At 55.5% G+C, this 54468-nt stretch carries 36 protein-coding genes and 2 pseudogenes; 24 read left to right on the top strand and 14 right to left on the bottom strand.

All coding sequences use genetic code 11. The features are described from left to right. Window positions 1–283: 283 nt before the first annotated feature. The 3 genes from erm to HMPREF2804_RS05310 form a co-directional block, all read right to left on the bottom strand. A complete protein-coding gene (gene erm / locus HMPREF2804_RS05315; protein WP_016459102.1) occupies window positions 284–1138 on the bottom strand; it encodes a 23S ribosomal RNA methyltransferase Erm in 855 nt (284 codons plus the stop codon). 99 nt (window positions 1139–1237) lie between these two features. Beyond that, entirely contained in the window at window positions 1238–1285 is a 48-nt protein-coding gene (locus tag HMPREF2804_RS11455) for an erythromycin resistance leader peptide (RefSeq protein WP_011116968.1), read from the bottom strand. Between the two features lie 67 nt (window positions 1286–1352). Next, window positions 1353–2531, bottom strand: a complete 1179-nt coding sequence (locus tag HMPREF2804_RS05310) for an IS256-like element IS1249 family transposase (RefSeq protein WP_005323424.1) — start codon at window positions 2529–2531, stop codon at window positions 1353–1355. 748 nt (window positions 2532–3279) lie between these two features. Here HMPREF2804_RS05310 and HMPREF2804_RS05305 point away from each other — a divergent pair. The 8 genes and pseudogenes from HMPREF2804_RS05305 (at window position 3280) to HMPREF2804_RS05270 (ending at window position 14893) form a co-directional block, all read left to right on the top strand. Then, window positions 3280–4359 (top strand): LLM class flavin-dependent oxidoreductase, encoded by a 1080-nt coding sequence (locus HMPREF2804_RS05305; protein WP_070627602.1) that lies wholly within the window; start codon window positions 3280–3282, stop codon window positions 4357–4359. Between the two features lie 804 nt (window positions 4360–5163). Next, window positions 5164–5532 (top strand): Cd(II)/Pb(II)-sensing metalloregulatory transcriptional regulator CmtR, encoded by a 369-nt coding sequence (locus tag HMPREF2804_RS05300; RefSeq protein WP_007588138.1) that lies wholly within the window; start codon window positions 5164–5166, stop codon window positions 5530–5532. After that, window positions 5529–7433: a heavy metal translocating P-type ATPase gene (locus HMPREF2804_RS05295; protein ID WP_070627600.1), complete on the top strand. Its 1905-nt coding sequence runs from the start codon at window positions 5529–5531 to the stop codon at window positions 7431–7433. Before HMPREF2804_RS05300 ends, HMPREF2804_RS05295 begins: the two co-directional genes overlap by 4 nt. A gap of 25 nt (window positions 7434–7458) precedes the next feature. Further along, window positions 7459–8232: pseudogene (locus HMPREF2804_RS05290) on the top strand (LLM class flavin-dependent oxidoreductase); the annotation flags it as partial. 77 nt (window positions 8233–8309) lie between these two features. Continuing rightward, the gene (locus HMPREF2804_RS05285; RefSeq protein ID WP_070627598.1) at window positions 8310–10037 is read left to right on the top strand and encodes a DUF7059 domain-containing protein; all 1728 of its coding nucleotides are present in this window, start codon (window positions 8310–8312) and stop codon (window positions 10035–10037) included. A gap of 92 nt (window positions 10038–10129) precedes the next feature. Then, window positions 10130–10573: a pyridoxamine 5'-phosphate oxidase family protein gene (locus HMPREF2804_RS05280; RefSeq protein WP_004005453.1), complete on the top strand. Its 444-nt coding sequence runs from the start codon at window positions 10130–10132 to the stop codon at window positions 10571–10573. Window positions 10574–10789: 216 nt separating this feature from the next. Next, window positions 10790–13591, top strand: a complete 2802-nt coding sequence (gene topA / locus HMPREF2804_RS05275; RefSeq protein WP_070627597.1) for a type I DNA topoisomerase — start codon at window positions 10790–10792, stop codon at window positions 13589–13591. Window positions 13592–13921: 330 nt separating this feature from the next. Next, complete coding sequence (locus HMPREF2804_RS05270) at window positions 13922–14893, top strand: Ppx/GppA family phosphatase (protein WP_070627595.1); 972 nt, start codon at window positions 13922–13924, stop codon at window positions 14891–14893. A 31-nt stretch (window positions 14894–14924) separates the two neighbouring features. Here the strand turns inward: HMPREF2804_RS05270 and rhuM are convergent, their stop codons facing one another. Continuing rightward, window positions 14925–15890, bottom strand: a complete 966-nt coding sequence (rhuM, locus tag HMPREF2804_RS05265) for a virulence RhuM family protein/type II toxin-antitoxin system death-on-curing family toxin (RefSeq protein WP_070627593.1) — start codon at window positions 15888–15890, stop codon at window positions 14925–14927. Between the two features lie 177 nt (window positions 15891–16067). Here rhuM and HMPREF2804_RS05260 point away from each other — a divergent pair, with 177 nt between their 5' ends. Beyond that, the gene (locus tag HMPREF2804_RS05260) at window positions 16068–16631 is read left to right on the top strand and encodes an SMI1/KNR4 family protein (protein WP_070627591.1); all 564 of its coding nucleotides are present in this window, start codon (window positions 16068–16070) and stop codon (window positions 16629–16631) included. A gap of 157 nt (window positions 16632–16788) precedes the next feature. Here HMPREF2804_RS05260 and HMPREF2804_RS10750 read toward each other — a convergent pair whose 3' ends face one another. The 8 genes from HMPREF2804_RS10750 to HMPREF2804_RS05220 form a co-directional block, all read right to left on the bottom strand. Beyond that, window positions 16789–18795 carry a hypothetical protein gene (locus tag HMPREF2804_RS10750; protein WP_210399310.1) on the bottom strand — a complete coding sequence of 669 codons (2007 nt, stop codon included), beginning with the start codon at window positions 18793–18795 and terminating at the stop codon, window positions 16789–16791. Window positions 18796–19088: 293 nt separating this feature from the next. Then, window positions 19089–21017 (bottom strand): hypothetical protein, encoded by a 1929-nt coding sequence (locus HMPREF2804_RS05250; protein WP_246824169.1) that lies wholly within the window; start codon window positions 21015–21017, stop codon window positions 19089–19091. A 78-nt stretch (window positions 21018–21095) separates the two neighbouring features. After that, window positions 21096–21890 carry a hypothetical protein gene (locus HMPREF2804_RS05245; RefSeq protein WP_246824168.1) on the bottom strand — a complete coding sequence of 265 codons (795 nt, stop codon included), beginning with the start codon at window positions 21888–21890 and terminating at the stop codon, window positions 21096–21098. Window positions 21891–22007: 117 nt separating this feature from the next. Further along, window positions 22008–23831 carry a pentapeptide repeat-containing protein gene (locus HMPREF2804_RS05240; protein WP_070627589.1) on the bottom strand — a complete coding sequence of 608 codons (1824 nt, stop codon included), beginning with the start codon at window positions 23829–23831 and terminating at the stop codon, window positions 22008–22010. Between the two features lie 387 nt (window positions 23832–24218). Next, window positions 24219–24707 carry a hypothetical protein gene (locus HMPREF2804_RS05235; protein ID WP_004005442.1) on the bottom strand — a complete coding sequence of 163 codons (489 nt, stop codon included), beginning with the start codon at window positions 24705–24707 and terminating at the stop codon, window positions 24219–24221. Window positions 24708–25142: 435 nt separating this feature from the next. Continuing rightward, window positions 25143–26498 carry a hypothetical protein gene (locus HMPREF2804_RS05230; RefSeq protein WP_070627587.1) on the bottom strand — a complete coding sequence of 452 codons (1356 nt, stop codon included), beginning with the start codon at window positions 26496–26498 and terminating at the stop codon, window positions 25143–25145. A gap of 80 nt (window positions 26499–26578) precedes the next feature. Beyond that, complete coding sequence (locus HMPREF2804_RS05225; RefSeq protein WP_037231202.1) at window positions 26579–26776, bottom strand: hypothetical protein; 198 nt, start codon at window positions 26774–26776, stop codon at window positions 26579–26581. 319 nt (window positions 26777–27095) lie between these two features. Beyond that, a complete protein-coding gene (locus tag HMPREF2804_RS05220; RefSeq protein WP_070627585.1) occupies window positions 27096–28448 on the bottom strand; it encodes a chloride channel protein in 1353 nt (450 codons plus the stop codon). A gap of 159 nt (window positions 28449–28607) precedes the next feature. Between HMPREF2804_RS05220 and proC the strand changes: the two genes are divergently transcribed. Next, complete coding sequence (proC, locus tag HMPREF2804_RS05215; protein ID WP_070627583.1) at window positions 28608–29456, top strand: pyrroline-5-carboxylate reductase; 849 nt, start codon at window positions 28608–28610, stop codon at window positions 29454–29456. A gap of 88 nt (window positions 29457–29544) precedes the next feature. On the opposite strand, the gene HMPREF2804_RS05210 is transcribed toward proC, so the two are convergent. Next, window positions 29545–30207: a potassium channel family protein gene (locus HMPREF2804_RS05210; RefSeq protein ID WP_004005437.1), complete on the bottom strand. Its 663-nt coding sequence runs from the start codon at window positions 30205–30207 to the stop codon at window positions 29545–29547. Next, window positions 30200–31609 (bottom strand): TrkH family potassium uptake protein, encoded by a 1410-nt coding sequence (locus HMPREF2804_RS05205; protein ID WP_070536569.1) that lies wholly within the window; start codon window positions 31607–31609, stop codon window positions 30200–30202. Before HMPREF2804_RS05205 ends, HMPREF2804_RS05210 begins: the two co-directional genes overlap by 8 nt. Window positions 31610–32034: 425 nt before the next feature. Between HMPREF2804_RS05205 and HMPREF2804_RS05200 the strand changes: the two genes are divergently transcribed. The 14 genes and pseudogenes from HMPREF2804_RS05200 to HMPREF2804_RS11095 all read left to right on the top strand — a co-directional run. Next, complete coding sequence (locus HMPREF2804_RS05200; RefSeq protein ID WP_070627581.1) at window positions 32035–34494, top strand: metalloregulator ArsR/SmtB family transcription factor; 2460 nt, start codon at window positions 32035–32037, stop codon at window positions 34492–34494. A gap of 109 nt (window positions 34495–34603) precedes the next feature. Beyond that, the gene (locus HMPREF2804_RS05195) at window positions 34604–37522 is read left to right on the top strand and encodes an FCD domain-containing protein (protein WP_070627579.1); all 2919 of its coding nucleotides are present in this window, start codon (window positions 34604–34606) and stop codon (window positions 37520–37522) included. A 312-nt stretch (window positions 37523–37834) separates the two neighbouring features. Next, window positions 37835–37933, top strand: coding sequence for a 30S ribosomal protein bS22 (locus HMPREF2804_RS10745; RefSeq protein ID WP_005504750.1), 99 nt, complete (start codon window positions 37835–37837; stop codon window positions 37931–37933). 239 nt (window positions 37934–38172) lie between these two features. Then, window positions 38173–38427 (top strand): glutaredoxin family protein, encoded by a 255-nt coding sequence (locus HMPREF2804_RS05190; RefSeq protein ID WP_070617779.1) that lies wholly within the window; start codon window positions 38173–38175, stop codon window positions 38425–38427. Window positions 38428–38483: 56 nt separating this feature from the next. Continuing rightward, window positions 38484–39173 (top strand): histidine phosphatase family protein, encoded by a 690-nt coding sequence (locus HMPREF2804_RS05185; RefSeq protein WP_070627576.1) that lies wholly within the window; start codon window positions 38484–38486, stop codon window positions 39171–39173. Window positions 39174–39252: 79 nt separating this feature from the next. Further along, window positions 39253–39885 (top strand): TlpA family protein disulfide reductase, encoded by a 633-nt coding sequence (locus tag HMPREF2804_RS05180; protein WP_070627622.1) that lies wholly within the window; start codon window positions 39253–39255, stop codon window positions 39883–39885. Between the two features lie 49 nt (window positions 39886–39934). Then, entirely contained in the window at window positions 39935–40894 is a 960-nt protein-coding gene (locus HMPREF2804_RS05175; RefSeq protein WP_141750936.1) for a cytochrome c biogenesis CcdA family protein, read from the top strand. 15 nt (window positions 40895–40909) lie between these two features. After that, window positions 40910–42664, top strand: coding sequence for a cytochrome c biogenesis protein ResB (locus HMPREF2804_RS05170; protein ID WP_239661926.1), 1755 nt, complete (start codon window positions 40910–40912; stop codon window positions 42662–42664). A 3-nt stretch (window positions 42665–42667) separates the two neighbouring features. Further along, window positions 42668–43780 carry a c-type cytochrome biogenesis protein CcsB gene (gene ccsB, locus HMPREF2804_RS05165; protein ID WP_070627571.1) on the top strand — a complete coding sequence of 371 codons (1113 nt, stop codon included), beginning with the start codon at window positions 42668–42670 and terminating at the stop codon, window positions 43778–43780. A 371-nt stretch (window positions 43781–44151) separates the two neighbouring features. Next, on the top strand, window positions 44152–45192 hold the full coding sequence (locus tag HMPREF2804_RS05160; protein WP_070627569.1) for a hypothetical protein: 1041 nt from the start codon (window positions 44152–44154) through the stop codon (window positions 45190–45192). Continuing rightward, window positions 45189–51485 (top strand): DUF6531 domain-containing protein, encoded by a 6297-nt coding sequence (locus tag HMPREF2804_RS05155; RefSeq protein WP_070627567.1) that lies wholly within the window; start codon window positions 45189–45191, stop codon window positions 51483–51485. The genes HMPREF2804_RS05160 and HMPREF2804_RS05155 overlap by 4 nt, the downstream gene beginning before the upstream one ends. A gap of 8 nt (window positions 51486–51493) precedes the next feature. Next, on the top strand, window positions 51494–52321 hold the full coding sequence (locus HMPREF2804_RS05150; protein ID WP_070627566.1) for a hypothetical protein: 828 nt from the start codon (window positions 51494–51496) through the stop codon (window positions 52319–52321). Window positions 52322–52807: 486 nt separating this feature from the next. After that, the gene (locus HMPREF2804_RS05145) at window positions 52808–53617 is read left to right on the top strand and encodes a parapinopsin (protein ID WP_246824166.1); all 810 of its coding nucleotides are present in this window, start codon (window positions 52808–52810) and stop codon (window positions 53615–53617) included. Window positions 53618–53888: 271 nt separating this feature from the next. Then, window positions 53889–54468 (top strand): annotated as a pseudogene (locus HMPREF2804_RS11095) (hypothetical protein); the annotation flags it as partial.

The raw sequence follows: 54468 nt of genomic DNA, 5'->3' as shown, positions 1-54468 counted from the left end.
CAGACCCCAACTACACCCCCAATTATGAAGAGCCCGTTTTCTGTGGCACCGGTGATAGTAGTTCCTAGTTTTGCGGTGCGGCAGATGGTATCGACGATGACATTTCCGTTAGGCTGCACAGTAGGTCCTTAGTTTTGTACGGATGGATTAGATACCTTTTTCCTACAAAGCCAAGGACCCCAATATCTTGTGCCACGCCCGAACCCCCGGCGAACTAATCAATGCACTCTAAAACCGGAAGAGCCCTTTTAGTACTACTGGTGGATTTCGGTTTTGGTGGGGATTAACGCCGCCGGCTTCGGTTTTTCCGTTGAGGAGGTCGTTGACTACTTCCCGATGGTGAAATGGGTCGATGGTGAGGTAGAGAGGAACCAGTCACCTGGAAGAGATCGATCCAGTCGTTGGTGTGCAATCTGGGAGGTAGGGTCGCGGGGTCGATTCCTCGCGAGCGCAACCATGATTGTGTTTCTGAACGTGATGAAAACAACCCTGCCCTTCGGAGAATTTCCCCTATCCCGCGTCCCCGGGCAGTGAAAACGGTGTGCACCATCGCCTGAAAGGCTTTGCGCTGCTCTATCGGAATCTTCGGGTCACCCACCCGGCGGATCACTAAGATCCCCCCGTCAACGTTTGGCTGTGGCCGGAAAGCAGGCCTTGGTACCCGAGAACCCAGGTGAAATGTGAACCATGGGGACCACTGAGCCGTCATCATCGTGCTTGCGCCTACCCCGGCCCGGCGGCGAGCGACTTCCCACTGCATGAGGAGTACAGCGTCAGTCCATGCTGGCGCATGCAGCAACTTTCGAAGAATGGCAGTGGTGAGGTGAAAGGGAATGTTTCCCACAATGACGCAGGGAGTGGCGGGTAACCGGAAGTTAAGGAAATCATCATGGACCACTTCGACCGCCGCCGAGGAGGTTTCTTGTGTGATTTTGGCAGCTAGTTTTGCGTCCACTTCAACTGCCGTTATCGCCCTCCCCAAGTGGGCCATCGGGTGAGTGAGGGCACCGCTTCCTGGTCCGATCTCAATGATGGGGCCGGAGGTTTGTTTCACAAGGTCGATGATGGAGTTGATGATCTTGTGGTTGGTGAGAAAATTTTGGCCATGCTCGTGACGGCCGTGTCCGTATGCAGACATCAGGTGTGCTCCTTGGATTTGAAAGGGAGCCGGGCATGACAAATAGCCGCCCGGCTAAAGGACCGGAGCGGTTTTTAACCTACGGGGTAGGAAACCGCCTTAGCGGTTGGTGCGCAACCGCAAGAAAGCGGTACCTGAAATCAACATGGGTCTAATTATATCCATTAAAGGGTTAAGGGTCAAAATGTGTGTCTGGCTCGGCGTGTCGCGGGGGTTAGATTTGGCCTTTTTGAATGCCGATTGAGTGGGTGTAGTCGGTGTCGATAGCGTTGTCGTAGAGGGCTGGGCGTCCTGTTTCGTGGTCGGCTTGGTTCTCGGTTTGGGTCAGGGTGGATACTTTGGCGAGTTGGCCCTGGCCCCAGTCGGACTGCCTGGCGATTCGTACTGGATCGTCAGGCAGTTCCGTTTTTAAGTAGAGCCACCAATCCAGCATGCGGCGTTGTCGTTCGCCTGATCTGCCGCGGTGGGTTCTGGCGAGCAGTTTGAGCTGGGCGTTGATGCCGCCTTCTAAGCTGTTGGTGGTGGATTTGATCCGCTCGGGCGCAAGGACTCCTGCTGGCGGGTTGAGGTAGACAAACAGCATCTCGGACCGCCAAAGATGGTTGAGGCTGTTGTAGGCCTTGCGCACGTTGTGGTGGGTCCACACGCGGGTCCATGCACCTGTTTTGGGGTCTTTGATCATGGTTTTCTCGTTCATCCATTCCCGGTAGATCGTTGAAAACTCGTGCAGTTGCACACCCCACGCGGCGGCTTCATCCAGTGTGGTGATCCGGGTCAGTTTCAGCGCAAGTCGGTAGATGGTGCGCCCGGCATCGGTGCGTGGGTTGGTGGTGGTGTAGCGGCGGACCACGCGTTGGGCGTGGACGAGGCAGCGTTGAATTTTCGTAGTCGGCCAGCACTTTTTGATTGCGCTGTATGCGCCTTGGCCGCCGTCGATGACGGCGATGAGTGGGGCTTCGATGCGTTCAAGCAGCAGTTGGTAGTCGCGGGTGGTTTCGTGTTTGCACCAGTGCCAGGCGATCACGTGGTCGATGGTCGCCGCGACGATCAGGCAGCCACCGGCGGTGTAGGTGCCATCGAGAAATACCTGGTCGTAGATCCGCTTGTGGTGGCCGGCGGTGGGGTCAGGCACATCAACGAGCCAGCACCACTTGAAGCGCCGCTTCATGGTGGCGCGGCTAACACCGTTTCGTTTGGCTAGGTCGTCGAGTGATATTGCGGTGGTGCAATGCTCGATGAACTGGGTGAACACTGCCGCGTTGGTGATGTCGTTTCGACGTTTGACGCTGGAGGCGCCGCATTGTTTGCAGCGCCATCTGGTGGTGCCTTTGCTGGTGGTGCCGTTGCGTTTCATTTCACCGCCGCAGTGGCAGCGTGGTTGGTTCTTCGACATTGCGACACCACACCACGCCGCGCATAGCACATCACGGCTGCCACACCGAGGATTTCCCGTCGGGGGCTAGATATATGCTTCCGGAGCATATACTTTCCGGAAACCTACAGGTCAATCCGTGAAAATCCGCGATTCCGGACACACATTTTGACCCTTAACCCTGGCTTGTGGTCCCACGGGTGTTCCGGGCGCCGGAGGGCCGGGCCGCTGTGTGTGCCGGTGGGCGGCGGCCCGCCCGCGAGATCGCCACACGCGAGCTGCGCTCGGCGCGTCGTCTCGAAGCCCGGCCAGGCCCCGCCACCGCCCATCAATTTCGCACGTAATTCCCCTACGGCTTGTTCAAACATTGAATTTGCGTCGTTGGAATTGCAACGTTTTTGGGGTGTCTCGAAAAATGACCACGATAAATTACGTGCGAAATGTGGGTGGCGGTGATGTTCTTGCTCCCGTGGGCACCACAGCCAGGCCCCGTGCCTCGAAGCGTTCCCTGTCCTCAGTTTCGCATGCAATTCCCTGACACCTGCAGTTCGTCACTTAGCGAAAAGCCTGGAATTTCAACGATTACATTTCAAAGCATGAAGTGTGCGCGGGGGAATTGCATGCGAATATGTGCCGATCGGGCCCACGTGCGTGTGAAAGGTCCTTCATGTCGGCTCGGTGCCCACTGCCGGACCCTGGCAGCCCGCCTATCTCGCATCCCACACCCCATATAGTTGAAGATTCAACCGCAACCCCATAGGCTGAACCCATGAAATACTTCGGATTCCTGAGCTTCGGCCACTACTCGAACGGCGGCCGCCACGGCATCACCGCCGCCGAGTCCCTTCACCAGGCGATCGACCTGTCCGTCGCCGCCGACGAGCTCGGCGTCAATGGCGCCTTCTTCCGCGTCCACCACTTCGCCCCGCAGGCGGCCGCGCCCATGCCGCTCCTCTCCGCCATTGCCTCGCGCACGAAGGCCATCGAGGTCGGAACCGGCGTCATCGACATGCGCTACGAGAACCCCCTCTACCTCGCAGAGGAGGCCGCCGCCCTGGACCTGATCGCGGACGGCCGCACCGCCCTCGGCGTCTCCCGCGGCGCGCCCGAGATCGCCAACAAGGGATGGGAATCCTTCGGCTACTGCTCCGAAGAGCGAAACGGTGCTGACCTCGCCCGCGCCCACTACGAGCGATTCCTCGACGCCATCGACGGCCACCCCATGGCCGAGGCTGCGCCGCTTCACGAGCAGTACCCGACGCAGATGAACCCGGGCACGCCCATGCCGGTGCTCCCGCACTCGCCCGGCCTGCGGTCCCGGATCTGGTACGGCGCGGGATCCAACGCCTCGGCGATCCAGGCGGCCCGCGACGGTGTCAACCTCATGAGCTCGACCCTGGTCTTCGAGCATGGGGATAAGCCTTTCGGTGATATCCAGGCCGAGCAGCTGCGCGCCTACCGTCAGGCGTGGGTAGAGGCCGGCCATGACTGGGTGCCGCGCGTGTCCGTGTCGCGCTCGATCTTCCCGCTCCTGTCCGAGCGTGACCGCGGCCTGTATGGCCTGAGCGCCTCGGGAGACCAGGTCGGACACCTCGACTCGGGCATTGCGACCTTCGGGCGCACGTACGCGGCAGACCCCTCGACGCTCATTCAGCAGCTGAGCCAGGACCGCGCCCTTGCGGAGGCCGACACCCTCCTCCTGACGATCCCCAACCAGCTCGGATTCGAGGAAAACTGGTCGATTATCCGTAACTTCGCGGAGTATGTGGCCCCCGCGCTCGGGTGGGAGCCGGCGCGTCCGGGCGTCCTCCCGACGGGTTACGACATTGACGAGGTCGTGGCCGAGTAGCCGGTCCCGTGCCTCGACGTGTTCCCTATCCTCAGTTTCGCATGCAATTCCCTGACATCTGCAGTTCGTCACTTAGTGAAAAGCCCGGAATTTCAACGATTATATTTCAAAGCATGAAGTGTGCGCGGGGGAATTGCATGCGAGTTTTTGGGGTAGCGGGCACATTGATACCTTCTGGTCGCGCAGCTGGAACCCGCGAGCCAGGTTGGCCGGTTGTCTGAAACCGCCATCGCCTTTGCTCGCTCGTGCTCGTGTGGGATTGAAACCGTCATCGCCTTTGTGGGTGCGAAATGGGTGTTTTTGGTGCAGTTTTCGGGTGCAGAGGTGATGCCGGTTTCAATGGTTGCTGTTCAGGGGCGCGCAGTGGTGTTGTCGGTCTCAAAGTCGCCACGTTGTCGCTCCTCTTGCGCGAAAAAGTTCGCCCGGCGTGGCCTGATGTGTGCGTGAGCGCGAAAAAGTTCGCCCTGCGCGCTCACAATGGCTCAAAATTGGCGTTTTTACGCTTGCTGGGCGAACTTTTCGCGGAAATGCCGCTGAGGGGGCTGTGTTGGGCGAGTTCTTTCGCGCCAATCGGCCCTGCGCCCAGGTCTTGTAGGCGATGTGGCGCACGAGGCTGGCTGCGGTGGGGGTTTTGCAGCATTAGAAGCTGGTTGGCGGCGTGTTGCCGGCGTGTCGTACCTCTAATGACGCCATTTCCCCCGTTTGGTGACGGCCCGGCCAAGCCGAGCGCCGCAAGCGCGCGGAGCACGTGCGGCAGCCGCGACAACTGGACATTAGGTCAGCGGCTGCTGTATAGTTCAGTGCATGCTGACCATTGCTTCGCGTCTTGACGTCATGAACCGGCTCGGCCGGGCCATGGCCGACCCGACGCGCTCCCGCATCCTGATGTCCCTGCTTGACGGCCCGAGCCACCCTGCGGTGCTCTCGCGCGAGCTGGGGCTGACCCGATCGAACGTGTCCAACCACCTGACCTGCTTGCGCGACTGTGGGATCGTGGTCGCCGAGCCCGAGGGCCGCCAGACTCGCTACGAGATCGCCGACCCGCACCTGGCCGCGGCGCTGACGGCACTGGTCGATGTGACCCTCGCCGTGGACGAGAGCGCGCCGTGCATCGACCCGGCCTGCTCGGTGCCGGGCTGCTGCGCCGCGAGCAGTTCGGGGGACGCCTCGTGAGCGCCGCCTGCGGCTGCGACGAGCCGACGACCAGCCCCGCGGACGAGGCAGAGGAGGCAGAGCGCCCGTGGTGGCGTGATCCCGGCCTGGTCGTGCCGATCCTCTCCGGCGTCGCGTTCGGCACTGGCCTGGCGCTGGAGTGGTCGGGGCTGCACATCGCGGCGCTGGTCGCGTTCTGGGCGGGCCTGCTGCTGGGCGCGTACACGTTCGTGCCCGGTGCGATCCGGAATCTCGTTGTGAAGCGCAAGCTCGGGATCGCGCTGCTGATGACGATCAGCGCCGTGGGCGCGGTGATCCTCGGCTACGTCGAGGAGGCGGCCGCGCTGGCGTTCCTCTTCTCGATCGCCGAGGCCCTGGAGGACAAGGCGATGGACCGCGCCCGCGGCGGGCTGCGCGCGCTGCTGAAGCTCGTGCCGGAGACCGCGACCGTGCTGCGCGACGGGACCTCCGCCTCGGTCCCGGCTAGGGAGATCGCCGTCGGCGACGTGCTGCTGGTCCGCCCTGGCGAGCGGGTCGCGACCGATGGGCTGGTCCGCTCGGGTCGGTCGAGCCTGGACACTTCGGCGATCACCGGTGAATCGATCCCGGTCGAGGTCGCGCCCGGAGAAGCGGTGTCGGCGGGCGCGATCAACAGCGCCGGCGTGCTGGAGGTCGAGGCGACCGCCGCGGGCACCGACAACTCGCTGACCACGATCGTGGAGCTGGTAGAGCAGGCCCAGGCCGAGAAGGGCGACCGAGCCCGGATCGCTGACCGGATCGCCCGCCCGCTGGTGCCCGGCGTGATGGTCCTCGCCGTCCTCGTCGGCGTGCTCGGGTCCCTGCTCGGCGACCCGGAGACCTGGATCACCCGCGCCCTGGTCGTCCTCGTCGCGGCCAGCCCCTGCGCGCTGGCGATCGCGGTGCCCGTCACCGTGGTCTCCGCGATCGGCGCGGCGACCAAGTTCGGCGTCGTCATCAAGAGCGGGGCCGCCTTCGAGCGCCTCGGCGGCATCCGGCACCTGGCCGTGGACAAGACCGGCACTCTGACCCGCAACCGGCCCGAGGTAACCGCCATCGTCGCCGCCCATGGGTTCGACGATGCGCAGGTGCTTGCTTGGGCTGCCGCCGTGGAGCAGCACTCGACGCACCCACTCGCCGCCGCCATCGCCGCCGCGGGCCGGGGAACCCCCGCCGCGCAGGACGTGGCCGAGGAGGCCGGGCACGGCATCGGTGGCTTGGTCGACGGCCGCAGGGTGGCGGTGGGCAGTCCGCGCTGGATTGACGCCGGTCCGCTCAAGGCCCGGGTCGAGGACCTGGAGGCCGAGGGGCAGACCTGCGTGCTCGTCACCGTCGACGGCTTCCTGGCCGGGGCGATCGGTGTCCGCGACGAGCTGCGCCCCGAGGTCCCCGAGGTCGTGCGGACCCTGCGCGACCAGGGCGTCGAGGTGAGCATGCTCACCGGCGACAACTCCCGCACCGCTGCTGCGCTGGCGAAGCTGGCCGGGATCGGCGACGTGCACGCCGAGCTGCGTCCCGAGGACAAGGCTCGCATCGTCGCCGGGTTCTCGGAGACGTCGCCGACCGCGATGATCGGCGATGGCATCAACGACGCGCCCGCCCTGGCCGGGGCGACCGTGGGCATCGCGATGGGCGCGACCGGCTCCGACGCCGCGATCGAGTCCGCCGACGTCGCCTTCACCGGCCACGACCTCGGCCTTATCCCGCAGGCTCTGCGCCACGCCCGCCGCGGCGGCAGGATCATCAACCAGAACATCGTGCTGTCCTTGGCGATCATCACTGTGCTGCTGCCGCTGGCGATCACCGGCGTGCTCGGCCTGGCAGCGGTCGTCCTCGTGCACGAGGTCGCCGAAGTCGTCGTCATCGCCAACGGACTGCGGGCTGCGCGTGCCCGCAAGCAATAGGTGTTCCGTCCAACGCCATAACTCAGACATGCGCTACGAGAACCCGCTGTATATGGCCGAACTCGCCGCGATGGCCGACCTGATTTCTGCCGGGCGCCTGCAGCTGGGTGTCTCACGCGGCTCGCCCGAATCCGTTATCCGCGGTTTCGAGAGCTTCGGTTATTTCCCCGCCGAGGGTGAAGATGAGAGTGCGATGGCACGTCGTCACCTCGACATCTTCATGAAGGCAATCCAAGGCGAAGGCATGGCACCCTCCGCGCGGGTGCAGGGCAAGTACGCCCCCGTGCAGCCGCAGTCGCCCGGCCTGAGCGAGCGCATCTGGTGGGGCGCGGGAACTGACAGCACCGCCGTATGGACCGCACAGCAGGGGCTAAATCTCATGTCTTCAACGCTGATGCTCGAAGATAAAGGTGTGCCTTTCGATCAGCAGCAGGCGGAGCAGATTCGCCTCTACCGCGAGGAATGGGCCAAGGCAGGGTATACCCGCGTGCCGCGTGTTTCGGTCTCGCGTTCGGTTATCCCCATTATTGATGCCGATTCGGCGCGTTATTTTGGCCGCCGCGCGCAGGAAGATTCGCAGGATTACACCGGTATTATCGACAACACCTTCTCGCGGTTTGGGCGCAGCTATATTGGCGAACCCGATCTGATTGCCGAAGAACTCGCCCGTGATGCTGCCGTTCAGGCGGCAGATACCGTGCTGCTGACCGTGCCGAACCAGTTGGGTGTGGACTTTAACTTGCGCATGCTCGAATCCATTGTGAAGGACATCAAACCCGCGCTGACGGTAAAGGCATAGCGGAGTTCCGTTCCCGCAAAATCGGGTGGGAACACCTGCTCGCGGCGTTAAGAAACGGGGCGCTTAGAATGGGGAGTATGGCTGATGAACTGTACTCCCGCATCCCCGACACCCCCATAAGCGACGATACCGCCCGGCTTGAGCGAATCCGGGGTGCCCTTGAGAGGCTTAACTACAGCTACGACGGGGTGCGTGACCTGCTGGGGGAGCGCGCTTTTGAGGCAATGGCGCGCGACCAGGTTGTGCCCGGCACCTGGCGGGTACAGAACATCCTTGATGATGCACACACCACCGACCCCGACCGCCGCCTGGCGCGCATGATCGGGTTTTTCCTGTTCGCACGCACCCTAACCCGCGCGGAACTTGCCGATGCGCTCGGCGGCGAACCCGCGCTGAATGACCTTATTGCGGCAAACCTCGTGGAACCGGCGGAGTCAGAAAATACCCACACCCCAGAGAACCCCGGCGAAGAACCGCAGTACCACGCCGTGTTTGACCTGCGACCGCATTCGGCTGATGACGGCACCGAGCTGTGGGTGGCCTCTGATTTGGGGGCGCATCAGCGACCCGGGGTGCTGCGCAAAGATCACGTGCTGGGTATCGGGCAGGCATCCCTAACCCTGGCGCAGATTACCGAGCGCACCCCCGTGGCGCGCGCCCTTGACGTGGGAACCGGCTGTGGTATTCAGACCTTCCACCTGCTCGCCCACGCAGACCACGTAACGGCCACCGATATTTCGCCGCGTGCCCTCGCTTTCGCCCGATTTAACCTGCTGTTGAACGCTCCGGCCCTGAAACTCGACCCGCAGAACCTTGAAGCCCGCGTCAGCCTTCGACAAGGCTCTTTGCTGGAACCCGTGGCGGGGGAGCAGTTTGACCTTGTGGTCTCGAACCCGCCGTTCGTCATTACCCCGCGCCGCGCAGACGAAAGCAGCGACGACCAGTTTACATACCGTGACGGCGGGCTGCCCGGCGACGATATTGTCAGCACGCTTATTCGGCGCATCCCCGAGGTGCTGGTGCCCGGCGGGCGCGCCCAGATGCTCGGCAACTGGGAAATTCACCGCGACAACACAGGCGAAGCGCAGCCCTGGGATGCGCGCCTGCGCACCTGGTTCGCCGAATCAGCCACCGGCACCCCGAGCGAAGCGTGGGTAATTCAGCGCGAAGTGCTCACCCCCGAATCCTATGCGGAAACCTGGCTCAAAGACGCGAGCGAAAACCGTGACCGCGACCACTACGAGAGCACCTACCGAGCCTATCTCGACGACTTTAAAAACCGGAACGTTCATTCTATTGGGTTCGGGATGCTCTGGCTCCGCCGCCCGGCGCACACCACCGAAACCGCACCCCTGAACCGGTTTGAAGACATCACCTACCCCATAGCCCAGCCCATCGCGCAAAGCATCACCGAGGCCGTGACACGCTTCGACCGCCTCACCGCCCTGACCGATCAGGCGCTCGCCGAAGCCCACCTGGTGGTCGCCGAAGACGTGACCGAAGAACGTCACGGTCGCCCCGGCGCCGAGCATCCGAACGTAATTCTGCTGCGTGCCGGATCCGGGCTGTGCCGCACAATTCTGCTCTCAACCGAAACCGCCGGGTTCGTCTCCGCATGCGACGGCGAGCTGAGCATCGGGCAGATTTTAGGTGCGCTCGCCGTGCTTCTCGGCTGGGAAGACTACACGCCGGATGCGCGCGCCGCCTTCGGCACCGAGAACGAGCATCCGCGCGACACCCTGCTGGTCGCTGTTCGAGAACTTATCGAAAAAAGTTTTCTGCACTTCGCGGATGAAAACAGCTGACCCCCGGCACCCCAGCGGCGGACCCGTAAAACACGCCTTTGCCGCGCCGAACATCACAAATTTCGGCACGAAGAAACCCCTACACTAAAAGAATGACTATGCAAGACACCCCAGACACCACCAAGAAAATGAGCGCCGAAGACTGCTGGGCGCGCCTGCAGGCCAACAACCTAGGGCGACTCGTGCTCACCGACGGCAACTTCGTAGACGTGCTGCCGGTCCTCTACGGGGTAGCCGACCACGAAATCTACCTGCGCACCACCCGCGGCGACCGTTTCTCCGCCGTGGTCATGAGCCGCCGCGTCTCCTTTGAAATCGACGAGGAACTAGAGAACGGCATCCGCTCCGTGATCGTGCAGGGCGTGGCGCACTGGCTGCCGCCCGAAATGACCCCGCCGCTCGTGCACACTTTCGGTCTGCGCCACTACGAAAGCGGGCACCTCATGCAGTGGGTGCGCATTGTGCCGCGCAAAGTGTACGGCCGCGAATACCCGCTTCTTCCCGCCCAGGGCGAAGGATATTTTCCATACAACTAATTTCGCCCGCCAGCTCGCCTAAGGCCCATATCTACGGTTGCCAACTCGATACAGACGTGCATAATAACTGGTATCGTTGCATCCACACCCTTAATCCAAACACAAGCTGTAAAACGTGATAAGACACATGCGTGATAAGCGCACCTAATAGGCGTAACCGCCAGAATGTGCGCTATTGTTGTATCGCATCTACACCATACAAATATGAGGAGAGCCGTGCCCACCAAGGCAAAGAACGGAAAAGCGCTGCTGATCGTTGAGTCACCATCGAAGGTGAAGACTATCAGCGGTTATTTAGGCAACGAATTTCTGGTGGATTCGTCCATGGGACATATTCGTGACCTGCCGCAGCCTTCCGAACTGCCCGAAAACCTGAAAAAGGGCCCGGTCGGCAAGTTCGCGGTCAATATCGACGACGATTTTGACCCCTACTATGTGGTTAACCCCGACAAAAAGAAAAAAGTCGCCGAACTCAAACGCAAACTCAAAGACGTTGATGCCCTCTACCTCGCAACCGATGGTGACCGCGAAGGTGAAGCGATCGCCTGGCACCTCAAAGAGGTTCTGAAACCCAAGGTTCCCGTCTACCGCATGACCTTCCCCGAAATCACCCGCGAAGCCATTGAACGCGCCTTCGGGGAACTGCGCGATGTTGACCTGCACCTGGTCGATGCTCAAGAGACCCGCCGTATTCTTGACCGTATCTACGGTTACGAAATCTCACCCGTACTGTGGCGCAAGGTCGGCCGCGGCCTATCCGCGGGTCGCGTGCAGTCCGTGGCAACACGCCTCGTTGTTGAGCGTGAACGCGAACGCATGGCCTTCGTCGCCGCCAACTACTGGGATCTGACCGGGCATTTCATCACCACCAGCAACGAGGGCTTTGACGCCAAACTCGTGGCGGTCGACGGCACCCGAGTTGCCACCGGTAAAGACTTCGCCGATGACGGCACCCTCACCTCCACTAAGGTCACCCACCTCTCAGAAGCGGATGCGCGCACCCTCGCCGAAGCCCTCACCGCCGCTCCCTTCTCGGTGCGCTCGGTCGAAACCAAACCCTATAAACGCCGCCCCGCCGCGCCGTTCACCACCTCAACCCTGCAGCAGGAGGCGGCACGCAAGCTGCGCTTCTCATCGCGCGTGACCATGCAGGTTGCCCAGCGCCTCTACGAGAGCGGCTACATCACCTATATGCGTACCGACTCGGTGGCACTCTCAGACCAGGCCGTGAAGGCGGCACGCCGCCAAGCATCCGAACTCTACGGCACCGAATACGTGCCCTCCGCGCCGCGCACCTACGCCTCCAAGAGCAAAAACGCGCAGGAGGCGCACGAAGCAATCCGCCCCGCGGGTGACGCTTTCCGCACTCCCGACGCCGTGCGCGGCACGCTCTCCAACGACGAATACCGACTGTACGAGTTGATCTGGAAGCGTACCATCGCCTCACAGATGGCAGACGCCACCGGTTCGACCGCATCCGTGCGGTTAGGGGCAACTGCCTCCAACGGGCGCGACGCCGAGTTCGCAGCATCCGGCACCGTTATCACCTTCCGCGGCTTCCTCGCCGCCTATGAGGAAGGTGTAGACGCAACCCGCCTGGCAGAACGCGACGCCAAGAACGCTGAGAAACGCCTGCCTGCGCTCGCGCAGGGCGACTCGCTCACCGCCGAAAAACTCGAAGCCGCCGGGCATGAGACCCTGCCCCCGCCCCGCTACACTGAGGCTTCGCTCGTGAAAACTCTTGACGAGCTGGGCATCGGGCGCCCTTCCACCTACGCCGCCGTGATTTCAACGATTATGGATCGCGGCTATGTGCAGGTGCGTTCCGGCTCGCTCGTGCCTTCGTGGACCGCGTTCTCGGTGGTGCGCCTGCTCGAAACCAGTTTTGGCCCCTACGTGAACTACGAGTTCACCGCGCAGATGGAAGAAGACCTTGACCGCATTGCCCGCGGCGAAGAATCGCGCGTGGAGTGGCTGGGCGACTTCTACTTCGGCGGCGGGGTGCAGAAGAAACGCGGGCTCAAGCCGATCGTGGATAATCTGGGCGATATTGATGCCCGCGATATTAACTCGATCCGCATTGCTGACGGCATTGTGCTGCGTGTAGGTAAATTCGGTCCCTACCTTGAGGCTGAAGGCACCGTCAATACCGAAACCGGTGAGGTTTCTGACCCCGTGCGCGCCAACGTTCCCACCGATTTGGCGCCCGACGAGCTGACCGCTGAGAAGGCGAAAGAGCTGCTTGAGCAGGGCAAATCCGATGGGCGCGTGCTCGGCACCGATCCCGCCTCTGGGAACCAGATTATCGCCCGCGACGGGCGCTACGGCCCGTACGTTACCGAAGTTATCGAAGAGATGACGGAGGAGCAGATTCAGGCCTACCTGGATGCGCAGCCTACCGAATACTACAAGAACGGCAAACCCAAGCCGAAGAAGAAGCCCAAGCCCGCTAAGCCGCGCACCGCATCGCTTTTCAAATCTATGGATTTGGCGACCGTAACCCTAGAGGATGCGCTCAAGCTCATGAGCCTGCCGCGTGTGCTCGGTACCGATGCGGAAGGCAACGAAATCACCGTGCAGAACGGGCGATTCGGCCCGTACCTGAAGAAGGGCACCGACTCGCGGTCGATTGGATCTGAGGAAGAAATCTTCACGATCACCCTTGAACAGGCGCTCGATATTTATGCGCAGCCTAAACAGCGCGGACGCGCCGCCGCTAAGCCCCCGCTCGCCGAGCTCGGTGTAGACCCGAACAGCGAGAAGAATATCGTGGTCAAAGACGGACGATTCGGGCCGTACATTACCGACGGCGTTACCAACATTACGGTGCCGCGCTCGGAAACCATCGAATCGCTCACCCATGAGCGCGCCGTCGAACTGCTTGCCGAAAAGCGCGCTAAGGGGCCTGCGAAGCGTAAGACTGCGGCGAAGAAGACGACCGCCAAGAAGAGTACCGCGAAGAAAACGACCGCTAAAAAGTCCACTACTGCAAAGAAGACTGCGGCGAAGAAGGCCTAGTCCTTTCTTCTTCCCAACAATACGGATGCGCTACTCACGAAAGCGTGGGCTACGTATCCGTATTGTTGCGCTTGGCAAGATTTACATGGATGCGCGACTTGCGCTCGCTTTACAAGGCGACCAGTCACGACGGCTCCGCTTCGCTTTGCCGTGCGCGACAGCCTTAGGCGCTCGCTGCTAGTCGCACTCTCTGGCCTGTGTGTGCATCCAGGTGCGGCGGGCGAACCCGCGCAGACCCGGCGGTGGATTGCGCGCATCATGCGGCGACTTATGCCACACTTAATGAAGTTGTACGTTATCCCGGCGGTGGCTGGGGGATAGGAGCGCGCCGTGCGCCTCGGTGTTCTTGATGTTGGCTCAAATACTGTTCACCTGCTGTTGCTTGACGGCCACCCGGGCGCCCGCCCCGAGCCGTACGCTTCGCATAAGATTCCGCTGCAGCTGGTGCAGTATTTGACACCGTCGGGTGATATTTCTGATGAAGGCCGCGCCGCGCTGACCGAGTTCGTGAAGTCTGCGCGCGATTTCGCCATTGAGAATAATGCCGAAGACCTGCTCGCCTTTGCGACCTCCGCTATTCGTGAGGCCGGTAACGGTGCCGAGGTTCTGCAGCATGTGCGGCGGAAAACCGGGGTGAGCCTGAGCGGGATTTCAGGCGATCAAGAGGCCGCTATCACCTATTTCGCGGTGCGCCGCTGGCAGGGGTGGGGTGCGGGGCGCATCCTGAATTTTGATATTGGGGGAGGGTCTTTCGAGTTCTCCACGGGCACGGATACCCTACCGGATGCGGCAATGTCGGTGCCGCTGGGTGCCGGTCGCCTGACCCGCGAGTTCTTTGATGAGCAGCCCCCTTCGCCGAAGCAGACGAAGCGGCTGCGCAGGTATGTGCGTGAGCAGATTGAGCCGGTGGCGCAGCAGCTGCTGGCGTTTGGTGAGCCGAATATGGTGGTGGGCACCTCGAAAACATTCCGTTCGCTGGCTCGTATTTGCGGGGCGGCACCGTATTCTGCGGGGCCGCATGTAAAGCGTGAGATGCATGTGACGGATTTGCGCTTGTGGACTCGCCGCATGGAGGCTATGGCTCCCGCCGAGCGCGCTGACCTGCCCGGTGTTTCCCGGATGCGCGCCGACCAGGTTCTCGCGGGTGCAATGGCGGCTGAGGCCGCGATGGAGATGTTCGGTGTGGAAACGATGCGTGTTTGCCCCTGGGCGCTGCGTGAGGGCCTTATTTTGAGGCGCCTGGAGCACCTGGCGGAGGGCACCAGCACCCCGCTGGACCCGAAGACCCTGGTGGGGGAGTAGAGACGCACTTAGCGGGTTAGGGAAGCAGAGGCTAATGAGCGACCGGGCTAATGAGCCGCTCCACGAGGGCTACCATAAGGTCCTTTTCTTTCGGGTTGCTCATGGCGACCATTAGGGTCATTGCCGCTAGGGCGTTGTTCGAGACAAGAGGTGTGCCATCCGCCGAAAATAGCAGGTTATTCCGGGATAAAAACTCAATGAACAAGACTGCTGCGCTGCGCTTATTACCGTCAACCAGTGGGTGGTCTTTAACCATAAGGTACAGTAAATTCGCTGCCTTTTGTTCGGTAGTTTGGTAGAGATCCTGACCCGCGAAGCTCTGGTAGATGGTGGCGACAACCGATTTGAGTTTATCCCCGTTTTCGATCCCGAAAAGCCTATCTTGCGGGAATTCGCTGCGGGCGCGGGCAATGATCGCCTGCGCTTCGGTATGAGTGAGCTGCCACACTGGCGCGTTCCCGGTGGGCTCGCTGTCAGAAAGCGTGCCTTCGTCGTAGTCGCGCAGGGCTTGCAGGCTCGGTAGATAGGCTGCGAGTACTTCACCAGTACCGGCCACGAGGTGGTTATCTGCCCGCGCCATGACCTCTACAATCTGCCCAAGCTGCTCAAGCCGCTGCCGGTTGATGCTGTACCCCTGCACCAAGTATTCGCGCAGGCGTTTGGTGGCCCAGATACGGAACTGTGTGGCCGTCGCTGACTTGACGCGGTAGCCCACGGAGATAATGGCATCAAGGTTGTAGTGCTCAACACTTCGCGTTACATTGCGCGTACCTTCGTGTCGAACTATCCGGAATTTCCGGATAGTTGCCTCTTTCTCCAGCTCACCGCTAGAAAATACGTTGGACAGGTGCTCGCTGATGGTACGCACATCTACATCGAATAGCTCGGCCATCTGCCGTTGGCTCAACCACACCGTCTCGCCTTCTAGACGAACATCGACGGCGGGTTGATCGGCATGCGGCTGGTAGATAATGATGGAGTTATTAATTTCGTTCATGTGACAAGAGTTACGGTGGATATGTGTTTCCATTATGGCATGAATTCAGCCGGAATTAATTGGGCATAGCCCACCCATAAATTTTAGGACCACTGGGAGAGAAACAGCGTGCAGTAGCATGTAAAAAGGCCCTGTGCTGACTTGTGAACTGGACTATATCTATATTGAGGAGTTTTTGTGCCTATCTATAAGCCTGAAGAATACCCGAGCGTGATCGAGCGTATTAAGACTAAAATTGCTCAGAAGAATATCAGCATGGGGCCTACCATTTCGGAGGCAGACATTATTGCTTTTGAGCGTGCCTGCAACACCCGCCTGCCGCAGGCGTACCGGCTGTTTCTGCTGGAGGTTGGTGACGGCTGGAACGACCCGGAGACGGAGAGCATCAGCGCCAGCCCCATTCACCGGCTCGCAGAGATTGAGCACAAAGACCTTTCCCTCCCCATGACGCTCACGGACGGCTGGGTTTGGGAGGATGAGGAGGACGAAGAGCAGCTTAGCGACGAGTCCTTTGAACGTAAGCTGGGGAACCAGGGTGTTGAGCTCATGGATGAAGGGTGCGGCATGACCTATGAGCTGATTACCGCCGGGCCGTGCGCCGGTGAGGTGTGGAGCTTCTCGGATGTGGGCGTTAGCCCCTGCTGTGAACGCCAGGACTTCCTGGGCTGGTTTGAGCTCTGGCTGGATAGTGACGGCGACCCTGACTATTTCAAGGATTATGTCTACGAAGAAGGCGAATAGTATATGCCGTGGGAAAACTATCAGAGTCTGCTCAAAGACCAGATGTTGATGCGACTGGAGCACCTTAGTAAAAGTACTAGTACGTCGTTGGATTTGGGGGGGGATTCGTGCATTGAGCAATAATTTTTTATATGCGTCATAATAGGTAGTTGAGTATTTAGTTTTCTCCCATATTTTCTTGATTGGATATTTTAATACCATTTTGAAAAACTATCGTTGTTACTTCTTTGCACCATTTATAAAGCTCTTTATTATTTTCTTTGAAAAGTTTAGTATACTTATCCTTTTCATGAATATTTTGGGCAGATTTAAAATTATCTTTTGTGATGTATATTTTATTAATTATTTGGTTGTATTCTTCTAGTTTTTCAGGCATTAATGAATCTAGGGAATTACAATATTTTAGTAAATTAGACATATCTAGAGGGTCTTGGTTTCCTTGTAAGGTAATACTAAAATTATTTCCAACAGTAGGAAATAAAGTTATATGTCGATTTATTTTATCGTACTCTGGACGAGGGTCTGTATACGTGGGGTAATCATGAGTAAATATTGGCTCTTCTTTATAAGAGACGGAGCCATGTAAATCCAATGCCTTATAGAATACAGAACCATCAAAATAATGGGATCCATGGAATGCGGAATAACTAAAATCAGCTTTATCTATATACATAGAGTTTCGAAAATCTGCTAGTGCTTTGTAGAGTGAGGCCCCGATTAAAACTTCACTATGATAAATAGAATTGCTGAAGTCAACTTTACCATTATATGTAGTATGTTCGCCGAATGTAACCGGTTCATAGTATATAGAATCATGGAATTCAGATTTTGCTTCATAGGTGGAATGAGTAAAGCTAGAGGTTTTGAGATATATAGAATTACTAAAATTTGCCTCTTTATAATATTTTGAATTATTGAAAGCTGTTATATTTTTATATATTGAATCATGAAAATATACACTATTGTAATATGTTGAATGATTTGCTAAAAATCCATGATTGTAAACTGAGAAGTCTAGATTAGCAGGTTTATAGTATGTTGAATCATTGAAAGCTGCGTACCCATCGTAAGAAGATTCTCCGAAATCTACTTCGCCTTTGTAAACTGAGTTGTTGAACTCTACGCCACGTTTGTGTAGGCAGTTTCTAAAATACGCTGCTTGATTGTATATGGATTCACTAAAATATGATATTTTTGAGTTTTCTTTTTCTTTTGGATTAAGTAAGAATTTTGAATTTGATACATCTAATTTATTTTCCCAATATGATTTACTAAAGTTTATGTCGTAAAAAAATACACTCCCCGAGAAATTATATTCAAAAATAGACCACGAGCCTTTGTATATTTTATTTTCATTGAATTTATTATCAATAGAAAATTTCTCTGTACTGTTTTTGGGGATCCACTGTATATTTTTATGTATTTGATTAATAATACTGAGGCGAACGTCTGCTTCGGAATCTAATATGGCTTTGTCTATGTAGAATTCTTCTTTTTTATCTTTATATATCCCTTCAGGTGTAGGGCTGTCCTGAGATAACTCATCATAATGAGAAGCAAGAGTAAATGGGGAACGTATGTAGGCGCAGAGGTTATTAATAATAACCTGCCCCTCTTTAAATCTTTCATCATCGGATAGGCTCTTTTCTTCAAGCCACTCATCTACGAGCCCAACAAGTGTGTATACGCCGCCCATGCGGATAGGGGCCTTCTCATCGCCCAGCTGTTCCACCGCTTTGGTGTACCGTTCTCGGCGTTCTGCTTTACGTTCTTTGAAAGCATTTTCATCGAATTGTCGGATTTGTTCTTTGAGAACTTCCGCCTGGTGCTCTTGGTTTTTGAGAGCTGCATTAATATCTGCATTTGCTTTGGTGCGGTCATTAGTATTCTTGCGGTAGGTTTCAAGTAGACCGAGTGCGGCGATCACACCGCCGGTCGTATACAGGAGCGCTAAACGTAGGTTACTTTGTGCAAGAAGCTGTTCAGCCGTTTTCTCTTGGAAAAAAATAACTGGTAGAAAAATCATGAGAACTAGGCCTAACGCCGCTCCACTAACCAGAAGCCATGGAAAAGCCTTCTCAAACCACGCCATAAACTTGGGTTGCTGATATACCTCTGGACTATCAGACGATTTAGTCTCTACATCTTCGCGTTCTTCTGGCATTGGCGATCTGCTCCTCAAGGTGGATAGTGTGTGTTCCTTTTTCACCCTACCGCATCTTCAGCTCACCTTTCAGATTTTCCTGAATTTTGGCCCAAGGTTTACCTGCAAATCTTTGCTGAACAGGCAGGTAGCGGCATAGTCCTGTGCATATTCAGAGGTCGTTGCGGGTTGAACCCTGTAGCAGAAACACCTAGCCACGTCAGAGCAGGGTCAAACTCATAGGGGTAAACGGCACCGTAGAATCTTGATGTTCTCATACGGCAGGAAGTGGAGACCGTGAATCCTTCGGGCGGCTAGTTATTCTTTTCTTCCGGTGCTGTGCCCTCCACATTTACCGTGGTGGCTTCCTCCCGCCATTCATGGAGCTTTTCGTTAAGAGCTTGCAGCTTTTTCAAGAGTTCTGCTTTCTCTTTGGGGTCTTTTATCTCACGAAGTTTATTCTTTGTTTCGTCTATTTCTTGGAATTTATATTCAAGATATTCTTTCTGTTCTGAAGTAAGGAATTTACAGCCAAGGGGTAAGCCTTCAAGGTTGCGGTAAATGGGGTAGCCCCTGCCGTTTTCGACTGTGAAATCATTATTAGGTGAGCCAAAAAGTGTGTTTTTATGGTTTGTCTCATCATAGAACTGAGGGGCACAGTCTGTGAAGCGAGAAAAGCTGCTGTTGTCTCCGTCTACTCCAAAATAAACTTTCTGATAGAAGATAGATCCGCTAAAGTCAGCTACATCCTGGTAGGTGGAGCGGCGGAAGTCAGCCAAGGCCTGGTAGGTGGAGCGGCGGAAGTAAGCCAAGGCCTTGTAGGTGGAGCTGTGGAAGTAGACCTCGTCCTGGTAGGTGGAGTCGCTGAAGTTAGCCCAGTCCTGGTAGGTGGAGTCGCTGAAGTTAGCCCAGCCCTGGTAGGTGGAGTCGCTGAAGTAAGCCTCGTCCTGGTAGGTGGAGTCGCTGAAGTAAGCCCCGCCTTTGTAACTAGAGTCGTTGAAGTTAGCCTCGCCCTGGTAGGTGGAGTCGCTGAAGTCAGCCCAACCCTGGTAGGTGGAGCGGGTGAAGTCAGCCCAACCCTTGTAGCTGGAAGCGCTGAAGTAAGCCCCGCCTTTGTAACTAGAGTCGCTGAAGTCAGCCCAACCCTGGTAGGTGGAGTCGCTGAAGTTAGCCCCGCCCTCGTAGGTGGAGCCACTGAAATTAATAGGTTTTGCGTAGTAAGAGTTCGTAAGGTCTATTGGGTAGAAGAAGGTGCTTCCCGAGAAATCGTATTCAAAGTCTGACCATGCCCCCGGCGTGTTTTTGTCTGGGACCTGTATGCGGTCGTGAATTTCTTGAATAATGCCGAGACGAACATCTGCTTCAGCTTTAAGCTCTGCTTTATCTGAATAGAATTTCTGTTGGTTATCTTTATAAATTCCCTCAGATATAGGATTATCTTTAGATAGCTCATCATAACGAGAGGCAAGGGTAAATGGAGAACGGATATAGGCACACAGGTTATTGATAATAACCTGTCCTTCTTTGAGTCTGTCTTCATATTTTTCTATAGATTCTTCTTCAAGCCATTCATCCACGAGCCCAACAAATGTATATACGCCACCCATACGAACAGGCGCTTTCTCATCGCCCAGCTGCTCTACCGCTTTGGTATACCGCTCCCGACGTTCTGCTTTACGTTCCTTAAAAGAATTCGCTTCAAACTGTTCCTTTTGTTGAATAAGCATATTTTCTTGATGCGCCCGAAGGTTCTCAGCTGCTTCACGGTCGTTATCATTTTTTCGGCGAGTCTCACCGAGCGCAATAAGAGCAATAAGCCCACCTGTCGCTAGAAGAATTGCTTGCCGGAGTGCTGCCGCTCCACCAGAATTAACGTTGCCTTCAGGTAGGCTCATAACGACAGGTAGTAGGAACGCATATGAGCCACCCACTATGCCACTAGAAAGAATGCGTGCATGGAACCAGCGAGGATCATCATCTTTCTTGAAGATTGGGCAAAATATTAGAGCAAGATAACCACCGGTTAGAATAATCAAAACCAATGCTAAATACACTTGCAGCTGGTGCTCGAAACGATAACCACATACCCACGCAATAACCCAGATAATGCTTAGCAAGACTTCTATTACAAGAGTGCTACCAGCGATACAATCAATAGCACGCCATTTCTTCTTCTGCTGTGAAGCATCTGGCGTAGTGACCTGTTCTAACGTAGCCTCTACATCTTCGCGTTCTTTAGGCATCGACTATCTATTCCTCATGAGTGAGCGGTGTGTTCCTTTTTCTACCCTACAGTAGATAAGCCCATCCATGCGGGAAATTTAGTTGCTAAGCGGCAGGGTAGTAACGTCCTTCCGGCAGGTTCGTAGCTCTTCGTTGAAACCCTCCAACCTCTCAAGAAATTCTTGCCGCTCCTGCGGCACCTGCGAGTCACGAAGAGAAGTTCGCGCCTCGTACACCTCCCGGAACTTTGCCGCAAGATAGTCTGCCTGTTCTGTAGACAAAAAGCCGCATCCTAAAGGGAGGCCGTTAGTGCCGAGGGATACAGGGTAACCGCTATCCTCAACCGCAAAATCATTGCTGGATGAGCCAAATAACGTTGCCCGCGCATCCCTCTCAGCAACAAAACAGGGTGCGCTCTGAACAAACCGCGAAGGATACGGTTCCCCGAAAAAGTCGGTACCAAAATTCAGGGCATCGCAGAAAATAGACCCGTACAGGGAAACCTCGCCAGCAAAGACCGAATCACTCACAAAAACTGAGCCTCGGTACAGCGAACCGTCGAACCCGGTCTCGCCCCGATAGGTAGAGCTATAGAATAAAGCCTCATCGTAGTAGAGAGACTGATCGAAGAAGACCGAACCACCGTAAACAGAATCGTGGCAGGAAACCTCACCATAGTAAACAGACCAGCTAAAACGCACTGAATCATGGTACGTAGATCCGCTCCACTGGGCATCACCAAAATAGGTTGAGTTGTTGAAGAAAACCCAATCGTAGTACGTAGAATCGCAAAAATAGGCGTTTCGTTCATAGGTGGAACCGCTGAATTCGGCACTGGCATAGTACGTGCACCCGCTGAAATCAACGGAATTCTGGTACCAAGAATCCTTCATATCAACCGGTCAGCCGCTAAAAAGGCTCTTTATCCGAATAAAGAGGCGAAAAGTACGCTTTATTCGAATAAAGAGCCTTTTTACGCAAGACGCGCAAGAGACAGGGGAGAGGACCCCCTAAACCCCTACCTGCTGGCGGTCTTGCTCCTGCAACGGGATTGTCGTGATTTTCTCGCGCCAGGCGTGCAGTTCCTCAACGGTAGACTTCAGCCTGCCCGAAAGCTCCCTGGTCAGCTCTAGCCTATCGGTGCTGCGCGCATCGTCGCCGTGAATATGCTGGGTGATCTCCTGCAACTCGTCGTTTTTATGCGCCAAATACTGCCGATGCTCCACAGCCAGCGGCGGGCACTCGCTCGGCAGCCCAGATGCGCCGGTATCAATAGCGTAGCCCTGACCCTGCCCCAGAGAGAAGACATTCTCCGTCGGTGCGAAGAACGAAATGTACTGCGCCCATGCCTCAACATTCATGAAAGCGGGCGCTGCGCCGGTAAAGACAGAACCCTGGAAGGTCACCGCATTGTCATATACGGAACCCCTAAAGAGCGCCTTGTCGGCATACGTCGAGTTCTGGAACCCCGCCAGGCCGTAGTACAGCGAGCTCGTGTAATTCGCCCATTTGCTGTACACCGAACCCTGAAAATCAGCCCAACCGTTATAAACAGACCGGCGGAAATACACATCGCCACCGTAACGGCAGTTATTAAAATGCACGTCGTCCGTGTAGACAGACCCGCTGAAATCCGCTCGATGATAGGTGCAGTCGCTAAAACTCGCCACCCGTGTGTAGACGGAGTTATGGAAGTTCGCCTGATTATGATAGACGGAGTTGTTGAAGGTTACCGCGCCGGTGTAGACGGAGTTATGGAAGTTCGCCTGATTATGATAGACAGAGCCGCTGAAATCCGCCGCGCCAAGGTACGTTGAGTTACGGAAAACCGCCCAGTTGCGGTACGTGGAATTCACGAAAGTTGCCGCCTCATGGTACGTAGATCCGCTAAAGTTCGCCTGATCCAGGTACAGGTTACCGCTAAAGTCTGCGGTGCTGCGGTATACGGAATCGTTCAACGATGCCGCACCGTGGTACGAAGACCCGCTAAAGTTCGCGTGCGCCAGATAGGTAGAGCCGCGGAAATCCGCCCAGTTACGGTAGATCGTGCCGCTAAAATCGGCTTCGTGCATGTAGGTGCACCCACTGAAATCGGCGGTCTTATTGAAGAAGACTCGGCTGAACTCGATAGGGTAGAAGAAGGTGCTTCCCGAAAAATCGTATTCAAAGTTCGTCCACGGGCCGTCCTGGTAGCCGCCCGCATCCGAGGGGGCGCGCAGACGGTCACGAATCTGCTGCATCAGACCGAAACGCAGCTCAGCTTCTTCACGCAGAAGGGCGCTCTTCGCGTGAAATGCGCCGTGCGTAAGCTCCAGGGCGTGCGGGTCAAAAATCGGCGGAGACTGAATGTACCCGCTGATCTTATTGACGATGCGCTGCCCCTCCTTATTGCGGTCTTCGTAGCTTAAAGTTTCGTCCTCAAGGCATTTATCGACAAGCGCAAGAAAGGTATAGAGACTTTTCTGCCGCGTTTTCGCATTCTGATCCTCAAGCTGAGCGGTAGCTTGCTGGTAAATAGACTCGCGTTCTGCACGTGTAACGCCAAAAATATCAACGCTTTTGTGGGCGACCGTCGCCACGCTTGGCCGGTTCCGGCGGGTGAATATGATGAGTGCGAGAACTGTGAGCACACCGCCGATCGCATACAGCACAAGTGAGAGAGTGGTTTGTTTGGTGAGGAATGGAATAATAATTGCGGCTATTACGCAGAGAATCGCGCATATAAGAATCGACCAGGCGATAGGTCTGGCAATCCGCGGCTTAGAAGGTTCTAAAAGCGGCGGTTCTGTAATGCTTTGTATGCGTGACTCTGCGTTGAGGCGGTGGTCGTCCATGACGGGGCTCCTTGTGGCGAGTGGGTGTCTAATGCCGTACTTGTCGTAGAGCTAGTCTTCAGCAGGAATTTTACACCTTTAAGTTGAATCTGAGACACCCCACGCCATATAAACAGTGTTCCAATATTCCGTGACAAGGCGTTATTTTGGTAACACTGCACTTAACAGGTGGAGCTTTTACCCGCTCTTATGCGCTGTTACGCGCGAGAATATGCTGGGTGTCTAAAATCCAGAAGCGAAGACCGTGTTCCCCATGAAATTTTTCGCTCCCGCTTTGGCGCCCCTGCAAAAAGTTTCGGACAGAGAGTGAGCACCCGACGGAAGAACGAACGTCGGGTGCTCACTAGGAGGTGCTCTCACTGACACTGTGCGAGGGTCTGGAGGGGTCTACCCATCCCTCCGTACCGCGTGCATGTAAAACGTCAAGCACGCCACAAACTCAAGGGGCACGATCGTGAGCGTCCACAGCGCATCCAGCGCCAGGTTACCGCTCGTAAGCAGTCGGAACCACAGCGGAGAAACCGCCACACACAGTACCGCGCCCAAAGCATTGACGGACCGCACCAGCCCGGTGCCCATCCGAAAATTGAAGCACACGTTCGCAACAATATGCCCCAGCGCGTATACCAGAATGAACTGCCCCATCGGGTGGAACAGTATGTGGCTCCAGTCGCTAGTCAAATCGCCACTCACCAGAAGCGCGAAGAACGTCATCACATACGGGAGTACCATAAACAGAACGCGTACCGTGTACCCCACGGATGCCAACGTATGCCTGAAGGTAACCTCACCCGAGCCACGCTGCGGGATGCCGTGCGCACGCTCAACGCCGCCTAGGGCGGTGTACGCTCCCGCAGATGCTGCTCGTGTGCTCATGATTCCCCCAAAATATGGTTCGCAAGCATGTCTGGTGTATAGGTTGAGTTTCTATACTATGCCTTTGCGGCATTAAAAACCCTCATACTCAGGGATGATTTATCAAAACTTAATGTTCGTAAGCTAAATACAGCTCAGATATACACATGTTCAACCGAGGGTTTGAAGGCGTTATACCGGGGAAGAAGCACGAGTGTCTAGTAAACAAGGCATGACGTCACAGTCTGTAACAAATCGGCCGATTAGGCAGGCTTCTCTAAGACTAGAAGTGTCTGTAGCCCTTTGACGGGGTACACAGGCATTTAGTCCCAAACCGTGCCAGCCGGTAGTTTTCTGCCGTAGAGTCTGGTGTTTTTCACAAGAGCGCGCATAAAGGTCGGATGCGCCAGGATCGTACCCGACGCATCCGACCTTAGACTGCGAGAAAGCGACCGCCTATTCGCGCGCTAACCTCTCGGGTTCAACGTCCTCCTTCGGCTGCTCGATAATCGACCGAGCCGAAGCAATAATCACGCTCAGAATAATATCCGCCATGATGAAGATATAGGCCCCGGCTGAAGAATCCTCACCCGACCAGCCAGCATAGACGATCGCCGTGACGATCAGCAGAATAATACCCAATCCGGCGCTAATTCCATTCAGGATGCGCATGCCCTTCGTAGACTTCGAGCGCACCGCGAAAATACACGCCGCAATCTGCACGAGCATATATACAGCGCCGCCGTAGCCAAGCATCATGTTGAAGGTTCCGCCGCCGCCAAAGCCGAAACCATACATCACCAGGCACGCGGCAAGCAGAACAGTACGAATCGCGGTTACCGTAACAATGGTCTTGAGCTCGCGCGAACGTTTCTGCTCGGGGGTTTTCTCGGCATCCGCAGGCACCGAACCCGTGGCCGCGGCTATCTGACCGCTTGCCGGTGCCCCGACCGATACCGCCGGGGTGTTCGCCGTAATGATCGGAATTGCGGATGCGGGCATGGTATCTTCATAGACCTTCTTAGCCCCGGTTTTCTCTGCGGGAGCCTGTGCCTCGGATGCGGTGGAGTCGGCAGGGGCACTAGACCCGCGCTCTGCCCGAGCGGCAGACATCGTATCGGCGATGGACGGGAATGCGCCCTGTTCCTGGGCCTGGGCGGGAAGCTGGCGGGTCCTCACGTCTTCCGCGTCGCCAGCCTCGTCAGCATCCGGGCGCGAGATGGACTGCGGAATGTTATCGGCAGGTTCAGCCTCCGGTGCCTCCGCGTGTGCGGCGGCGGGTTCAGGAGCCTCAGCATCCTGTGGTTTCTCCGAAAGATACGAGCTTAGCGGGCCCTGCTCAGGTCGGCTCTGCACCGGCAGCTGACGGGTCTGCGTATTTTCGTGGTGCACAGCCTCGTCAGCATCCGGGCGTGAAATGCTCTGGGGAAGCGCCTCCGCAGGGGTGTTCGTATCGATCTCAACGGCGGCGGGTTGAACGTTCTCGACCTCGGCAGGCTGGGGATTTGAGGTCTGTGAGCCCCATGGCGTGGACTGGGTGGCGTGAGCGCTCTCGGCCGGGGAATCCTCGGCAGGTTTCTGAGCGGACTCTTGAGTCTTCGCACTTTGCGGATCCTGCGCTGTCTGCTGAGCCTGGCCACGCGCATCCGGCCTGGCATCCTGAGGGGGCAGCGAGTTTTGGGCAGGTGATTCTTCCTGCGCGTGCTGCACAGTCGTCGAAGTCTGAGAGCGTCGAGGATTGCTGAAAGGCGCACCTCCCTGATGGTGCGAATCCTGTATGCGCTCAGAGGTATGAGGATTCTTATCGCTCATCGTGTCTCCCTCGGATGCTGTGGCTGGTGTTAAAGTCTGTGGGCAGGTGTCGAGCTGGTGCGGGCGGGGTGGTTTTCCGCCTAGAAAATCCAGCGGGTGCTAGGCACCGGTAAGAGCTCAGCTAAGGCGCGGTCGGCGGTATGGCTAGGCTGCGAACTGGAATTTCGCGGGATAACCTCTGCAATAGTACCCAAAACGGGCACGAGTTGCCTAAACACCCCGGAAATATTGGGCTCTTTAAGGATAGCGAGAGATATCTCCAAGTCAGCGTACAACACGAAGTTACCTTGCACAACACCATATGTATAGTCGAGCTTGAGCCTGCAGTCGGATGCGCGGCAGGCACCCTCTTTCGGGTGTGTGCATCGCCCGGAAAGCCCGGTGAATCTTTGCCCGCGGTACCGTAGTTATGAAACCGACGGCGGGTAGAAGAATCTGAACACACCTAAAATAGATGCACTGTAAAGTAAATTATTATAGCTGCATCCACGCAAGAAACCTGTGCATGCCACCTGTGCGACACGCGTGAAGCACGCGAAATTCCCTTACATGTGCTCAGCCAGCCGATACTTAACGCTACTTAACGCTGGCCAGACGTTACGGCCTGCGGGATGGTTGTGTTTTGTTGCCCAAGCGCATCCACAGGTATTTGACACCCCATGCCACCCCGACCGCTACCGCGAAAGGTGCATACGCCTGCCAGTCTTGCCCGGCGAACCCGAGAATCAGGGCGCAGGCACTTAGCGGGGCGTTCATCGACAGGCTCAGGAAAGTGACGGCGCCCAGCAGCCCGGCGGTCCCGAGAAGTTCTGATGCATGAAGCGCTCCCGCGCCCGGTTGAAGCTGAGTCAGCGTCGGGAACACGAGGATTAGAGCGCCCGTAAGCACGAAACCACAGGCGGAGCCCAAGGCTAACCCTGGTGTGAGCGTGCCTCCGTAGGCACCGTTACGCAGGCTCGCCACCACCAGGATCGCTTTGGCTGCCAGCAGCGCGAGAGCATAGAGAAGAGCCTGGCCTAAGGCTGTCGCGTCAAGCCTGCTGGAGCCCGAAGATAAACCGGATGCGGCATCGAAAATATGCTGGGTCAGCGGGCGGCCGTTCCCCAGAATCTCCGGCAGGAAAATCGAGGTCACCGCCACCAGCGCAAGTACCAGAGGAAGCCGCCAGAGCACGTTCCAATTCGTGGTCTTGCGGCTCTCTGCGCGCTGAGATGCCGCCCGGAACCACAGCGCCAGGGGAGTGATAGCCAGACCAAGAACAACCGCGAGCAGCAGCGATTCACCGGTGGTCTGCAGCTGCGGGACGGGGTAGGTGGGCGCATCCGAAATCACCAGATTCGCGGTGCAGGTTGCCACAAAAATCAGGATCGCACCGGTGAAAATATTGCGCAGCGACAGCGCTAAACCGAGAGTCTCAAACAGGAAAACAAAACCGCCCACCGGAACCTGGTACACAGCCGCTAAACCCGCCGCCGCAGCCGAGGCTACCAGCACCGGGCGCACGGTCTGCGGGATGCGCATCAGATTCGCCAGACGCCCAGCAAACAGTGCGCCCAGCTCGCGCGGGGCAACCTCTTTACCCACCGGTGCACCCGCACCCACGGCCACAATCTGAGTGAGGCTGTGCAGGGTTTGCCGTAGAAATCCCGGGCGGCGCTCCTGCGGAATTTCGCCGCGAATCTGCGCCTTAACGGACACCAGCTTAGTGCGCCGCTGAAGCAAAAACCAGATGATAGAGACCACCACGCCCACCGCGATCAGCACCAGTACACGTCGAACAGTATCGCTGTGATCCGTCACGATCGGATGCTCCGCCTCCGTATGCCCGAACGTGAGCTCCTGCATGATATCCAGGAGGTAGTGCAGAATAATCGCCCCGCCACCGGTAGCCGCGCCAACCAGCACGGTGCACAGCAGAAGGTGGGCACAGCGAATCAGACGTGTTTTCATCGTTTTACATTCTAGCCGCGAACCACAGCTCTTTTTTGTACCAGAGTACATGCGGGGAGCCGCCGGATCCGGTGTTGGATTGTATGCTAGATAACATACCCCGTGGTGCGGGTGGCATACACCCCGCGACACGAACGAAGCAGACAGTAAGGATCGAAGATGACCGAACATATAGCATTCCTCGGCACCGGCTCCATGAACGGTTCCATCGCTGCCGGGCTCATCGCGGGCGGGTACCCCGCAGAAGCTATCCGCGCCACCGTGCGCAGTAAAAACTCCATAGACCGCCTGCGCCATCAGTTAGGGCCTAACGGGCGAGACGCCGTCGTGATCGGGTGCGAGCTCAAGCCCGAAGCCAACCGTGAGGCGGTCAGCGGCGCATCCGTAGTGCTTCTGGGGGTTAAACCCTATGGAATCGTCGAGCTGGCACGCGAAATTTCGCCCGACCTCGCCCCGGATGCACTCGTCATTTCGGTGGCGGCAGGAGTCACCCTCGATACGCTGCAGAAGGCTCTTCCTGCGGGTCAGCCGGTGATCCGCTGCATGCCCAATACACCCTCAAGCGTGGGTAAAGGCGTGCTGGCGATCTCGGTGAGTGAGGCAGTGACTGAGAAGCAGCTTGCGCTCGCCGAGAAGATCCTAGAGACCGTAGGCCTAGTAGTGCAGGTTCGAGAAGACCAGATGGATGCGGTCACCGCCGTTTCGGGATCCGGCCCCGCCTACGGGTTCCTGCTGGCAGAGACTATGGCGAGTGCCGGTGTGAAGCTCGGCCTGGATGAAGAGACCGCACAGAGGCTCGCATCCGCAACGATTGCGGGAGCAGGGTACCTGCTGGATAGTAACCCGGATGCCGCCGCCCTGCGTAAGGCTGTTACCAGCCCGAACGGAACCACTGAGCGCGCCATCAATACCTTTATTGACAAGGGACTTTTCGATCTCACCGAGGATGCTATGCGCGCCTGCGCCGCCCGCTCCGCAGAGCTGAGCGAACAGTACACGGCTGACTAGCCCCCGCCTCCTGCCTACCTCTCCCTACATAAAAAGAGCCTTTATTCAATAAAGGCTCTTTTTATGACGAAGAAGGGGAAGACAGAATCTAAGGGCGGGCCGCGAAACGCTCGATCAGATCCACCTGCCCCGAGACAATCAGAATATCCCGGGAATGGATGCGCGTTGCCGCATCCGCATAGGTAAACTCCTCGCCAGGAGACTTAATACCCACCACAGACACCCCGTATTTCGCACGAATATCCGACTCCGCCAGGGTGAACCCGTGAGTCTCCTTCGGCGGGCGCATCTTGGCAATCGCAAAATCGTCGTCGAACTCGATATAGTCCAGCATGCGCCCCGACACCAGGTGTGCGGCGCGGCGGCCCGCATCCGCCTCCGGGTAGACCACATGATGCGCGCCAATACGCTCTAGAATCTTGCCGTGTGAGGGGGTGATCGCCTTCGCCCAAATCCGCTCAACCCCCAGATCGACCAGGTTCGCGGTAATCAGCACGGAAGCCTCAATCGAGGTACCCACACCCACAACCGCAGACCCGAAATCGCTCGCGCCCAGCTGCCTGAGCGCGTCAATATCGCGAGCATCTGCCGAGACCACATGGGTGAGCACGCCCGTCCATTTCTGCGCAATCTCGGGGTCTTTCTCAATGGCGAGAACCTCTTTATTCTGGGCATGAAGCTGGGCTGCGGTCGCCGAACCGAACCGTCCTAACCCAATAATCAGTACGGGGGCGTTGTGGTTACTAGCCAATGACGGGCCTTTCTTCGGGGTACTTATACAGGCGGCGGCGAGACCTCAGCGCCAAACCGGTGGCGGCGGTAATGGTGCCGATTCGCCCAATAAACATGAGCAGGGAGAGCACATAGATGCCCGAGGGCGGCAGTTCCGTGGAGAGCCCATTTGACAGTCCACAGGTTGCGTACGCGGAAATGACTTCAAAGAGCACGCGCACGAGCGGCTGGTCCGTTATCGCCAGCAGAACTCCGGTGCCCACAAGCACAATTCCGGTACTCATCATCGTCACCGAAATGGCGATGCGTAGCGCCGACACCGGGATAGTGCGCCCGAAAGTCATCACGAATTGGTCACCGCGTGCCTCCGCAATAATTGCAAGCATAATCACGGCAATCGTGGTGACTTTCACGCCGCCTGCGGTAGATGCTGAGCCGCCGCCGATAAACATGAGCACATCGGTTATGAGGCCGGTGACCGGGCGGATATCGTTCATGTCGACCAGGTTGAACCCGCCCGAGCGCGTCATGATGGAAGCGAAAATCGAGCTGAGAACTTTCTCACCCGCACCGTAATTGCCGATAGTACGCGGATTTGCCCATTCGGCTATGCCCCAGAGCAGGGCACCCAGCACGAACAGGATGCTCGTGGTCGTCACCGTGAGTTTGGTCGTTAGAGTCCAGTCGCGGGGCCGAAAGGGTTTCTGCTGAATCGTCATCAGCACGGGGAACCCGAGTGCCCCCAAGAACACCGCGATGCTGACGGGTGCGAGCACGAAAAAATCGTGTCCATAGGGTACTAAGCCATCGGAATGCGGGGTGAACCCGGCGTTATTAAAGGACGAAATGGCGTAGAAAATACCGTGCCACAGGCTGGTGGGCAGATTCTCGCCAAGAAGCAGAAAACGCGGGGTAAGAACGAGGGCGATCGTCGATTCGATCCCGATTGAGGTATAAGCGACGGTACGAAGCACGCTGCCGACCTCACCGAGTCGCCCGATACTGAGCTCTTCCTGCGCGATAAGTTTAGAGCGCAAACCCATTTTCCGCCCGATCGCCAGGGCAAGAAGCGAGGTCATGGTCAGCGCCCCTAAACCACCAATCTGACAGGCGAGCAGAATCATAACCTGCCCGAATACTGACCACTGGGCTGCTGTTGAAACGGTCGTCAAACCGGTCACGGTCACTGCACTGGTGGCGGTGAAGAATGCATGGTGAAATGGCGCAGGTTCGCCCGTGACCGAAGAAATTGGCAGGCTCAACGTTACGGTGAAGAAAATGATCACCAGAAAGAAGGATGCGATAGCGGTTCGCGAAGGTGAGGAGAAGACAGTCGTATCAATAAGGTTGCGCAGCTTCTCGTAGCTTCGGATATCGAAGGGGTTGAAGCGGCGAGTAACCTCTTCCTGTTCATACATCATCGGCGATGTAGACGGAACTTTGCCGATAGCGGTGGAGATGCGACCCTCAGAAAAATCGCGCACCCGTTTGCGCTGATGTGCGCGCAGGCGACGTAGATAGCGTCCCACGGGTGCCTCCTTTCCGATCGTGCGCAGAGTTTGGGCGGGGTACGGTCTTGGTGGGGATGTTTAGCTTTCTCTAGTGTATCGCCCAGGCATGCAGCTGAGCGGAACATCATAGGTATTTCTAGGGATAATGTTGGAACGGTTGTTGTGGTGCATGCACTGTACGGGCGTGTATATGCCCTAAACGGTATATAGCTAGAACGGAATATTATGAGCATTTGGTAATATACGCGGAAAGCTTAGCGAAAAACCGCGTAGTTTCGGGCTAGAACCCATAAAACAGGTATCGAGCATACGCCGAAATATGTCATAATCGCTATATGCAATCAGACGTTTTTTCAGTGATCGCGGCCCCCACCCGCCGCAATATCGTTCATCTTCTGGCTGAACAAACACGTACTGTTGGTGCCGTTGTTGAGCACTTGAACATGAGCCAACCCACTATCTCAAAGCACCTTAAGGTTCTACGTGAGGCACGGGCAGTCACCGTGCTGGTCGAGGGGCAGCGCCGCCTCTATTCGCTGAACCCTGAAGTATTTGACGAGATCACCGCCTGGGTTGCCGATATACAGGCGATTGCACACAGCACGAAGGAACAGCGGGAGTCGCAGATTAAACAGGCTTCCGTGATTGAGGTTGTCGATGTTGTCGAGTCCTCAGACGATGACACCGCAAAAACCGAAAAGACTGAAAAGCCCAGCGCCGAGGCCAAGACTGAGAAAACTGCGCACGCTGGCGAGTCTGAGACCGACAAGCAAAAACAGCAAGATACAGAGCAGCGCCCTAAAGCTACCGGTAAAACCACCGAGGAAACCGCTGGTGAAGCTGCCACTGCCCATGCTCAAGATGTACAAGATCAAGATAAGACCTCGGATTCGGATGCGCCCGCCCAGCCCGTTGAATCCTCCTCCGTCGTTGAGCAGCCTGAGCCGACGCCTCAGGAACGTGTATCCAAGACCCTTCCGCAGCGTAAGCGTTTCGAGGCTTTCCCCGGTTCTACCGGTTCCGCGAACGCTGGTGTGAAGCCCGGAGCGAGCCTTTCGGGCGAGCGGGATGCCGAGAAGGCTTCCGGGCAGAAAGATCGCGATGGGCAGGGCGCTTCCCACGAGACTGGCGCTCATGATTCGCACACTGAGGGCGAATCGTCTGCTAAGAAGAAGACGACGACCGCCGCGATTGCAAAACCCGCCATTTTTGATGATGAGGCACGTTCTGCCGAGAGTTCGGTGACCTCCGGTCTGGGGCCGAAGACCTCGACTAAATCCGCCGCGCGCATCGTGTCAAAACCCGCTCAGCAGGCGGCACCCGCCGCATCGGAAGAGGGCACAGAAACCGCCGGAACCGTTGAGGAAAACGAATTTATTCCCATGCGTCCTTTCACGCCTTCGGGGTCTTCCTATCAGGAGAAACCGCAGCAGTCCTATGGGTATGACGACGGAATTGATGACGGTCAGCAGGGGTTCTCGCCCGAGGCTCGCGGTTTTGTTCCCCGGTCAAAGTCGCAGGATAAGACCGCACAGGCAAAGCCTGAAGCAGTAAAGAGCGAGAAGACCGACAAGAGCGTGTCAGATCAGAAAGGCGCTGAACCGTCTGTGAAGGGCACCGAGCAGACTAAGGCTCCCGCGCGTTCGCACGATACGAAGCAGCCTCACGTTGAAGCACAGACTCAAGAGCGCACGCACGTCTCAGGCGCTCAGCAGCCTGCCCAGCAATCCGAGGGTGCTAAGCCCGCGAAGCCGAGCTCCGCCGAGTCTAAACAGACCTCTCACGCCGCGAAGGCCGAAGCGCAGAAGCCCGTGAAGGATGCTCACAAGAGCTCTCAGGCAAAGCCTCAGAAACCCGAATCACCTTCGCCGCAGGCTCAAACCGCCGCGAAAACAGAATCGGCTCAGGCACAATCGGTCCGTGAAGAGGTTTCTGCCCCGAAGCCGGGTTCGGAACGGGCGGCGCAGGCGCATACCGGAAAACCCGGTGCGAAAACCGAAGCGCACACTGGTTCTCAAGAAACCCCAGCCCAGGCTGCGAAGCCCGCCGAATCCCCGATACAGGCGGCTGCATCCGAGAAGAAACCCGAGGATAAGCCCGCCGAAACCACGGCGACCAACGCACAAACCGCCGCCCAGCCCGGCACATCTTCTACCGTGAGCTACGGCATCGACACTGCCGAAAAGAGCACGGAAAATGGGGAACGTGCGGTACAGGGTACTGCGCAGAAAAAGCAGACCGAGAAAGGTCAGGGGAACGCTGGCTCGCCCGATACCAAGGAACCGGCAAAACCCGCAACGGTTAGGTCTGCTAAAGGTACCGCCTCCACAGGTGCCGCAGCAAAAACTCAGGAGCCCGAGAAAAAACCGGCGGCTCAGGTGGAAGAGTCATCGTCAACCGCTCAGGAAGCGCAAAAATCGGGTGCTGAAACCCCAGCAGAAGCCGCCCCTGCCGCCGCACAGAATATGACGCAGGCACAATCCGAAGAGGCTAAGGCAGTGGAAGCTAAGCTCGCCGAGAATGCGCCGGTCAAATCAGATTCCGTGACCTTCACGGCGGTGCTGCCCGTCGTTACCCCGGAAATGAGTTCCGTGCAGGGTGCCCGTCCTCAAGAGGACGAAGAGGCAGCCGATGCCTCTGACAAGACGAAGAGTGCGGCATCCGAAAAATCCGGTAAGAACGAGGAACTTCCGTACCAGACACAGACGGAATACACCTCAGCATTCGGCACTGCAGATACCCCGAAAGAACCCCCGCGCGGGCTGCTTTCACGCGTTTTCGGAAGGCGCCGGTAACATGGATATTTCACAGCATACGTCTTGTGGCGTTGTGCGGTATAGACCGCACGCGTGCACGATGGTTCTCATAGCATCCCACTTCTAACTCGTATAAACGGAGTTCTCATTGGCTATTCATCGCAAGATTCTGCGCTGGCTTGAGACCGAGCTCTTTGAAGGCAATATTCAGCTCGGTCAAAGCCTTCCTGACGATCAGCGGATTGCCCACGCCATCGGTGTGGGACGTTCCCGAACCCGAGATGCACTCAAAACCCTTGAAGATATGGAATTGATGCGCCTGTACTCTGGGCGCGGTAAAGAGATCATTCCTTATCTCTATGAGGAACCGGCGGCTGCGGCTGCGGGGCCCATTCGTCTGCACATGTCTACATCGCGTTACCCAACCCGCGATATGCTGCAGACCCGCATCCTGCTTGAGAGCTGGGCGGTGTCTAATATTGACCCTGACAAGGTCTCATTCGATGAGGTTGATGAGGCCCTTGAGACGCTCCAAGACGATACTCTGAGTATTGGCGAGTTTCTTGACCAGCTTTTGACCTTCCACCACCGGCTGGTGCGTTTGGCGGGTAACGAACTGGTCGTGGGCTTGCTGGTTGCGATCCGCCAGTCTTCCTTCGATTCCCTGTTGTCGCTTATGGGACGTTTGCCGCTGTGGAGCAGCACGATGACGCGCATCCGGGTGGAAAACCGTGCCATTGTAGACGCTGTCAAAGACGGCGATGCCCGCACCGCGCGCGAGCTAATTGCCCACCAGCTGCAAGAGCTATACTCCGAAGCTGGCATAGAACTGGATCAGGCAGCAAATACCCCGAACGGTATGCCTGGTGACCCCTCTGAGGACTACGAGGAATTCCAGGAGGAGGAATACTCCGAGGAAAGCACTGATTCTTCCGAAGAGCCCGAAGCCGACGCTGACATGGAAGAACACGAGGAAGCGGAACCAAAGCAGGATACCGACGAGAATATTCCCGAATCAGAATATAAGGCTGAGCATGAGAAATCTCCGGCCGCGCAGCTTCCAAAAATTATTCGTGAAGGAACCACCGTTTCACGCCGTCGTCAGGGGCGTATGCGCGTGCCGACTCCGGTGGCTGTGGGTTTCGAGGAAGACGAAGCAGAGGAAACCGCCTCCGCCGAGAACACAGGTGATACTCCCACGACTGACATTCCCGAGCAGCAGGAAACCGTCGAGAGCACCCACGAGTCTCCGATCGATCCCCCTGAGGAAACCGCAGCGCACGAACGCCAGCTTGAGAGTGTGCAGCCCGAATTTGAGGATGACGTCCTGCCGGTTGAAAAACCCGGCAAGTCTGTATCTGACGAGGCACAGGACAAAGAATCTGCTGAAAAGATAACGGCAGAAAAAGCTACGGACAAGTCTGCTGATGGATCCGAAAAATCCAAGTCTTCGGAAGAGACACAGGGCAAAGCGCAGGACGACTCTGCCTCTCACGAAGACTCGACCGAAAGCACCGAGGATAAAGACGCTGAAGAGACACCCGACGAACAAGAACACATTCGGGAAGTCTATGTCGAGAAGGCTCCGGTGGGTAAAATCTCCGCCGAAGAACTTGTGGCGACCGGCCTTATTCCGTGGCGCACCATGGGACAGCAGGCCGAGAACGGAACCTCACCCCAGACCGAAGCTGAGGGGGAGGACGATGTTATTCGTGCACCCCTGCGCCGAAACGTGCCGCCCGTGCGACCCTCGCAATTCTCACCGCGCAAGTCCGAAAAGCCAGAGAAAGCGGAGAAGCCCGCGAGCGAGCGCATCAGCCTGATTCGCCGCGTCCGCCATTACTTCGGTCTTGATCTGCCGCATACCCAGGCGGTCAAGCTGGTTGAGGCGCAGGAGGCGGCCGAGCAGAAAGCCGCAGACAATGCGAAATTTGCGGCAGAACCTCCTAAGGTAGAGCCTAAGTCCGCTTCTGCTTCATCATCTGAGGATACCCCTGCCGCTGCCTCCGCCGAGACCTCCAAGTCTTCGGTGGCTGAGCAGGAGCGGGAAGCCTCCACAGAACCGAAGAAACCAGCGGCTCAGCCATCACCCGCAAAGTCGGCAGAGGCTCCCAAGCCTGCTGAGGCGCCGAAACCCTCGAAGCCATCGAGCGATGCAACTTCTAAGAGCGCCGAGCCCGCGCCGGAGGCAGCACCTTCGGATAAGACGGATTCGAAGATTTCTAAGCCTGCGGAAAAACCCGCATCCGCCCCTGCACAGAGCGTAGATTCGGCGAAGCACGAGAAACCCGCCACAGAGACCCCTCAGACGGATTCTTCTGACTCTGTGAAGGCAGAACCTTCGGATGCGCCCGTTCAGAGGGCGGCGGCGAATGTCGAGTTGGAGGAAACTCCGGAAGAGATACGTTCTGAGTTGCAGAGCGCGATTACTCTGGACGAGCCTTCACCCGATTCGGTGCCGACCCCGACCGCTGAGCCCGTGGCGGTTAAACGCCCCAATCGCAAGGATTCAGATTCTCAGGCTCCGGCAAAGAATGTTTCGGTTGCGGCTGCAGCAATACCGCAGCCCGTTCCAGCAGTTGCCCGCCCGGAAACGGCTAATCTGAGCGGTGTCGATTCGACTCCGGTTGCTCCTGCGGTGAACGAAACTAAGAATAAGCCTGTGGAATCTCAACCCAAGCAGAAGGCTCAGGCAGATACCGAGAAAACACCGGTAAAACCCGCCCCGTCCCCTTCGGAAATTGCCCAGGCATCGGCAAAACCGGCTTCGAAGAAACCCGAGACGAAAAAGCCTGCGCCCGTAGCAGGTAGCGCCTCAAAATCTGCATCTGCTAACAAGAAAGCTCTGACTGCGGTAGACGCTAACGGTGCTCCGAATCCTTTTGAGGGCTTCGATGTCCTGGGAGCTGTCGAGCGTGCGCATGCGGCGGAAGCGGCTGCTGCTCAGAAGAAGCAGGCTAAGACGCAGGGATCCGCAAACGAGGCTAAAAAACCGGCCCAGAACGGTACTTCTAAGGGCGCCAGTGCCCTCTCGAAGGGGAAGAAGAACCGCAAGAGGCGCCACTAGCGCTATCACGCCACCATCTGGGGCGGCGGGAACTCGGGAGTATGCAACCCGTGGTTCTCGCCGCCTCATGTATATCCGCTGCGGTGGAAAAGACATCGGGGGCGAGAGAAAGCTCGCAAAATCGAAGGTTTTCTGCCCTTCAAATGGTGAAAATAGGCCATTACCTTGTACCCTAGGAAGGTAGCGTTCTCAAAACGCTTGGGCACTGCTGTGCCTAAAATGCCTTTTAGAGCGTTTATACCGGTATAAACATACCCGGGTAGCTACCAAACCGGTTTGGTTTGGCCGGGTCTAGAAAAGTGAGGAAATCCTATGGGTTCCGTTATTAAGAAGCGCCGCAAGCGTATGTCCAAGAAGAAGCACCGTAAACTGCTTCGCAAGACTCGCCACCAGCGCCGCAATAAGAAGTAATTAAGGCTTCTGCGCCCCGCATCTAGCAGGTTCAACCGCAAGGATGCGGGGTGTTTTGCCTCTGGCGCACCAGTGCATGTGGCGCTGTGACCTGTATATATTCCCGACCGAGCATATGTGCGAACAAGAATATAGAGCACAGGGGAACATAACTATCAGACATATATCGCGGGCAGGCGTGGGCACACAAGATCGCGCGGCAGAACCTCAAGAAGCTGCACGGGTATACACTGGGAACTATGCCTGAACCTGTCATTGAACTTCTGACCCGTCCTGGATGCCATCTCTGCGAGGATGCGCGCCTAACCGTGAGCGAAATCTGCGCCGAGTACGGTCTGGACTATACCGAGCTCGATATTACCAATAACCCGGATCTGCTCAAACGCCACGAGACCGAAATTCCGGTGCTGCGCATCGACGGCGAAGCGAAGGATTTTTGGCGTATTAACCCCAAACGCATGCGCAAGATTCTCGACAAGAAACTTGCCCGCTAACCGGACACTTCGCAATATATTTTGGGGTAGCGCCGAAAGTCTGAGAAACTGAGAGAATGACTACTCAGCCCACGGTTACGGTTCACCTGATGCGCCACGGCGAAGTTCACAACCCCGAACGCATTGTCTACGGCCGTCTGCCGCACTACGCTCTCTCCGAGAAGGGCCAGCAGATGGTGCGCATGAGCGCCCAAGAGTTTGCTCAGCGCGCGCAGGACGGTGCCAAGATTGTGCATCTGGTATGCTCACCCCTGCTGCGCACCCGCGAATCTGCCGCGCCAATCACCGAGTTGCTGGGTCTGGAGGCACATGCGGATCAGCGGGTTATCGAAGCCGATAACTATTTTGAGGGCGAGCACGTTACCAAACGGGGTCTTCTGCGCAACCGTGGGCACTGGGACAAACTCTACAACCCGCTGCGCCCATCCTGGGGGGAACCGTACCTTGACCAGGTAAAACGCATGGCATCCGCTATTCAGGATGCGGCACGCACCGCCTACGACAAAGGCGGCGAAGGCGCACAAGCGATTATTGTCTCGCATCAGCTGCCCATCTGGGTCACCCGCCTGGGGTTAGAAGGCCGCTTGCTGCAGCACGACCCGCGCACACGCCAGTGCAACCTTGCTTCGATCACCTCCCTCGACTTTAAGAGCACGGATTTTGACCATGAAATGCCGCAGGTGAGCGGATACTCCGAACCCGCCTCGCCCCTATACGGCGGCGTGATTCAGCTTCCCGGAAGCTAGTCTCCTATAGTTTAAGAACGCAGGCCTTCGCACACACCGATGCCGCCGCCAGCTGGCACGGAAGGAAAGCATGAACCCTATGCCAAAACCCACGACGCCAAATACCCCACTCAATCGCCGCGCGCTTCTGCATACGGGCGCGGGTATTTGCGCCACCGCCGCAGGTGCCGTGCTCCTCTCGGCGTGCTCATCCAGCGATGATTCCCTAGCAAAACAGGCAAATTCGGGTGATAACAAAGGCTATATCGCGGGCGATGGTTCCGTCACCGAATACCAGGAAGCCGAACGCGGTGACCCTGTCGCCTTCACCGGCGAACTCTTCGACGGAAAAACCGTGACCGCCGAATCCCTGCGCGGTAAACCGGTACTGCTGAACTTCTGGTACGCAGGATGCGCCCCCTGCCGCGCCGAAGCACCCGACCTGCAGAAACTCTCCGAAGAATTCAAAGATAAAATCGCTTTTTACGGCGTGAATGTGCGCGACGAGAAGAACACCGCGGAAGCCTTCGAGCGCAGCTTCAACGTCACCTACCCCTCCTTCAAAGACGTTACAGGCAAGGTTCTTCTCTCGCTCAGCAAATACGTACCCGCGCAGGCGGTGCCCACCACCGTGATCCTGGACGAGAAGGGGCGCGTGGCATCCCGCGTGCTGGGGCAGGCTAACCCGTCCATCCTGAAAACCCTCGTCGAGACCGTGATGAAGGGTGCCTAGCGTGCCGCACACGCCCGTTCAGCCGCTCATCGCTATTGCCGGGGCAGTGGTGTTTCCCGTGGCGAGCATCAGCTCAACCGTGCTAGACGGCTCGCTGTGGCTGTCGATACCGCTTGCCGCGCTTGCGGGGTTTATTTCTTTTGCTTCCCCGTGCGTGCTGCCGCTGGTTCCGGGGTATTTAGGATATGTTGCGGGGCTGACCGGGGCGAATATACCGGCAACGGGCGCATCACAAGCTGAAGGGCATGCGGAGGAGCCCGTGGATGCGAAAACTTTCGCCCTCGTGAACCCGGCGGCGGCGCGGCGTTTAGCGCCAACGGCACCTCAAACACAGGATGTAATAGACAATCACAGCGCTTCTGCGCCCATAACAACAGAGAGTAAAGCTCAGACACCGAATGAGTATGCTGTAACTCGCCGCAAAGCCACCTGGCGGTTACTCGCCGGAGTTGCCCTGTTTATCGCGGGATTCTCCGCTATTTTCGTGCTTCTCTCGGTTGTCCTCGCCCAGCTCGGCGCCGCACCCTGGCTCAAGGGGCAGTCCTGGGTCACGATGATTCTGGGCGCGTTGGTTGTGCTTATGGGAATCGTATTTCTGGGCGGGCTTTCAATCTTTCAGACCGATAAGCGCCTGCATCGCCGCTCGATCACCGGGCTGTGGGGTGCACCGATTCTGGGCATAACCTTCGGGTTGGGATGGGCACCCTGCATCGGGCCGACCTTCGCGGCCGTGCAGACCCTCGTATATACGGGCGGTTCCGGCACCGGCAAGGCAGTCGTTCTGACTCTCGCATACTGTCTGGGTCTGGGCGTTCCCTTTCTGCTCGTGGCATGGGGCATGGGCAGGGGAGTGAGCACCCTGGCGTGGGCGCGAAAACATCGCCTAGGCATACAGCGGGTGGGCGGTGCCGTACTCATCCTGATCGGAGTACTGCTCATGACGGGGCTGTGGACCGAGCTGATGTCATGGATACAGGCGGCATTACCCGCCTACGAACTACCGATCTAAGAAAGGAGGGCTGTCATGGTTTCCGAACACAGTGACGATGAAAATACTTCAACAGAGGCAAAGGATACAAACACCGCAAACCGCAAGGCGGGCAAAACCGCAGATGCCGGGCGTGCCGTGAACGCATCCGAGAAGACCGAGAAAACCGGTAAACCAGCGCGCAAAAATGCGCCAGCCCTCGGGTTCGTGGGCATGCTTCGCTGGTGCTGGACTCAGCTGACCAAAATGAACACGGCGCTCATGCTTCTGCTTTTGCTGGCGGTTGCAGCGGTGCCTGGCTCGATTTTCCCCCAGCGCGTGCAAGACCCTACCAAGGTTACCGATTACATTAAGAACCATCCCGGCTGGGGCGAATTTGCCGATAAAATTCAGCTTTTCGACGTGTTCTCCTCGGCGTGGTTCTCTGCCATCTATCTGCTGCTGTTTATTTCGCTGATCGGATGCGTAACCCCGCGAGCCATCAAACACGCGAAAGACTGGCGTAAGCCCCCGGCACGCACCCCCAGAAACCTTTCCCGTATGCCGGTGCACCGTCAGCTTGAGATTCCCGTGGCGGATGCCGGGCTGAACCTGAGTGCCAAGGGCGCGATTGAGGATGCGGCGCGCATCCTGAAAAAGAGCCACTACCGAGTTGAAATTCGGGACGAAGAGAACGACCACTACTCGGTCGGTGCCGAACGCGGGTATCTGCGCGAAATAGGCAATATTCTCTTTCACGTGGCGATGATTGGCATTCTGGTAGGGGTCGCCTTCGGGTCGCTCTATGGGTACCGCGGACAAAAAATTCTGGTTCAGGACGAAACTTTCGTCAATTCGCTGATTGGCTACGATTCGTTTACCCCCGGCACGAATTACAACCCCGACTGGCTTACCCCGTATGCGGTTACGCTCAATAATTTTCAGGTGCGCTACGACCGCCAGCAAGACAGCCACACCTACGGGCAAGACCTTGACTATAAGGCGGAGCTGACGGTGCATGATCCGCAGGGCGGCACCGAGCAGAAGACCCTCAAGGTGAACGAACCGGTCGATATTGGCGGTACCAGTATTTTCCTCTCGGGTAATGGGTATGCGCCCGTGGTGCGAGTGACGGATGGCGAAGGTAAAGTCGCCTATGAGGGCACCGTGGTGGGCATTACCACGGACGGTAAATACACCTCATCGGTGGTGCTCAAGGTTCCGGACGCCAAACCTAGCCAGCTTGGTTTTGTGGGCATGTTCCTGCCTACCGGTGACTATGCGCGCGGCACCACCGTACCCCACTCGGTAGATTCCGCCCCCGCAAACCCCATGCTGATTTTCCAGTCCTATTCGGGCGATCTGGGGCTCAACTCGGGGCAGCCGCAGAATGTGTACGTGCTCGATACCTCTAAGTTGCAAGAGTTGAACTCCATGGCACAGGGCAACGGCATTGTACTGAGCGCGCAGAATCCCGAAGCTGTGCTGCCCGATAACAAGGGAAAGATCGAGTTTTTGGGGTATAAGCGCTATGTCGGTCTGGATGTGCGCCACGACCCCGGGCAGAATATTGTTCTGTACTCCTTTGTGGTCGCGTTCGCCGGGCTTATCGTCTCGCTTTTCGTGGCGCGCCGCCGTGTATGGGTGCGTACCCACACCGCCGATGGCGTGCTCGTGGTCGAATACGGTTTGCTGGCACGCGGGGAAGATCCGCGCCTTGCGAACGAGGCCGAACGCCTCACCGATGCTTTCGCCGCCGCTTGGGGGCTAGAATTTGATGATGATAACCATGATGAAAACGAGGGTAAGTAGCCGATGCTGAACGACTCATTAGCGCGCTCCAGCGAACTATTTATGTACATTGCGGCGCTGATTTACACCGTCGTTTTTATTGCGTTCACCTCCGATGTGGTGGCAAACTCGCGCGTGACACGGCGCCTGGAAGGGCGGTCTGAGGGTACCGCACAGAAACCCACCGTCAAGGCGAAGATAAAGGTTGGTGCAGGCGCTGTTTCTGGCGCATCCGCGACGGCGAATACCGCTGCGGATACAGTTCGCACGGGCGGTACCGAACAGGGCACCGGCGAACGCGGCATGGGGTATAAGGGTGCTGCCGCACAGGCTCTCGAAGGTGAGGTTGCCGATTCCGCGATGCTGTACACGGGCGTTCGCCGCCCCGCCGCGCGCATCGCCGTGGTTGTGATGGTGCTTGCCGCGCTCGTGCACACCGCCGCCGTGATAATGCGCGGTATCGCGGCTCAGCGCGTGCCTTGGGGGAACATGTACGAGTTCTGCACCACAGGCGCGCTCATGGTGTCTGCGGTGTTTCTGATAACCCTCATATTCCGCGATGTGCGCTTCGTGGGCACGCTGGTGTCTGGGCTTGTGCTCATTATGCTGTGCGCCGCCACAATTGGTTTCCCCACGCCGGTGGGGCATTTGAAGCCTGCGCTGCAAAGCTATTGGCTGGTAATTCACGTATCGATTGCAGTGTTAGCTTCCGGGGTGTTCACGATTACCTTCGCGATGGCTGTACTGCAGCTGGTGCAGACCAGGCGCGAGCAGCGCATCCTGAACGGGAAGTCGGGCGGATGGGCGTTTATGCGCTTGGTTCCGAGCGCCCAGGCTCTAGAGAATTTTGCGTTCCGCATGAACGCGCTGGCGTTTGTGATGTGGACGTTTACGCTTGCCGCAGGTGCGATTTGGGCGAATCACGCGTGGGGACGTTACTGGGGCTGGGACACCAAAGAGGTGTGGACCTTCGTGATCTGGGTGGTGTATGCGGCGTATCTGCATGCACGCGCGACTCGCGGCTGGGCAGGCCCCCGCTCGGCATGGCTGTCTATTATCGGCTATGCATGCATTATCTTTAATTTCACGGTCGTGAATATTTTCTTCTCGGGTTTGCATTCATATTCGGGGTTGTAATCGGGATAACAGTGGATAACGGAATACTGCAGTAGTTTTGGAAATTTAAGTTCATAAAACGTGTGGACGGGGTCGTGTAACCCCGTCCACACGTTTTATGAGAAGCAGCTTCACCCAAAGATCCAAAAAGATTACAAAGAAAGTAATTGTGGGTCATTAAAATATTTGACGAATATTCTGGGTTCTTATTAGAGGCCTTCGTATAATGGTGATACCGAACGGTGTATGGCATACGTTTGAGGACAACCAACCACTGTGAGCCATCCTCAAGCTACCCTGAGATATCTACCCGGTCAACCGCTGGAATGCTGTCAAAGATGTCATGTGCCCGGTTTTCGTTGACCGATGATAGAGAGAAGAGGGATAAACCCATGCATGCAAATACCAACTCGATTAAGTTTGATTTTGAGGAAGCTGAGAAGTTTCATGCAGCTCTCCGAACCTGCAAGACAACCCTTGAAAACCAGGCACGTGACCGAAATGAAGTCACAGAATATGCAAAGTCGCAGCTTGAGGGTGGTTATGGGCGTCTCTTCTCTCGTAATGCTGACAGTCTCATTGAGATGGGAGCAGAACTCATCGAATCCCTTCGGAACGCCGAAGATAATATGAAAAAATATATTGCTGCCGCCCACGAGGAAGTTCGTATTCGTAAAGAAGTTACTGAATGGGAGTCCATGAAAGAGTCCCTTGACAATATGAAACACAATCTCAGGGCGAATCATGGGGCTCTTAAACCTGTAAAGCCGGAACATCGCCACTTAAATCCTACAGATCCTATGCCTCCTAAGCCTGAACCACAGCCTCGTCCTCATTATGAAATCTATAATTCAAATTCTATAAAGAAGTTCAATGAAAAAGTTGACTATACGCGAGCTAACTTAAAAGTTGGGACAAGTTTTCCTACCTGTGGTGGAGAAGGTCCTGCAACTGAGAAATATATTTCTCAGCAGATAAATGAAGACGATATAAATATGAATGAGTTAGCTCAAGGAAAAGTTTCGGGTATTCCTGAGCATCTTATTAAGTATTACAACATGATTAAGAGTATGAATCCTCGTGTAGAGCAAGACTATAACGCGATGAAGTCCTCTTATGAAGCTTTTAGGCATGGTACCGATTGGGGAGAATTTAATGCAGAAAGCCTCATCGCCGCTGTTTATGTCTGGTCCCAAGATAACCTTGTGGAGGCGTATCGTGCTGGAAAGATTGGGGAAGAGCTCTGGAAAGCTGGTAGCCAGGGGGAGATTAGCGAAACAAATCCCAATCTTTCGGACCCCCGAGTTCTGCATTCTGTTGAGAGCAGTGTATTTGTAAACGATCAAGACCTTAAAAACTCCCAACAAAACATATGCTTCCTTATGTACCTTCGGCAGGTATTTCGGGAGCTTATCCTAGCTCAGGTTATTTGAATGATCCAGTTAATATTGCAACAGGTAACTTTATTGAGTATGAGCTTGATTTAGCTTTTGATAATACTGCCGCTACTGCATTATCTCTGGAGCGTATGTATAACAGTTTTGCGGTGGTACATCCAGAGGAAATTCCTTCAGGAATTTTTGGGCTCGGGTGGTGCTCCACTTTGGATACTTGGATTGACTTTACCTCAGAAAATGCTCAGTGGTATACCAAAGACGGGCGTATTCTGCACTTTAGTCGTTCGGGTGATGGGTATGACCGCACCCCGCAGGAACCCTGGTGGCTCACCAAAGTACTGCCTAGCGATGAACTGTATGAGTGGATCACGCAGGCAATGCAGCAGGCATTCGAGCAGGCGCATAACTGCGAGAAAGAACTTGCCCAAAACTCGCATGAAGAGGTAGATTTCTCGCAAAAACGTGGAGAGCTGACCTTCACATCACATTACTGGGTCATTGAAGACAACAAACATACGCGCCATATATATAACTCGGCAGGCATTTGGGTGGGTACTGCGGTCGGGCATTTGAGCGATGCAATGGTTCCTGTGTACGCTACCGCAACGTTTGAGTTTGAGAGCGTACCTCAACGTATTGTCACAGACCTCGTGCATCCTGTGGCGCATCGGGCTATTCACATAGATTACGAGCTTGATTCCACTGGTGGATTACGCCCCGCGCAAGCATATACGTACAATACTGCGGGTATAAGTGCGGGTGCTCCCCAAACTGCCGTCGGCTACAGTTACGTGCCTGAAGGGGAGAATGCCTCAGGTCACCTCTGCGCCGTGGAGAAGATGAATGGTACCCGCACGTATACCCACACCCCGGAGCATTTGATCCATGAGGTGACCGATGTTAATGGACACGTTGAGGTCACGAATACCTACGATGACAACGGGCGTGTAATACATCAGCACACTGAATATGATGACGATATTTCTTATAGTTATACGGATGCAGGCGTAACAACTGTTGCTCAGGCTGAGACCGGACTAAGGGTTAACATTTTTTATAGCGACCCTAAAGGGCGTCTTACGGGGGTTACAGATGGGAACGGGAAACGCTACAGCATTCGGTACGGAACTGGCGATAATCGAGTCAGTATTACTGATCGTGATGGCTCTATTACCAGCCGTTCCTTCGACCAGCATGACCGGCTAGTCCGCGAACGTACCCCGGAGGGAACCGACTATACCTACAGTTGGGATGAGTATAACCGTGTCACCGGGGTTTCGGTCTGTGATGCCAGGGATGTACGGAATTTGGGTACTCCTGTAACTACTTTTTATGAATACGCAGATTCAGTTAACCCCAATCCTTCAGCCGTTATTGAGAGCAACGGTGCGAAAACCCAGTTGGTCTGGGATGAGCACGGTCGGCTTGTGGAGACCATAGACCCCACCGGGGTGTGCACCGTCATGACCTATGACATTCATGGGGATCTGAAGACCATGACGGATGGTGTGGGAAACACAACTACTCTGGTACGTGATGGTGCTGGGCGCGTAACACAGGTCATTGACCCATTAGGGCGAACTCTTCGTATTCGATACAACGCTTCCGGCATGATTTCCAGCTTCGAAGAAGCTACCGGTGCTCGCTGGAGTTTCTTATATCAAGAAGCCCGAGAGGCACCGCGGGTCCCTGCGACTTTGCGCACTGCGCAGCGTTTTGCTGGTTTAGAGGGTGAGATTGCTGATGACAAAGAGCAGGGAAATCTGCCTCATGCGGTGACAGATCCATACGGAAACGTTACTACTCTGACCTATAATCGAGCCCGGGAAATTACCTCTGTGACTGACCCGTTAGGCCGCACCACCCAGAATATTTATAACCAGTCGGGTAACCTGACCCAAGTTATTGAGGCTTCAGGGGCAACATGGACTTATGAGTATGACGGAATCCGTCAACTTATTGCCGCCATTGACCCTCTAGGCGGCGTGACTCGGTACACCTATGACCCCGTGGGGAACCGAACTTCTGAAACTGACCCCACAGGGGTGAAGGTCAAGCAGAACGTCGACCGCAAGCGTGGTCTGGAAAGGACCACGGATGCTTACGGTAATTCCTTCAAACAGATCGATGTTTTCGGTCGTGTGGTCGCCCAGAAAACGGGAGTTAAAGTAGGGTCTTCCGAAAAGCCTGATTCTGAGGAATTTATCACCTACGATCATGCCGGTAATCCTGTTGAAATTGTGGATGCGCAGGGTGGGTTAACTCGCATTATTCGGGATCTTGCAGGTCGCCCGTTACGGGTAGTTTCACCTGCTGGACGCGTGCAAACTTATGAATATGATGCAGCAGGTCGTCTAGAGCGGTACGCGGTGAGCCTTGATGAGCCGGTACCAGCTGCTGAGATAACACAAGATTCTGAACCTACTCAATGGGCTGTCACGCGTCTGGTCTATGATGCCGCTTCCCAAGTCGTGGAGCGTATCCTTCCGGATGGCTCCGCAGAATATATCGATTATGATGCCGCCGGTCGTGTTATCAAGGTGACTAAGGGTGCTCGCAGTGCAAGCTATGAATACGATCAGGGCGGTCGTCTGGTGGGGCTGCGCGATAACACGTATGGCTATCGTCGTTTTTCCTACGATGCCGCTGGTCAGCTGATTCGGACCATTGATGGGCTGGGCAACCGCACCCACATGAAGTATGACGCTGCGGGTAATATTGCGCAGGTTATGGATTCTACTGGGCAGATCACTCGCTACGAATACGATGCTTTGAACCGTCTGACCCGCATCATTAACGCGGCGGGTATCGTCTTTGAGTATGGGTATGATGCGGCTGGCCGTCTAACCCGCGCTTTCGACGGTGTACATGAGCGCACCTACGAGTACGACTATAAACGCGGCGGCGAGCTTCGGTATGCTTTCTGCGATGGTGTGCGTATTGCACAGTACGGCAGTGAAAATAAGGGACGTAATGTGTGGGTACGTGATTACGCCACTGCTCAGGCTCTTGACGGTCGTGCGCCGGAGGAAGCTTATGTTGAGCACCGCTACGAGTATGATTCCGCCGGGCAGCTCGTTAAGCGTTCCCGAAGCGCTGTTATTGACCCTCACTCACCAGATTCAGAGCACAAGATGTCCAAATCTACGGACGTCGAGAACCAGGTTCAGGCGCTCAATACGTTTGTTTCTACAGGTGCATATACTCTCACATATTCCTACGATGCCGACGGTAACCGCACTGCCACAGTAACTCCATACGGTACATCGCATGCGGTGTATGACGGCGCGGGTCATGTGGTTCGCCGCGAAACCTGCAGTACCGGTGAAGATAAGTCTATTGTTTCCACATATTCATATGATGTGATGGGGCAGCTTGTTCGTGCCCAGGTAGGGGATATTGTTTCTACCTGGCGGTTTGACGCTTCAGGTCGAGTCTCGGAATACGGCAAAAATCTTGTTGCTGAAGAAGCCTCCGAATTTGCAGGCGGCATAGAAGCTGAAAATCAGGGAATAAATAAGAAGACCCAGATAACCCGTGACGCCCAGGGGCGTGTAGCTGGTGTGCAGACAAACAACTCACTAGTGATGTACTCCTATGATGCCGCCGGTCAATTGATCGGTGCTCGTGAGGGCGATCTTGAATATGAATGGGTCTTTGAGAACGGTCTGATGGTGAGCGAAAAACTCTACCGTGTGGATGATGCAGAGCAACACAAACGTACCGTTCTGAGTGAACGTTCCTTTGAATATAACGTCCTCAATCAACTGGTTCAGATCGAGACCTTGGAGTACGCAGCTGCTATAGCCCCAGAGTTTGTGGGGCTTCACCATGAAGTTATTAACCGCGTAACCACAACTTATGCCTATGATGCGGCAGGGTACCGCGTGCGTGAATATACCGCTTCAAATCAGGGTACTCGTATAGCTCGCGAGTACGAGTGGGGCGTTTGGGGTGGTCTTTCCGCGGTTACGACTACGTCAAATTCTGATGCCTTCCATACGGAGGCTCTGGGTGTACGCGGCGTGGCGTCCCGGGTACGTCTTGTCACGGATGCCACGGGTGAACTGGCTCAGGTTACTGGTGTAGACAGCATCTCAATGCCTGTACTGTGGGATTCACTAGCTGATACCCCACAGGTTTTGGGCGTGGGAGCTGTGAGTGCACCGGATTGCGACGGCGGGTTCTCTCAGGTAGGTGTTCCGCAAGGATTAAATCCGTGGGGTGTGCCTGATCCAGCGGGTATAGCTCATATTCCTGGGATAAGGAGCTTCGACCCGTTCAGCCAAGTATTACCTGAGGGAGTATCCTTTACAGGCGCCGGCAGCGTGCGTATCGCCGGGCTGGATGTCATGGGTGCCCGCACGTTTGACGGTGTTTCGAAGCGTTTCCTGTCGACTGATCCACTAGCGCCAGTGGCCGGTTCGCCATGGTTCGCAGACCCCTATTCTTTCGTGGGCTCTAGCCCCATGAATATGGTGGATCCATGGGGTACAACTGAGGTCTCTGTTGCGCTCGCACAAGATACAAGCTTTGAAGGCTGGTTAAGCAGGAACCGTCAAGAAGTCTCGCGTGCTCTTATCGCAGTTGGCATAGTTGTTTCCATTGTTTCCATACCTATTCCCGGTTTAAGTGTGGCGATTGCAGCCGGGACTGTGTCAGGCAGCAGTATGGCAGCCAGTATAACGTTGAACTCCAATGCTTCTTTGAAGAGCGGCGGGTATGTTGATACTGGCGATGTGGCCTTTGCAGCCACCGTGGGTGGTATTACTGGAGGTCTTACAGCGGCTGCCGGTTATGGTGCCGCTTACAGTGTTCAGAAATGGGTTGCTCCTAAGGCTGTGGAGGGTTTTTCTAAAGTGCGTAGCACCTTTTCTCCTTCTACATCGTCGGCGATTCAAACAAGTGAGCGTGCGATTGCGGCAGAGACCAGGTTTGTTCCACAGGGCTCTAACCTTGTGAACTCTTCGAGTAATGCAGCGCGTGTTGCAAACGTGGAGTCGAAAGTTACTTCGGCATCTCCAACTGCTGTGAAGTGGGAGAATGTGCCAGTGGTTGCCGCTGGCACAAAAGGCGCTTCTACAGGTGTACGTTCAGGTACTCCGGTACAGGCGGTGACTGTGTCGTCGAGTCAGGGGAAGGCTATTCCTGTTATCGCTACCGGATCGAAGGGGGCTTCAAGTTTGAAAGCTGCTGGTCCTGCTCAGGTAGGTAAGGTTCCTGGTGCTCCTGCGGCTGCGGTTGCCTCAAAAGGCACTCAGATCGGCTCTAAGAGTGCCTCAGGTGAGTTGCGTGCTGTCGGTCCTGTGAATGTGGGTAAGTCCTCATCAGGAACAGCGAAACCTACTGTAGGTCAACGGTTAAAGGCTGTTGGTGCTAATGCTGCGGTGAATGGACTAACTGGTGGCACTACGAACCTTACTGCGTATAGTGCGCAGACTGCTTTGGACCCGACGAAGGATTGGGATTTGGGCGAGGCTTTAGTGTATGCGGGGACTGGTGCTACAGGTAATATACTGGGCGGCTCGGCGAGTCCTGCTGCTGGTTCTGTGGCGAAATACTTAGGTTTTAAACCCAACGGTATTGGGCAGAAGAGTTTGGAAGCTGGTTTTGCTGGTGGTATGAGTGTGGCTAATGGTGAGCTGTGGGCTGGTATGTCGGGTAATCCTACATCGGGTGGAGATAAGGTATATAACTTCTTGTCCGGAGGTACATTGAGCCAAGTGGGTAATTTCGGTCCGAAGAATCATAAGTTGGAGGATGTGAAGGTCGGTTCTTTGGGGCAGCCGTTGAAGGCTCCTGGGTATTTGGGGTCTTATCGGCAGATGGGGCTGGAACATCCGATGCCGGTGCCTCGTCAGTATCGTGATTTTGGTCCGTTATCGTTGAATTCTACGACGAATGCTAGTTTGGTGGCGTTGTCTGATGCGGCGAAGAAGTATTGGGTGGATAGGCTTTTGAATTTTGAGGGTGCTCCTGCGTATCCTGTGCCGTCTCCTGGTCCTTCTCCGGTTCCTTTGAGTGTTGATTCTGATGGTTTTGGTCCCGGTGGCAAAGTTGGAGTTCTGGAGTCTGAGAATATTCAGGAGCCGGAAAACATACAAGAGTTGGAGGATGTTCAGGCTCCTAAAAATGTTCGTAAGCCAGAGAACGTGCAAGAGCCTGAGAATGTGCAAGGGCCTGAGGGTATTCAGGGTCCTGTTGGTGTGCGAGATTCTGAGGGTATTGTTTCGGGTGAGGAAAAATTCTCTGGTGCCGATGGAGTTTCTTGGGATGAGGATGTTGACCCTGTAGAGGGTTCTGATGTTGATTTTGTGGGTGGTGAGTAGGTGTGCGGGTGCGTGTTCGGGATTGTGTGTATTGGGGTTGGGGTCCGTTTTGGGCTTTGGTGGTGCAGGTGTTGATTTGGTGGCCTATTGTGGGGTTGGTGGTGCGGGTTGCGCCGTCGCATCCTATGATGGGTCCTCATTTGCCGTTTTATGTGGTGTTGTTTTCTTTGCCGTTTGTAGGTATTGCGGTTAATTTTTGTTTGTTTCGGTTTTTTCGTGCAGATATAGCTGTAGGTCTTTTTTGGCTGTGTAGTTTTCTGTCAGCTTTTTTGTTTGTTCTTTTCCCGATGCCTTTTCGTGCGTTGGGTATGTATATGTTTGGTTCTGTGGTGTGTGGGTTGTATCCGGGTATTTTGTTGAATAATTATTATGAGTTGTATCGTGTGGCGAAGATGTCCCCTGAGGAAGTGGAAGCTTATAAAATTGAGCTTGAGCAAAAAAACGCAAAATACGAAGAAAATAGTGATACGGTAGGAAGCATTTATGTGGCAATTTTTTGTATTACTGCTGTTTTTATGACGGGATTCTTTTCGTTGGCTATTCCTGCGGTGCATTGGAAAGGGTATGACGCCTCTCCGATGCTTTTGCCAACAGTTATAGTGGCAACGGTGGGGTTGTGGTTATCTGTTGTGGTGAAGCGTATATTGAAGTGGAATGGCTCATGGCGGGTATATGCCGTATTGCTGGTAGTAAGCGTGGTAGGTGTATTGTGGGGGTGGGGTTATCCGATTGTACTTGTTGTTGCTCCATGGTGGATTGCGTATTGGGTTGGTGATGCTTTAGTCGATGCTGTTGAGTTCGCATTACGGAGGGTAATAAGATTTGAATATTCTTAGACGATGATTATATATCTTTGCTTACTTCTATCGGCCTGTGTTTTCAGAGTGGTTTTAGTGCTGAAGAATCAATTTAGTAATTTATTATGGGGCCGACTATAATAATTCGACGAGTATGTGATTTATTACTAATTATTTTAGACGAAAGTAATTCTGGTATTGATTGAGTTATCTTTATGTGTTTTTATCATTCATATGCTGAAATGTAGTTTAGTAAATAATTTATTTTTCATGATTGTGACTATTGTTGGTTTTGTTCAATATTGTTTTAGGGTATTCGGCCTGGTTGCTGTTTTATATTTATTTTTATTGTGTCTTGAGTTTTGTTAGGGTGATGTTTTCTGCTTTTAGTGATTGGTATGATTGTGTGGTGCTGTGAGAAATGCATGCTTGGATAACTTGTTTGTAAGGTTTGCTGCTGGTGTAGTTGGGCTCTTATCCACAGAAGGGTGGTGAGTAGGCGTGCGGGTGCGTGTTCGGGATTGTGTGTATTGGGGTTGGGGTCCGTTTTGGGCTTTGGTGGTGCAGGTGTTGATTTGGTGGCCTATTGTGGGGTTGGTGGTGCGGGTTGCGCCGTCGCATCCTATGATGGGTCCTCATTTGCCGTTTTATGTGGTGTTGTTTTCTTTGCCGTTTGTAGGTATTGCGGTTAATTTTTGTTTGTTTCGGTTTTTGCATCCGCGGCGGGCGTTAGGGTGGATGGTGCCTGTTGCGTTTGGTTTTATGTTTTTGTTTGGTCTTTTCCCGATGCCTTTTCGCGGTATGTCGATGCTTGGTTTTGGATCTGTAGTGTGTGGGTTGTATCCGGGTATTTTAATGAACAATTATTATGAATTGTATCGTCTGGCGAAGATGTCTCTGGAAGAGGTGGAGGAGTATCAGCGTGAGCATGAAGCTCGGGAAGCTCGCGAGGAGCAACACGAAGAAAAGACGGCTGATGTTTATGTATCATTATTATTTTTAATGTTTTTTGTAATCGTTGGTTTTTTTGCGGTGGGTATTCCGGCGATGCATTGGAAGGGGTACGATCCGTCCCCAATGATTTTTCCTGCGGTGATAGTGACAGTAGCCGGTATGGCGGTGTCGGTATTGGTGAAGCGTGTGTTGGAGTGGAAGGTTCCGGGGTGGGTGTATGCTGTGTTGCTGGTGGTGAGCGTGGTGGGTGTGTTGTGGGTGTGGGGTTATCCGGTGGTGTTGTTGGTGGCTCCATGGTGGGTTGCTTTTTGGATGGGAGAGGGTTGGCTAGGGCTGGTTAAGGATACTATACGTCGTAAATTGGGTAATATCACAAGATAAGTCTAGAGTTGAACATCTGACGCATATTTTTAATGGAATAAAAATGTAATATCTAATTTTTACAGAAAATGGTATGAATAGTTGGTTTATTTTTTCTAGAGCATATTTATTCTGATTAAATTCTAGTTTGATTTTTAGTAGGTTGATGTTTCTTGCTTTTAGCAATTGGTATGATTATGCGGTTCTGGGGGAAATGTATGTTCGGATAATTTACTTGTAAGGTTTGCTGTTGGTGTAGTTGGGGTCTTATCCGCAGAAAGATGGTGAAAACATGGTGGGGGAAGGTGAGATGTTTTTGGGTGTTCGGAAAGAGTGGTTGGCTACGATTGATTGGTGGAGTTCTGGGATTTTTATTGGGATTTCTCAGTTTTTGATTGGGTGGCCTTTGCTGGGGTTTATTCTTCAGACGTCGCGTTCTCTTCCGGTGGGTGAGAATGTGTTGTTTTATGGGTATGTGCTGTTGTTTCCTGTGTTTGGGACGGTTTATACTGGGTGTCTTTTTTATTGTCTGAATGCTAGTACTGTGTCGCAGCTGATTTGGTTGGCGTCTCCTCATGTGGGGATGTTGGTGGTGGGGATTTTGCCGTATCCGTGGAATCTTCCGTCTATGTTTGGGTTTGTTGCTGTGGTGACGGGGTTGTATCCGGGGGTTTTGCTGTATCAGTTGTTGGAGTTGCGGCGTCGTAGTCGGATGTCGCCGGATGAGTTGGAGGTGTTTCTTGCGGAGCTTGAGGTTCGGGAGGTAGAGGCACAAGAACGGGAGCTGAGAACTGAGAGTACGTTTATGTCCTTTGCCTTTATGGTGATGCTATTCATGGTTGGTTTTTTTGCGGTGGGTATTCCGGCGATGC

This window comes from Rothia sp. HMSC065G12, assembly GCF_001811455.1.
Classification (GTDB): Bacteria; Actinomycetota; Actinomycetes; order Actinomycetales; family Micrococcaceae; genus Rothia; species Rothia dentocariosa.
This window is presented reverse-complemented; position numbering and strand designations above follow the sequence as displayed.

What these genes read in the sequence shown, in the direction of transcription:
- erm (WP_016459102.1), bottom strand. Translation starts at nt 1,138, where the DNA reads ATGTCTGCATACGGACACGGCCGTCACGAGCATGGCCAAAATTTTCTC.
- HMPREF2804_RS05310 (WP_005323424.1), bottom strand. Translation starts at nt 2,531, where the DNA reads ATGTCGAAGAACCAACCACGCTGCCACTGCGGCGGTGAAATGAAACGC.
- HMPREF2804_RS05305 (WP_070627602.1), top strand. Translation starts at nt 3,280, where the DNA reads ATGAAATACTTCGGATTCCTGAGCTTCGGCCACTACTCGAACGGCGGC.
- HMPREF2804_RS05300 (WP_007588138.1), top strand. Translation starts at nt 5,164, where the DNA reads ATGCTGACCATTGCTTCGCGTCTTGACGTCATGAACCGGCTCGGCCGG.
- HMPREF2804_RS05285 (WP_070627598.1), top strand. Translation starts at nt 8,310, where the DNA reads ATGGCTGATGAACTGTACTCCCGCATCCCCGACACCCCCATAAGCGAC.
- HMPREF2804_RS05280 (WP_004005453.1), top strand. Translation starts at nt 10,130, where the DNA reads ATGACTATGCAAGACACCCCAGACACCACCAAGAAAATGAGCGCCGAA.
- rhuM (WP_070627593.1), bottom strand. Translation starts at nt 15,890, where the DNA reads ATGAACGAAATTAATAACTCCATCATTATCTACCAGCCGCATGCCGAT.
- HMPREF2804_RS10750 (WP_210399310.1), bottom strand. Translation starts at nt 18,795, where the DNA reads ATGCCAGAAGAACGCGAAGATGTAGAGACTAAATCGTCTGATAGTCCA.
- HMPREF2804_RS05250 (WP_246824169.1), bottom strand. Translation starts at nt 21,017, where the DNA reads ATGCCTAAAGAACGCGAAGATGTAGAGGCTACGTTAGAACAGGTCACT.
- HMPREF2804_RS05245 (WP_246824168.1), bottom strand. Translation starts at nt 21,890, where the DNA reads ATGAAGGATTCTTGGTACCAGAATTCCGTTGATTTCAGCGGGTGCACG.
- HMPREF2804_RS05240 (WP_070627589.1), bottom strand. Translation starts at nt 23,831, where the DNA reads ATGGACGACCACCGCCTCAACGCAGAGTCACGCATACAAAGCATTACA.
- HMPREF2804_RS05235 (WP_004005442.1), bottom strand. Translation starts at nt 24,707, where the DNA reads ATGAGCACACGAGCAGCATCTGCGGGAGCGTACACCGCCCTAGGCGGC.
- HMPREF2804_RS05230 (WP_070627587.1), bottom strand. Translation starts at nt 26,498, where the DNA reads ATGAGCGATAAGAATCCTCATACCTCTGAGCGCATACAGGATTCGCAC.
- HMPREF2804_RS05220 (WP_070627585.1), bottom strand. Translation starts at nt 28,448, where the DNA reads ATGAAAACACGTCTGATTCGCTGTGCCCACCTTCTGCTGTGCACCGTG.
- proC (WP_070627583.1), top strand. Translation starts at nt 28,608, where the DNA reads ATGACCGAACATATAGCATTCCTCGGCACCGGCTCCATGAACGGTTCC.
- HMPREF2804_RS05205 (WP_070536569.1), bottom strand. Translation starts at nt 31,609, where the DNA reads ATGATGTATGAACAGGAAGAGGTTACTCGCCGCTTCAACCCCTTCGAT.
- HMPREF2804_RS05200 (WP_070627581.1), top strand. Translation starts at nt 32,035, where the DNA reads ATGCAATCAGACGTTTTTTCAGTGATCGCGGCCCCCACCCGCCGCAAT.
- HMPREF2804_RS10745 (WP_005504750.1), top strand. Translation starts at nt 37,835, where the DNA reads ATGGGTTCCGTTATTAAGAAGCGCCGCAAGCGTATGTCCAAGAAGAAG.
- HMPREF2804_RS05190 (WP_070617779.1), top strand. Translation starts at nt 38,173, where the DNA reads ATGCCTGAACCTGTCATTGAACTTCTGACCCGTCCTGGATGCCATCTC.
- HMPREF2804_RS05185 (WP_070627576.1), top strand. Translation starts at nt 38,484, where the DNA reads ATGACTACTCAGCCCACGGTTACGGTTCACCTGATGCGCCACGGCGAA.
- HMPREF2804_RS05180 (WP_070627622.1), top strand. Translation starts at nt 39,253, where the DNA reads ATGCCAAAACCCACGACGCCAAATACCCCACTCAATCGCCGCGCGCTT.
- HMPREF2804_RS05170 (WP_239661926.1), top strand. Translation starts at nt 40,910, where the DNA reads ATGGTTTCCGAACACAGTGACGATGAAAATACTTCAACAGAGGCAAAG.
- ccsB (WP_070627571.1), top strand. Translation starts at nt 42,668, where the DNA reads ATGCTGAACGACTCATTAGCGCGCTCCAGCGAACTATTTATGTACATT.
- HMPREF2804_RS05160 (WP_070627569.1), top strand. Translation starts at nt 44,152, where the DNA reads ATGCATGCAAATACCAACTCGATTAAGTTTGATTTTGAGGAAGCTGAG.